The 55,833-nt window shown below is 63.7% G+C and carries 56 protein-coding genes (2 of these 56 cut by a window edge); 40 read left to right on the top strand and 16 right to left on the bottom strand.

The features are described 5' to 3' along the window. The 21 genes in view from BMI90_RS13790 to BMI90_RS13690 are tightly spaced (at most 49 nt apart) and all read left to right on the top strand, a layout consistent with a single transcriptional unit that may run on beyond the window. Positions 1–744: the 3' portion of an NADH-quinone oxidoreductase subunit D gene (locus BMI90_RS13790; RefSeq protein ID WP_078530068.1), read on the top strand. The gene continues 501 nt to the left of window position 1, outside the view; the window shows 744 of its 1,245 coding nt (coding positions 502–1,245); its start codon lies off the left edge, out of view; its stop codon occupies positions 742–744. After that, the gene (locus tag BMI90_RS13785) at positions 744–1,907 is read left to right on the top strand and encodes an NADH-quinone oxidoreductase subunit E (RefSeq protein WP_078530067.1); all 1,164 of its coding nucleotides are present in this window, start codon (positions 744–746) and stop codon (positions 1,905–1,907) included. The genes BMI90_RS13790 and BMI90_RS13785 overlap by 1 nt, the downstream gene beginning before the upstream one ends. 43 nt (positions 1,908–1,950) lie before the next feature. Beyond that, positions 1,951–2,772: a hypothetical protein gene (locus BMI90_RS18785; RefSeq protein ID WP_078530066.1), complete on the top strand. Its 822-nt coding sequence runs from the start codon at positions 1,951–1,953 to the stop codon at positions 2,770–2,772. 10 nt (positions 2,773–2,782) lie between these two features. Then, positions 2,783–2,998 (top strand): DUF5337 family protein, encoded by a 216-nt coding sequence (locus BMI90_RS13775; RefSeq protein ID WP_038078954.1) that lies wholly within the window; start codon positions 2,783–2,785, stop codon positions 2,996–2,998. A gap of 10 nt (positions 2,999–3,008) precedes the next feature. Further along, on the top strand, positions 3,009–4,304 hold the full coding sequence (gene nuoF / locus BMI90_RS13770) for an NADH-quinone oxidoreductase subunit NuoF (protein WP_078530065.1): 1,296 nt from the start codon (positions 3,009–3,011) through the stop codon (positions 4,302–4,304). Continuing rightward, positions 4,301–4,801 (top strand): DUF3291 domain-containing protein, encoded by a 501-nt coding sequence (locus BMI90_RS13765; protein ID WP_078530064.1) that lies wholly within the window; start codon positions 4,301–4,303, stop codon positions 4,799–4,801. The genes nuoF and BMI90_RS13765 overlap by 4 nt, the downstream gene beginning before the upstream one ends. Continuing rightward, positions 4,801–5,094, top strand: a complete 294-nt coding sequence (locus BMI90_RS13760) for a hypothetical protein (RefSeq protein WP_146671293.1) — start codon at positions 4,801–4,803, stop codon at positions 5,092–5,094. The genes BMI90_RS13765 and BMI90_RS13760 overlap by 1 nt, the downstream gene beginning before the upstream one ends. After that, positions 5,091–5,423 carry a hypothetical protein gene (locus BMI90_RS13755; RefSeq protein ID WP_078530062.1) on the top strand — a complete coding sequence of 111 codons (333 nt, stop codon included), beginning with the start codon at positions 5,091–5,093 and terminating at the stop codon, positions 5,421–5,423. The genes BMI90_RS13760 and BMI90_RS13755 overlap by 4 nt, the downstream gene beginning before the upstream one ends. Continuing rightward, the gene (nuoG, locus tag BMI90_RS13750) at positions 5,420–7,441 is read left to right on the top strand and encodes an NADH-quinone oxidoreductase subunit NuoG (RefSeq protein WP_078530061.1); all 2,022 of its coding nucleotides are present in this window, start codon (positions 5,420–5,422) and stop codon (positions 7,439–7,441) included. The genes BMI90_RS13755 and nuoG overlap by 4 nt, the downstream gene beginning before the upstream one ends. A 6-nt stretch (positions 7,442–7,447) precedes the next feature. After that, a complete protein-coding gene (locus tag BMI90_RS13745; RefSeq protein ID WP_093470161.1) occupies positions 7,448–7,864 on the top strand; it encodes a hypothetical protein in 417 nt (138 codons plus the stop codon). Positions 7,865–7,879: 15 nt separating this feature from the next. Further along, positions 7,880–8,917 carry an NADH-quinone oxidoreductase subunit NuoH gene (gene nuoH, locus BMI90_RS13740; RefSeq protein ID WP_078530060.1) on the top strand — a complete coding sequence of 346 codons (1,038 nt, stop codon included), beginning with the start codon at positions 7,880–7,882 and terminating at the stop codon, positions 8,915–8,917. 3 nt (positions 8,918–8,920) lie between these two features. Next, on the top strand, positions 8,921–9,412 hold the full coding sequence (gene nuoI, locus BMI90_RS13735) for an NADH-quinone oxidoreductase subunit NuoI (RefSeq protein WP_038078969.1): 492 nt from the start codon (positions 8,921–8,923) through the stop codon (positions 9,410–9,412). After that, positions 9,409–9,819, top strand: coding sequence for a carboxymuconolactone decarboxylase family protein (locus tag BMI90_RS13730; protein WP_078530059.1), 411 nt, complete (start codon positions 9,409–9,411; stop codon positions 9,817–9,819). Before nuoI ends, BMI90_RS13730 begins: the two co-directional genes overlap by 4 nt. After that, positions 9,816–10,424, top strand: coding sequence for an NADH-quinone oxidoreductase subunit J (locus BMI90_RS13725; RefSeq protein WP_078530058.1), 609 nt, complete (start codon positions 9,816–9,818; stop codon positions 10,422–10,424). Before BMI90_RS13730 ends, BMI90_RS13725 begins: the two co-directional genes overlap by 4 nt. Positions 10,425–10,473: 49 nt before the next feature. Further along, positions 10,474–10,779 (top strand): NADH-quinone oxidoreductase subunit NuoK, encoded by a 306-nt coding sequence (gene nuoK, locus BMI90_RS13720; RefSeq protein WP_038078975.1) that lies wholly within the window; start codon positions 10,474–10,476, stop codon positions 10,777–10,779. A gap of 6 nt (positions 10,780–10,785) precedes the next feature. Beyond that, positions 10,786–12,957 (top strand): NADH-quinone oxidoreductase subunit L, encoded by a 2,172-nt coding sequence (nuoL, locus tag BMI90_RS13715; RefSeq protein ID WP_078530057.1) that lies wholly within the window; start codon positions 10,786–10,788, stop codon positions 12,955–12,957. Then, positions 12,957–14,495, top strand: a complete 1,539-nt coding sequence (locus BMI90_RS13710) for an NADH-quinone oxidoreductase subunit M (protein WP_078530056.1) — start codon at positions 12,957–12,959, stop codon at positions 14,493–14,495. The genes nuoL and BMI90_RS13710 overlap by 1 nt, the downstream gene beginning before the upstream one ends. 12 nt (positions 14,496–14,507) lie before the next feature. Then, positions 14,508–15,947: an NADH-quinone oxidoreductase subunit NuoN gene (nuoN, locus tag BMI90_RS13705; protein ID WP_078530055.1), complete on the top strand. Its 1,440-nt coding sequence runs from the start codon at positions 14,508–14,510 to the stop codon at positions 15,945–15,947. Beyond that, positions 15,937–16,689 carry a biotin--[acetyl-CoA-carboxylase] ligase gene (locus BMI90_RS13700; RefSeq protein WP_281251073.1) on the top strand — a complete coding sequence of 251 codons (753 nt, stop codon included), beginning with the start codon at positions 15,937–15,939 and terminating at the stop codon, positions 16,687–16,689. The genes nuoN and BMI90_RS13700 overlap by 11 nt, the downstream gene beginning before the upstream one ends. Before the next feature lie 18 nt (positions 16,690–16,707). After that, entirely contained in the window at positions 16,708–17,484 is a 777-nt protein-coding gene (locus BMI90_RS13695) for a type III pantothenate kinase (protein WP_078530054.1), read from the top strand. A gap of 47 nt (positions 17,485–17,531) precedes the next feature. Continuing rightward, complete coding sequence (locus BMI90_RS13690; RefSeq protein WP_078530193.1) at positions 17,532–19,154, top strand: ribonuclease J; 1,623 nt, start codon at positions 17,532–17,534, stop codon at positions 19,152–19,154. Between the two features lie 88 nt (positions 19,155–19,242). Here the strand turns inward: BMI90_RS13690 and BMI90_RS13685 are convergent, their stop codons facing one another. Then, positions 19,243–20,793, bottom strand: a complete 1,551-nt coding sequence (locus BMI90_RS13685) for a DEAD/DEAH box helicase (RefSeq protein WP_078530053.1) — start codon at positions 20,791–20,793, stop codon at positions 19,243–19,245. Between the two features lie 255 nt (positions 20,794–21,048). On the opposite strand from BMI90_RS13685, the gene BMI90_RS13680 reads away from it, so the two are divergent. Next, complete coding sequence (locus BMI90_RS13680; RefSeq protein WP_078530052.1) at positions 21,049–22,929, top strand: sodium:proton antiporter; 1,881 nt, start codon at positions 21,049–21,051, stop codon at positions 22,927–22,929. A 364-nt stretch (positions 22,930–23,293) separates the two neighbouring features. On the opposite strand, the gene clpA is transcribed toward BMI90_RS13680, so the two are convergent. Together clpA and BMI90_RS13670 are read right to left on the bottom strand one after the other, a co-directional pair. After that, positions 23,294–25,612, bottom strand: a complete 2,319-nt coding sequence (clpA, locus tag BMI90_RS13675; RefSeq protein WP_078530051.1) for an ATP-dependent Clp protease ATP-binding subunit ClpA — start codon at positions 25,610–25,612, stop codon at positions 23,294–23,296. Between the two features lie 263 nt (positions 25,613–25,875). Continuing rightward, complete coding sequence (locus BMI90_RS13670; RefSeq protein WP_078530050.1) at positions 25,876–27,222, bottom strand: HPP family protein; 1,347 nt, start codon at positions 27,220–27,222, stop codon at positions 25,876–25,878. Positions 27,223–27,405: 183 nt separating this feature from the next. Between BMI90_RS13670 and BMI90_RS13665 the strand changes: the two genes are divergently transcribed. The 3 genes from BMI90_RS13665 (at position 27,406) to BMI90_RS13655 (ending at position 31,770) form a co-directional block, all read left to right on the top strand. Continuing rightward, positions 27,406–29,208: a tetratricopeptide repeat-containing sulfotransferase family protein gene (locus BMI90_RS13665; protein WP_168172789.1), complete on the top strand. Its 1,803-nt coding sequence runs from the start codon at positions 27,406–27,408 to the stop codon at positions 29,206–29,208. Positions 29,209–29,263: 55 nt separating this feature from the next. Next, the gene (locus BMI90_RS13660; RefSeq protein WP_078530048.1) at positions 29,264–31,075 is read left to right on the top strand and encodes a sulfotransferase; all 1,812 of its coding nucleotides are present in this window, start codon (positions 29,264–29,266) and stop codon (positions 31,073–31,075) included. Between the two features lie 62 nt (positions 31,076–31,137). Beyond that, on the top strand, positions 31,138–31,770 hold the full coding sequence (locus tag BMI90_RS13655) for a LysE family translocator (protein ID WP_078530047.1): 633 nt from the start codon (positions 31,138–31,140) through the stop codon (positions 31,768–31,770). 3 nt (positions 31,771–31,773) lie between these two features. On the opposite strand, the gene gloB is transcribed toward BMI90_RS13655, so the two are convergent. Beyond that, positions 31,774–32,544 carry a hydroxyacylglutathione hydrolase gene (gene gloB, locus BMI90_RS13650; RefSeq protein ID WP_078530046.1) on the bottom strand — a complete coding sequence of 257 codons (771 nt, stop codon included), beginning with the start codon at positions 32,542–32,544 and terminating at the stop codon, positions 31,774–31,776. Positions 32,545–32,606: 62 nt separating this feature from the next. Here gloB and BMI90_RS13645 point away from each other — a divergent pair, with 62 nt between their 5' ends. The 7 genes from BMI90_RS13645 to BMI90_RS13615 all read left to right on the top strand — a co-directional run bounded on the left by BMI90_RS13645 (position 32,607) and on the right by BMI90_RS13615 (position 39,092). Continuing rightward, positions 32,607–33,365, top strand: coding sequence for a methyltransferase domain-containing protein (locus tag BMI90_RS13645; protein ID WP_078530045.1), 759 nt, complete (start codon positions 32,607–32,609; stop codon positions 33,363–33,365). 427 nt (positions 33,366–33,792) lie between these two features. Next, complete coding sequence (locus BMI90_RS13640; protein ID WP_078530192.1) at positions 33,793–34,353, top strand: F0F1 ATP synthase subunit delta; 561 nt, start codon at positions 33,793–33,795, stop codon at positions 34,351–34,353. A 2-nt stretch (positions 34,354–34,355) separates the two neighbouring features. Beyond that, positions 34,356–35,885, top strand: coding sequence for a F0F1 ATP synthase subunit alpha (atpA, locus tag BMI90_RS13635; RefSeq protein WP_038079007.1), 1,530 nt, complete (start codon positions 34,356–34,358; stop codon positions 35,883–35,885). A 21-nt stretch (positions 35,886–35,906) separates the two neighbouring features. Further along, positions 35,907–36,788 carry a F0F1 ATP synthase subunit gamma gene (locus BMI90_RS13630; RefSeq protein WP_078530044.1) on the top strand — a complete coding sequence of 294 codons (882 nt, stop codon included), beginning with the start codon at positions 35,907–35,909 and terminating at the stop codon, positions 36,786–36,788. Positions 36,789–36,809: 21 nt separating this feature from the next. After that, on the top strand, positions 36,810–38,228 hold the full coding sequence (gene atpD, locus BMI90_RS13625; protein WP_078530043.1) for a F0F1 ATP synthase subunit beta: 1,419 nt from the start codon (positions 36,810–36,812) through the stop codon (positions 38,226–38,228). Between the two features lie 9 nt (positions 38,229–38,237). Beyond that, entirely contained in the window at positions 38,238–38,639 is a 402-nt protein-coding gene (locus BMI90_RS13620) for a F0F1 ATP synthase subunit epsilon (protein WP_078530042.1), read from the top strand. 102 nt (positions 38,640–38,741) lie between these two features. Next, positions 38,742–39,092: an H-type lectin domain-containing protein gene (locus BMI90_RS13615; protein WP_078530041.1), complete on the top strand. Its 351-nt coding sequence runs from the start codon at positions 38,742–38,744 to the stop codon at positions 39,090–39,092. 121 nt (positions 39,093–39,213) lie between these two features. Here the strand turns inward: BMI90_RS13615 and BMI90_RS13610 are convergent, their stop codons facing one another. After that, positions 39,214–40,713, bottom strand: a complete 1,500-nt coding sequence (locus tag BMI90_RS13610; protein WP_078530040.1) for a CoA-acylating methylmalonate-semialdehyde dehydrogenase — start codon at positions 40,711–40,713, stop codon at positions 39,214–39,216. Between the two features lie 120 nt (positions 40,714–40,833). Between BMI90_RS13610 and BMI90_RS13605 the strand changes: the two genes are divergently transcribed. The 3 genes from BMI90_RS13605 (at position 40,834) to coaD (ending at position 42,838) form a co-directional block, all read left to right on the top strand. After that, a complete protein-coding gene (locus BMI90_RS13605; RefSeq protein WP_078530039.1) occupies positions 40,834–41,748 on the top strand; it encodes a LysR family transcriptional regulator in 915 nt (304 codons plus the stop codon). 73 nt (positions 41,749–41,821) lie between these two features. Beyond that, entirely contained in the window at positions 41,822–42,256 is a 435-nt protein-coding gene (locus BMI90_RS13600; RefSeq protein ID WP_078530038.1) for a CBS domain-containing protein, read from the top strand. Between the two features lie 87 nt (positions 42,257–42,343). Further along, on the top strand, positions 42,344–42,838 hold the full coding sequence (gene coaD / locus BMI90_RS13595) for a pantetheine-phosphate adenylyltransferase (protein WP_078530037.1): 495 nt from the start codon (positions 42,344–42,346) through the stop codon (positions 42,836–42,838). 7 nt (positions 42,839–42,845) lie between these two features. Here coaD and BMI90_RS13590 read toward each other — a convergent pair whose 3' ends face one another. From BMI90_RS13590 to purB, 8 genes are all read right to left on the bottom strand, one after another. Next, the gene (locus tag BMI90_RS13590) at positions 42,846–43,472 is read right to left on the bottom strand and encodes a MarC family protein (RefSeq protein WP_078530036.1); all 627 of its coding nucleotides are present in this window, start codon (positions 43,470–43,472) and stop codon (positions 42,846–42,848) included. Between the two features lie 195 nt (positions 43,473–43,667). Next, entirely contained in the window at positions 43,668–44,414 is a 747-nt protein-coding gene (locus BMI90_RS13585) for a YfdX family protein (RefSeq protein WP_158521746.1), read from the bottom strand. A gap of 271 nt (positions 44,415–44,685) precedes the next feature. Beyond that, positions 44,686–45,687 (bottom strand): type I glyceraldehyde-3-phosphate dehydrogenase, encoded by a 1,002-nt coding sequence (gene gap, locus BMI90_RS13580; RefSeq protein ID WP_078530034.1) that lies wholly within the window; start codon positions 45,685–45,687, stop codon positions 44,686–44,688. Positions 45,688–45,794: 107 nt separating this feature from the next. Then, entirely contained in the window at positions 45,795–45,938 is a 144-nt protein-coding gene (locus BMI90_RS18780) for a hypothetical protein (protein WP_168172788.1), read from the bottom strand. 30 nt (positions 45,939–45,968) lie between these two features. Continuing rightward, positions 45,969–46,970, bottom strand: coding sequence for a type I glyceraldehyde-3-phosphate dehydrogenase (gene gap / locus BMI90_RS13575; protein WP_078530033.1), 1,002 nt, complete (start codon positions 46,968–46,970; stop codon positions 45,969–45,971). Positions 46,971–47,191: 221 nt separating this feature from the next. Further along, a complete protein-coding gene (locus BMI90_RS13570) occupies positions 47,192–48,268 on the bottom strand; it encodes a FliG C-terminal domain-containing protein (protein WP_246831553.1) in 1,077 nt (358 codons plus the stop codon). A gap of 83 nt (positions 48,269–48,351) precedes the next feature. After that, a complete protein-coding gene (locus BMI90_RS18775) occupies positions 48,352–48,504 on the bottom strand; it encodes a hypothetical protein (protein ID WP_158521747.1) in 153 nt (50 codons plus the stop codon). A gap of 87 nt (positions 48,505–48,591) precedes the next feature. After that, positions 48,592–49,896: an adenylosuccinate lyase gene (gene purB, locus BMI90_RS13565; protein ID WP_078530032.1), complete on the bottom strand. Its 1,305-nt coding sequence runs from the start codon at positions 49,894–49,896 to the stop codon at positions 48,592–48,594. 73 nt (positions 49,897–49,969) lie between these two features. On the opposite strand from purB, the gene BMI90_RS13560 reads away from it, so the two are divergent. Both BMI90_RS13560 and BMI90_RS13555 read left to right on the top strand, forming a co-directional pair. Further along, on the top strand, positions 49,970–50,380 hold the full coding sequence (locus BMI90_RS13560; RefSeq protein ID WP_078530031.1) for a DUF6314 family protein: 411 nt from the start codon (positions 49,970–49,972) through the stop codon (positions 50,378–50,380). A gap of 53 nt (positions 50,381–50,433) precedes the next feature. Further along, positions 50,434–51,249, top strand: coding sequence for a DUF3445 domain-containing protein (locus BMI90_RS13555; protein WP_078530030.1), 816 nt, complete (start codon positions 50,434–50,436; stop codon positions 51,247–51,249). Here the strand turns inward: BMI90_RS13555 and BMI90_RS13550 are convergent, their stop codons facing one another. Continuing rightward, the gene (locus BMI90_RS13550; protein ID WP_078530029.1) at positions 51,250–51,564 is read right to left on the bottom strand and encodes a TM2 domain-containing protein; all 315 of its coding nucleotides are present in this window, start codon (positions 51,562–51,564) and stop codon (positions 51,250–51,252) included. Between the two features lie 370 nt (positions 51,565–51,934). On the opposite strand from BMI90_RS13550, the gene BMI90_RS13545 reads away from it, so the two are divergent. Next, positions 51,935–52,621, top strand: a complete 687-nt coding sequence (locus BMI90_RS13545; RefSeq protein WP_078530028.1) for a sugar transferase — start codon at positions 51,935–51,937, stop codon at positions 52,619–52,621. A gap of 50 nt (positions 52,622–52,671) precedes the next feature. Here the strand turns inward: BMI90_RS13545 and BMI90_RS13540 are convergent, their stop codons facing one another. Continuing rightward, a complete protein-coding gene (locus BMI90_RS13540) occupies positions 52,672–53,442 on the bottom strand; it encodes a metallophosphoesterase family protein (protein ID WP_078530027.1) in 771 nt (256 codons plus the stop codon). A gap of 131 nt (positions 53,443–53,573) precedes the next feature. Between BMI90_RS13540 and BMI90_RS13535 the strand changes: the two genes are divergently transcribed. Together BMI90_RS13535 and BMI90_RS13530 are read left to right on the top strand one after the other, a co-directional pair. After that, positions 53,574–54,770, top strand: a complete 1,197-nt coding sequence (locus BMI90_RS13535) for a glycosyltransferase family 4 protein (protein WP_078530026.1) — start codon at positions 53,574–53,576, stop codon at positions 54,768–54,770. Between the two features lie 186 nt (positions 54,771–54,956). Continuing rightward, a complete protein-coding gene (locus BMI90_RS13530; RefSeq protein WP_078530025.1) occupies positions 54,957–55,250 on the top strand; it encodes a hypothetical protein in 294 nt (97 codons plus the stop codon). 36 nt (positions 55,251–55,286) lie between these two features. On the opposite strand, the gene xrtD is transcribed toward BMI90_RS13530, so the two are convergent. Continuing rightward, a protein-coding gene (xrtD, locus tag BMI90_RS13525; RefSeq protein ID WP_078530024.1) for a VPLPA-CTERM-specific exosortase XrtD crosses the window boundary here: on the bottom strand, positions 55,287–55,833 show its end. Its footprint extends 1,034 nt past the window's final position; 547 of the gene's 1,581 nt are visible here — the last part of the coding sequence; its start codon lies beyond the right edge, outside the window — the gene reads right to left on this strand; the stop codon is at positions 55,287–55,289.

Below are 55,833 nucleotides of genomic sequence, written 5' to 3'. Positions count from 1 at the left end.
GCGCGCCTGCACTCGGCCTATTTCCGTCCCGGCGGCGTGCATCAGGACCTGCCGCCGAAGCTCTTGGACGATATCGAGGAGTTCTGCGGCCGCTTCCCGAAACTGCTCGACGATATCGAAGGTCTGCTGACCGAGAACCGGATCTTCAAGCAGCGTAACGTCGATATCTGCATCATCTCGGAAGAAGAGATCCAGCAATGGGGCTATTCGGGTGTGATGGTGCGTGGCTCGGGCCTCGCTTGGGACCTGCGCCGCGCGCAGCCCTACGAGTGCTATGACGAGTTCGACTTCCAGATCCCGATCGGCAAGAACGGCGATTGCTACGATCGCTACCTCTGCCGCATGGCCGAGATGCGCGAGTCGACCAAGATCGTCCTGCAATGCATCGAAAAGCTGCGGATGCCGGAAAATCAGGGCGACGTGCTCGCGCGCGGCAAGCTGACCCCGCCGAAGCGCTCGGACATGAAGACCTCGATGGAGAGCCTGATCCACCACTTCAAGCTCTATACCGAGGGTTTCCACGTCCCGGCGGGCGAGGTCTATGCCGCCGTCGAGGCGCCCAAGGGCGAATTCGGTGTCTATCTGGTCGCCGACGGCACCAACAAGCCCTACCGCGCGAAGATCCGCGCCCCGGGCTATCTGCACCTGCAATCCATGGACCATGTCGCCAAGGGCCACATGCTCGCCGACGTGTCCGCAATCATCGGCACGATGGATATCGTGTTCGGGGAGGTTGACCGCTAATGCTTCGTCGTCTGCATCCGGAACAACCCGCGAGCTTCGAATTCACGCCCGCGAACCTGGAATGGGCCAAGGCCCAGATGACCAAGTTCCCGGTCGGCCGTCAGGCCTCGGCGATCATCCCGCTGCTGTTCCGCGCACAGGAGCAGGAAGGCTGGCTGAGCCGCCCGGCGATCGAATATGTCGCCGAAATGCTCGACATGCCCTATATGCGGGCGCTCGAAGTGGCGACCTTCTACTTCATGTTCCAGCTGAGCCCGGTGGGCTCGGTCGCGCATCTGCAGATCTGCGGCACGACCTCGTGCATGATCTGCGGCGCGGAAGACCTGATGAAGGTCTGCAAGGAAAAGATCGCACCCGAGCCGTTCCAGCTTTCGGCCGATGGCAAGTTCTCGTGGGAAGAGGTCGAATGCCTCGGCGCCTGCGCGAACGCGCCGATGATGCAGGTCGGAAAGGACTATTACGAGGACCTGACCGAGGAGAGCCTCGCGAAGATCATCGACGACATGGCCAAGGGCGACGTGCCGAAACCCGGCTCGCAAACCGGTCGCTTTTCGTCGGAGCCCGCCTCCGGCCTGACCTCCTGCGCAGAAACCGCGGGCGAGAAGGAAGACTATAACGGGTCTGTCGGCCTCGCGGTCGGCATCGGCGACACGATCAAGCGCATCGACGGCACCGAAGTGCCGCTGGCCGCCCCGTGGCAAAGCTCGGGCCAGCGCGGCCCGATTGGCACGATGGGGCAGGAGCGTCCGCGTTCGGCCGTCCAGCAGGACGAGGCCCGCAAGGCCGCGAAAGCCGCAGCCCCGGCAGCTCCCGCGAAGGCACCGGAACCGGCGCCCGCCGCCAAGACCGGCGCGAGCGAGCCTGTCGAGGCCGGCGAGAAGCCCGCGATGCTCGAGGCGCCGCGCGACGGTCAGGCTGACGACCTCAAGATGATCAAGGGTGTCGGGCCGAAGCTCGAACAGCTCCTGCATTCGATGGGCGTCTACCATTTCGACCAGATCGCCGCCTGGAGCGAGGCCGAGCTGGCCTGGGTCGATGCCAATCTCGAAGGGTTCAAGGGCCGTGCCAGCCGCGACGAATGGGTCGCGCAGGCGCAAAACCTCGCGACCGGGGCGGAGACCGAGTTCTCGGCCCGCGCCAAGAAAGACGGTATTTACGAGTAAGCGAAGGGTGCCCCCCATCGCATGGGGGTGAAGGGGAGCTAGGATGGACGATCAGTCGCAAGGTTGCCGCGGAAAAGCAGGTATCTGGGCCGGGATCACGGGGCTCGTGGTTGCGGTGTTCCTCATGGTGGTGGCGCATGAGACGATCTTCGTCGCCGTTTTCATGGGGCTGCTGACCGTCCTTCTGTTCGGCGGGTTCCTGATCTGGGCCTTCTGCTCGGGCCGTGGTGCGCCGGGCGCGGCCGATGGCACGGGCGACACGCCCTCGCTCGAAGACACGACCCCGGTCGAGGCGTTCAGCGCGCAATCGCCCGAAGGGGCTGCGGCGCATGCTCAGGCGGCTGCCGCTATCCCGACGCCTGCGCCCGCACCTGCTCCCGAAGTGACGGCGACCGAGGTCGAGCCTCCCAAGGCCGAAGAGCCGACGCCTGAAGCGCCCGAGCCCGAAGAGACCAAAAGCGCCGAAGAGACGAAAAGCGCGGAACCGGAGGCCACTCCGGAAGCCTCGCCGCTGGCCGCGATGTCGGCGCAGGTCGATGCCGAGACCCAAGCGGGTCAGCCCGCCGCAGCCGAAGGCGCGGGTAAGAAGCCGCGCGGGCTGAAAGCGCCGCGCAAGGCGGGCGCGGATGACCTGAAGAAGATCGAAGGCGTCGGGCCGAAACTGGAAGAGACGCTGAACGGCTGGGGTATCTGGCATTTCGACCAGATCGCGAAATGGGGTCCCGAAGAGGTGGCCTATGCCGACCAGAACGTGCCGCGTTTCAAGGGCCGCTGCACGCGCGACAAATGGGTCGCGCAGGCGAAAATCATCGTCGAAGAGGGCATGGACGCCTTCCTCGAACGGGCGAAGACGAACGACTACTGAGCGGGGGTGAATGAGCAAGGACCGGAACACGGACAGGCTGGACGGGCGCAAACCGGCGCTGATCATTGCCTTGACCACGGTCCTCTGGCTCGCCCTGCAATGGGTCGGAAAGCAACAGGGCTGGTCCGCGCAGGTGGCGCTGATCGGCGATCTCGCGGCACTGGCCGCCTATATCTACGCGCTGGCACTTGTCTGGCGCATCTGGCGCCGGGGCTCCGGCAAGTGAGGGAAGCGATATGCTGAAGGATCAGGACCGGATCTTCACCAATATCTACGGCATGCATGAACGTTCGCTGAAGGGCGCGCAGATGCGCGGCCATTGGGACGGCACGGGCGAGATCCTCGCGAAGGGCAAGGACTGGATCATCGACCAGGTGAAGGCCTCGGGCCTGCGCGGTCGTGGCGGTGCGGGCTTCCCGACCGGCCTGAAATGGTCCTTCATGCCCAAGGAAAGCGACGGGCGTCCGGCTTTCCTCGCGATCAACGCCGATGAATCCGAGCCCGCGACCTGCAAGGACCGCGAGATCATGCGCCACGATCCGCATACGCTGATCGAAGGCGCGCTGATCGCCGGCTTCGCGATGGGCGCGGCGGCGGCTTACATCTACATCCGCGGCGAATATGTGCGCGAGAAAGAGGCGCTCCAGCGCGCCATCGACGAGTGCTACGACGCGGGTCTGATCGGCAAGAACGCTTGCGGGTCGGGCTTCGACTATGACGTCTATCTCAGCCACGGCGCGGGCGCCTATATCTGCGGCGAGGAAACGGCGCTTCTGGAAAGCCTCGAAGGCAAGAAGGGCATGCCCCGGATGAAGCCCCCGTTCCCGGCGGGCGCGGGCCTCTATGGCTGTCCGACCACGGTGAACAACGTGGAATCCATCGCCGTCGTCCCGACCATCCTGCGTCGCGGCGCGGATTGGTATGCCTCCTTCGGGCGTCCGAACAATACCGGCGTGAAGCTTTTCGCGATGTCGGGCCATGTGAACACGCCCTGCGTCATCGAAGAGAGCATGTCGATCTCGATGAAGGAGCTGATCGAGAAACATGGCGGCGGCGTGCGCGGTGGCTGGAAGAACCTCAAGGCGGTGATCCCCGGCGGGGCAAGCTGCCCGGTCCTGCCCGCGCATCTGTGCGAAGACGCGATCATGGATTATGACGGCATGCGCGAGCTGAAGTCCTCCTTCGGCACCGCCTGCATGATCGTGATGGATCAGCAGACCGACATCATCAAGGCGATCTGGCGTCTGGCCAAGTTCTTCAAGCATGAAAGCTGCGGCCAGTGCACGCCGTGCCGCGAAGGCACCGGCTGGATGATGCGCGTGATGGACCGTCTCGTGCGCGGCGAGGCCGAGATCGAAGAGATCGACATGCTCTTCGACGTGACCAAACAGGTCGAAGGCCACACGATCTGCGCATTGGGTGACGCGGCTGCCTGGCCGATCCAGGGCCTGATCCGCCATTACCGCGAAGAGATCGAAGACCGCATCAAGGCCCGCAAGACGGGCCGCATGGGCGCGATGGCTGCCGAATGAAGCAACCCGCCGGATATCACCTGGCCGAGCTGAATATCGGCCGACTGGTTGCCGAACCGGGCGACCCGCGTGTGGAGGCTTTCATGAAAGCCCTCGATGCGGTGAACGCGATTGGCAAGCGGTCGGACGGGTTCGTCTGGATGATGGAAGGCTCGGGAGAGCCCGGCACCGGCAATACCGAGACCAAGATCGGCGGCGATCCGTGTTTCGTGTCGAACCTGACGGTCTGGGAAGACGTGGAAAGCCTCGAGGCTTTCGTCTGGAACACCGTGCATCGCGCCTTCTACGAGCGCCGCGCGGAATGGTTCGAGCTTCTGGGCCAGCAGCATTTCGTGATGTGGTGGGTGCCTGCGGAGCATCAGCCGACCCTCGACGAGGCGCTGGAGCGGCTTGACGACCTGCGCGCGAATGGCCCGTCGGACCGGGCCTTCGGCTGGAAGGACCTGCCGCAAGCAACGCTGTGGAAGACGCGCGCCTGCGCGGCGGAGGCGGCATGATGCGGGCGGTGATCATATCAGGCTGCGCGCTCTCGCTGGCGGGCTGCATGGGCGTTCCGGGCGGTAACGAAGCCTCGAAAGGCCCGAACCGTCTCACGGCGGTCGCGGGCTACACGGCAGGCTATGACGCGGCGGGCGCGCTCGTCGTGATGCGGCAGGCCACGCCGTTTGCGAATTACGACGGCGCCGAGGCGAAGCGCGCCGCGAATGCAATCTGCGGCGGGGCGGTGGCCTCGTCGATCGACGATACCTATCGGGATGGCGCTTGGGTCTTCGCGGAGGGATGCGCATGACGACGTATTTCTTCGCACTCTATCCGCCGACCCTTGCGGTCTTACTCCTCGTGGCTTTCCCGGTGTTGACGGTCTTGTTGATGCGGCGCGCCGGTATTCGCGGTCCGATGCTGTTTCTCTCGGCCATCCCGCCAGCGATGTTGGTCTTGGGTGGCTTCGTGTTCCAACTGATGATGGCATGGCAGCAACCGCCGCTTGATCTGTTGAAACTCGCCATGGCCAAGACCATCGCGATATCCTTCGGCGCGCTGTCGCCGCTTCTTATTCTGGCCATCGTCAAATGGCCTGTTCTCAACAACTCCCGCACTCAAGTGGAGGCGAACTCGTGAGCGACCTGAAGAAGATCATCATCGACGGCCAAGAGGTCGAGGCCGACCCGAACCTCACGCTGATCCAGGCGTGCGAGCAGGCCGGGATCGAGGTTCCGCGCTTCTGCTATCACGAGCGCCTGTCGATCGCGGGCAACTGCCGGATGTGTCTGGTGGAAGTCGTGGGCGGCCCGCCCAAGCCCGCCGCCTCCTGCGCGATGCAGGTGCGCGACCTGCGCCCGGGCCCCGAAGGACAGCCGCCGGTGGTGAAGACCAACTCGCCGATGGTCAAGAAGGCCCGCGAGGGGGTGATGGAATTCCTGCTCATCAACCACCCGCTCGACTGCCCAATCTGCGACCAGGGCGGCGAATGCGATTTGCAAGACCAGGCAATGGCTTACGGGGTGGACTTCAGCCGTTACCGCGAGCCCAAGCGCGCCGCCACCGAGCTGAACCTCGGCCCGCTGGTCGAAACCCATATGACGCGCTGCATCTCCTGCACCCGCTGCGTGCGCTTCACGACGGAAGTCGCGGGCATCACCCAGATGGGCCAGCTTGGCCGGGGTGAGGATAGCGAGATCTCGAGCTACCTGAACATGACGCTCGACTCCAACATGCAGGGCAACATCATCGACCTGTGCCCGGTGGGGGCGCTGGTCTCGAAGCCCTACGCGTTCACCGCCCGCCCGTGGGAACTGACCAAGACCGAAACGATCGACGTGATGGACGCGCTCGGCTCGAACATCCGTGTCGATACCAAGGGCCGCGAAGTGATGCGCATCCTGCCGCGCAACCATGACGACGTGAACGAGGAGTGGATCTCGGACAAGACCCGCTTCGTCTGGGACGGGCTGCGCCGCCAGCGTCTCGACAAGCCCTATATCCGCGTCGACGGCAAGCTGAAGCCCGCAAGCTGGGGCGAGGCACTGAGTGCCGCCGCCGAAGCGATGAAGGGCAAGAAGGTCGCCGCGCTCGTGGGCGATCTGGTCTCGACCGAAGCCGCATTCAGCCTCAAGCAGCTGATCGAAGGTCTGGGTGGCAAGGTCGAATGCCGCACCGATGGCGCGCGCCTGCCGATTGGCAACCGCTACGGCTATGTCGGCAATGCGAAGATCTCGGATATCGAGACTGCGAAAGAGGTCGTGCTGATCGGCACCAACCCGGCCATCGAGGCTCCAGTGCTCAACGCCCGCCTCCGCAAGGTCTGGGCCAAGGGCGGCAACGTCTCGCTGATCGGCGCGGCCTGCGATCTGACCTATGATTACGCGCATCTGGGCACGGACCGTGCGGCGCTGGCGAAAGCCGTGGCCGAGGCCGGTGCGACCGAGGGCGCGCTGGTGATCGTGGGGCAGGGTGCCTTGAACGAGGCCGATGGCGAGGCCGTTCTCGCCCATGCGATGAAACTGGCCGAGGCGATGGGCGGCAAGCTCATGGTTTTGCACACCGCCGCGGCCCGCGTGGGCGCGATGGATGTGGGCGCGGTGACCGAGGGCGGTCTGCTGGCCGCGATCGACGGCGCCGAGGTGATCTACAACATGGGCGCCGACGAGGTGGAAATCGCACCGCGTTCGGAAGGCGGTCCGTTCGTGATCTATCAGGGCAGCCATGGCGATCGTGGCGCGATGCGCGCCGACGTGATCCTGCCGGGTGCGGCCTACACGGAAGAACACGGGCTCTTCGTGAATACCGAAGGGCGTCCGCAGCTGGCCTTCCGTGCGGGCTTCCCGCCGGGCGAGGCGAAGGAGAACTGGGCGATCCTGCGTGCGCTTTCGGCCGAACTTGGCGCCAAGCAACCCTGGGACACGCTCGCCGGTCTGCGCCGCGCGATGGTGGCCGCGGTGCCGCATCTCGCGCAGGTCGACACCGTGCCGGAAAACGAGGTTCAGCCGATCGCCCCGCGCGACATGGGTGCTGCGACCTTCCGGCTGCCGATCCGCGAGTTCTACCTGACCAACCCGATCGCACGGGCCTCGGTGGTGCTGGCGGAATGCTCGGCGCTGGCCAAGGCGCGGGCCGAGACCCCGGTCGCGGCGGAGTAAAGACTGATGAACCTGAGCCTCACCCGGATCGCACCGCTTGCCCCCGGCCTTCTGGCCGGGCTGGCGGCCTGCGCGCCGAGCGAGGGGAAGGACAGCCGGGCCGAGCCCGGCAAGATCGACTATCGGGGCGTCGAGACGCGCCTTCTCGATGGCGATCTGGTGGAGTTTCGCGTCGCGCTTTCGGGCGAGGGCGCGGGGGAAGACGCGGTGAGCGATTACGCACAATGCGCGGCAGCGCAATATGCGCTGATCCGCGGTTACGGCTTCGCGCGCCACGTGCGCACGAACGTCAAGGAAGAGGGTGGCATCTGGCGGGCGGATGCGGTCTACACCATTTCGCCCGCCCTGCCGCAAGGGCTGAAGACGATCGACGCTGAAGTGACGGTCGGCGACTGCGCGGATCGGGGAATTCCGACGGTTTGAGGACAGTGGGGAAACATGGCTGAGTTTTTGGCGACACCTTGGGGCACTTTCCTGCTCATTCTGCTGCAGGGCCTGGCGGTCATCGCATTCGTGATGATCTCGATGATCTGGCTGGTCTATGGCGACCGCAAGATCTGGGCTGCGGTGCAGATGCGGCGCGGGCCGAACGTGGTGGGTCCGTGGGGTCTGATGCAGACCTTCGCGGATGCGCTCAAATATGTGGTGAAGGAAATCGTCGTGCCCGCGGGCGCCGACAAGTTCGTCTATTTCCTCGCCCCGATCCTGAGCTTCGTGCTGGCGCTTCTGACCTTCGCGGTGATCCCCTTCGCCGACGGTTGGGTGCTGGCCGATATCAACGTGGCGATCCTCTTCGTCTTCGCGGCCTCCTCTCTCGAAGTCTACGGCGTGATCATGGGGGGCTGGGCGTCGAACTCGAAATACCCGTTCCTCGGCTCGCTGCGCTCGGCCGCGCAGATGATCTCTTACGAGGTCTCGATCGGCCTGATCATCATCGGCGTGATCATCTCGACCGGCTCGATGAACCTCTCGGCCATCGTGCACGCGCAGGACACCGGCTATGGCCTGCTGGGCTGGTACTGGCTGCCGCATCTGCCGATGGTGGCGCTGTTCTTCATCTCGGCGCTGGCCGAGACCAACCGGCCGCCCTTCGACCTTCCCGAAGCGGAATCCGAACTCGTCGCGGGCTTCATGGTGGAATACAGCTCGACGCCGTACCTGCTGTTCATGGCCGGCGAATATATCGCGATCTGGCTGATGTGCGCGCTGATCTCGATCCTTTTCTTCGGCGGCTGGCTCTCGCCCATTCCGGGTATCCCTGACGGGGCGCTCTGGATGTTCGCCAAGATGGTTTTCTGGTTCTTCATGTTCGCGATGGTGAAGGCGATCGTGCCGCGTTACCGCTACGACCAGCTGATGCGCATCGGGTGGAAGGTATTCCTGCCGCTGTCGCTCGCCTGGGTGGTGATCATCGCCTTCCTCGCGAAATTCGAAATCTTCGGGCAGTTCTGGGCCCGCTGGGCGATGGGGAGCTGATAAATGGCTTTCGACTATAACCGCGCCGCCAAGTATTTCCTGCTGGTGGACTTCATCAAGGGCTTCGGTCTGGGCATGCGTTACTTCTTCGCACCCAAGCCCACGCTGAATTACCCGCATGAAAAGGGGCCGCTGAGCCCGCGCTTCCGGGGCGAGCACGCGCTGCGCCGCTACCCCAATGGCGAAGAGCGCTGCATCGCGTGCAAACTGTGCGAGGCGATCTGCCCCGCGCAGGCGATCACCATCGACGCGGAACCCCGCGCCGACGGTTCGCGCCGCACAACGCGCTACGACATCGACATGACCAAGTGCATCTACTGCGGCTTCTGTCAGGAAGCCTGCCCGGTGGATGCCATCGTCGAAGGTCCGAATTTCGAATTCTCGACCGAGACCCGCGAAGAGCTGTTCTACGACAAGCAGAAGCTTCTCGATAACGGCGCCCGCTGGGAGGCCGAGATCGCCCGCAACCTCGAACTGGATGCGCCCTACAGATGACCGACGATTTTTCGAAACTGTTCAGCTCGATGATGGAGCAGGGGGCCGAGATGGCCCGCCTGTTCAACCCGGCGCTGGAAAGTTTCAACCCCGCCGCGATGGAGAAGCTCTTCCCCACCATGTCGAAGGACATGATGGAGATGTGGTTCGGAAAGACCTTCAACCGTGAAGGGCTCGACAGCCGCACCCGGCTTCTGGTGACGATCGCGGCGCTGACGGTTCTGGGCGCGCAGGCCGATGCGCAGCTGCGCCTGACGATCCGTCACGCGCTCGAGGCTGGGGCCACGCAACGCGAGATCGCCGAGACGATCTTTCAGATGAGCATGTTCGGCGGCGTGCCCGCCATGACCAGAGCGCTTGAGATCGCGCAATCGGTCTTCGACGAGAAATCGGGAGAGAACGCATGACGGTGTTTGCTTTCGCCTTCTACCTCTTCGCCATCACGGCGGTGGTTGCGGGCTTCATGGTGGTGATTTCCAAGAACCCCGTCCATTCGGTGCTCTGGCTGATCCTGACTTTCCTCTCGGCGGCGGGGCTGTTCGTGCTGCTGGGCGCGGAATTCGTCGCGATGCTGCTGATCATCGTCTATGTGGGCGCGGTCGCGGTGCTCTTCCTCTTCGTGGTGATGATGCTCGACATCGACTTTGCCGCGCTCAAGGGCGAGCTGGCGCGCTATATGCCGCTGGGGCTGCTGATCGGGGTCGTGATGCTGATCCAGCTCGGGATCGCCTTTGGCGCCTGGCGCACCTCCGACATGGCCGAGAGCCTGCGGATGGCGCCGATGCCCGAGGACCAGACCAACGCGCATGCGATCGGCATGCTGATCTATGACAAGTATCTCTACCTGTTCCAGACCGCGGGGCTGATCCTGCTGGTGGCGATGATCGGGGCGATCCTGCTCACGCTGCGCCACCGGGTGAACGTCAAGCGCCAGAACGTGATCGCGCAGATGCATCGCGACCCGGCCAAGACGATGGAAATGGTGGACGTCAAACCGGGGCAGGGGCTGTGAGCGGACAAAGAGAAGCGCAAGACGCGCACCGGAAAACGAGGATGAGAACATGATCGGACTGGAACATTACCTTGGCGTCGCCGCCGCATTGTTCGTGATCGGCATTTTCGGGATCTTCGTGAACCGCAAGAACGTGATCGTCATCCTGATGTCGATCGAGCTCATGCTGCTCGCGGTCAATATCAACCTGGTGGCCTTCTCGGCCTATCTGGGAGACCTCGTGGGGCAGATCTTCACCATGTTCGTTCTGACCGTCGCCGCCGCCGAGGCCGCGATCGGGCTTGCGATCCTGGTGGTCTTCTTCCGCAACCGCGGCTCGATCGACGTCGAAGACGTCAACGTGATGAAGGGATAAGGGACGATGGAAACGATCATTCTCTTTGCGCCGCTCGTCGGTGCGATCCTCGGCGGCTTCGGCTGGCGTGTGATCGGCGAGAAGGGTGCCATGGTTCTGACCACGGGCCTTCTGTTCCTCGCCTGCGCACTCAGCTGGATCGTCTTCCTCACGATCGGTGAGACGACCCAGCATATCCACGTGCTCAACTGGATCACCTCGGGCGATCTGGACGTGAGTTGGTCGATCCGCATGGACCGCCTGACCGCGATCATGCTGATCGTGGTGACGACGGTCTCGGCGCTCGTGCACCTCTATTCCTGGGGCTACATGGCCCATGACGAGAACTGGACCGAGAAAGAGAACTACAAGGCGCGCTTCTTCGCCTACCTGTCGTTCTTCACCTTCACCATGCTGATGCTGGTGACCTCGGACAACCTGTTGCAGATGTTCTTCGGCTGGGAAGGCGTGGGCGTTGCGTCCTACCTTCTGATCGGCTTCTACTACAAGAAACCTTCAGCCAATGCCGCGGCGATGAAAGCCTTCATCGTCAACCGCGTGGGCGATTTCGGCTTCCTGCTCGGCATGTTCGGCCTGTTCTACATGACCGGCTCGCTGAAGATGGACGATGTCTTCGCCGCCGCCCCCGCGCTGGCCGAGACCGAGCTGCACTTTCTCTGGACCCAGTGGAACGCGGTCGAGTTGATCGGCTTCCTGCTCTTCGTGGGCGCGATGGGGAAATCGGCGCAGCTCTTCCTGCACACCTGGCTTCCCGACGCGATGGAAGGTCCGACCCCGGTGTCGGCACTCATCCACGCCGCGACCATGGTGACCGCGGGCGTCTTCCTCGTCTGCCGCATGTCGCCGGTCTACGAATACGCACCGCACGCGAAGGACTTCATCCTGATCATCGGCGCGACGACGGCCTTCTTCGCCGCGACCGTGGGTCTGGTGCAAAACGACATCAAGCGCGTGATCGCCTATTCAACCTGCTCGCAGCTGGGCTACATGTTCGCCGCCGCGGGCGTGGGCGTCTACTCGGCCTCGATGTTCCACCTGCTGACCCACGCCTTCTTCAAGGCGCTGCTGTTCCTTTCGGCGGGTTCGGTCATCACCGCGATGCATCACGAACAGGACATGCGTAACTACGGTGGCCTGCGCAAAAAGGTGCCGGTGACCTTCTGGGCGATGATCCTGGGCACGCTCGCCATCACCGGCGTCGGCATCCCCTTCACCCATATCGGTTTCGCGGGCTTCCTGTCGAAGGACGCGATCATCGAGAGCGTCTGGGGTGGCAACGGTGCGGGCTATGCCTTCTGGCTGCTCGTGATCGCGGCGGTCTTCACCTCGTTCTACTCGTGGCGTCTGATCTTCATGACCTTCTTCGGCAAGGAGCGGGGCGATCATCATGCGCATGAGCATGCCCATGAGAGCCCGCTCGTGATGACGGTGCCGCTGATGGTGCTTTCGGTCGGCGCGGTCTTTGCGGGGATGGTGTGGTACAACGCCTTCTTCGGGGATCACACGAAGCTGCTGAAATTCTTCGGCATGCCCGCTCATGAAGAGCACATGGTCGCCGAAGGCGCGGGTCACGGTGCGGGTGAAGAGGCGGCTGGCGAACAGGCAGCGGCGGGTCACGGCGCGGCCATGACCGAGACCGAGGCTGAACATGCCGTGGTCGAGGACGCCAAGGACTCGCCCGACATGGGCGCCGCGGCGGCCGTGCTCGCCAATCCGGGCGTGGCTCCGCAAGGCGCGATCTACCTGCATAGCGAGAACGACGTGCTCGACCGCGCGCACCACGCGCCGGCCTGGGTGAAGCTGTCGCCCTTCGTCGCGATGCTCTCGGGGCTGATCGTGGCGTGGCTCTTCTACATCAAGGACACGAGCCTGCCCAAGCGCGCCGCCGAGGCGCAGCCTGCGCTGTATCGGTTCCTGCTCAACAAGTGGTACTTCGACGAGCTCTACGAGCGCATTTTCGTGCGCCCGGCGCTCTGGCTGGGGTACCAGTTCTGGAAGAAAGGGGACGAGGGCTCGATCGACCGTGTCATCGACGGCATGGCCGTGGGTATCGTTCCGACATTCACAAGGTTCCTTAACAGGATGCAATCGGGCTATCTGTTCCACTACGCTTTCGCGATGGTGATCGGTCTCGTGGTGCTCATGTTCTGGGTCGTCCTGAACGGGGGGGCCAACTGATGCAACACCTGCTTTCCATCGTCATCTTCACGCCCGCTTTCGCGGCGCTCATCCTTGCGCTGGTTCTGCGCGGGGGTACGGAGGCCGCTGATCGCAATGCGAAATGGGTGGCGCTGACCGCGACTTCGGTCACCTTCCTGATCTCACTGTTCCTGCTCGCCGGGTTCGACCCGTCGAACACGGGCTTCCAGTTCATGGAAAAATACGACTGGATCATGGGCTTCCAGTATCGCGTGGGTGTCGACGGTCTCTCGATCCTCTTCGTGATGCTGACGACCTTCATGATGCCGCTCGTGATCATCGGCAGCTGGAACGTGACGGACCGCGTGAAGGACTACATGATCGCCTTCCTCGTCCTCGAAACGCTGATGGTGGGCACCTTCGTCACGCTCGATCTGGTACTGTTCTACCTGTTCTTCGAAGCGGGTCTCATTCCGATGTTCCTGATCATCGGGATCTGGGGGGGCAAACAGCGCGTCTACGCCGCGTTCAAGTTCTTCCTCTACACCTTCTTCGGCTCGGTCTTCATGCTGGTGTCGATCATCTACATCTACTTCCACACCGGCACGACGGACATGCCCGGGTTGCTCATCTACGAGTTCCCATACACACCGGTGCACATACTCGGGATAACGGTCCCCGGCGGGGTGCAAACGCTGCTCTGGCTCGGTTTCTTCATCTCCTTCGCGATCAAGATGCCGCTCTGGCCGGTGCACACCTGGCTGCCTGCCGCGCACGTTCAGGCACCGACCGCAGGTTCGGTCGTCCTGGCCGCGATCCTGCTGAAACTGGCGGACTATGGCTTCCTGCGCTTCTCGCTGCCGATGTTCCCGGTGGGCAACATGGTGGTGGGGCCCTGGGCGATGTGGCTTGCGGTGATCGCGATCGTCTGGACCTCGCTGGTGGCGCTGGTGCAGACCGATATCAAGCGCGTCATCGCCTATAGCTCGGTCGCGCACATGGCCGTCGTGCTGCTCGGGATCTTCTCGGGCACCCAGCAGGGTATCGAAGGCGGTATCTTCATGGTGATCGCGCATGGCTTCACCTCGGGTGCGTTGTTCCTCGTGGTGGGTGTGGTCTATGACCGGATGCATACCCGCGAGATCGCGGCCTATGGCGGGTTGGTAAAACGTATGCCGGCCTACGCCACGATCTTCATGTTCTTCACCATGGCCAATGTGGGCCTTCCCGGCACCGCGAATTTCGTCGGCGAATTCCTGATCCTCACCGGCGTCTTCCAAGTGAATACCTGGGTCGCGGTCTTTGCCACCACGGGTGTGATCCTCTCGGCGGCCTATGCGCTCTGGCTTTACCGCCGGGTCGTGTTCGGCGACCTCATCAAAGAGAGCCTGCGCTCGATCACCGACCTGACCACGCGCGAGAAATGGATCTTCGCACCGCTCGTCGCGATGACGCTGATCCTTGGGGTCTACCCGGATCTGGTGACGAATATCATCGGGCCCTCGGTGACCCAACTCGTCCAGAACTACCACGATGCCTTGCCGGACAAACTGTTGTCCGACCTGGTCGAACACTGAGGAGCTAGAGGGATGACTTCTGCGGATTTCTCGATCGTCCTTCCGGAGTTTCTGCTCGCCATCTACGCGATGGCGGCGCTTCTGGCGGGTGTCTGGTTCGGCAAGGACGCGCTGGCGCGCACGATCCTGTGGGCCACCGTGGCCGCGATGCTGGTCATCGCCGCCTGGATCGGCCTCGCCGAAGCGGGCGCGCATGAAGCCTTCGGCGGGCTCTTCATCGACGACGCCTTCTCGCGCTTCGCCAAGGTCATGGTGCTGATCTCGGCCGCGCTGGTGATGGCGATGAGCGCCGATTACATGGAGCGCCGCGGTCTGCTGCGCTTCGAGTTCCCGATTCTCATCACGCTTGCCGTCATCGGCATGATGATGATGGTTTCGGCGGGCAACCTGATGTCGCTCTACATGGGCCTCGAGCTGCAATCGCTCGCGCTCTACATCGTGGCCGCCCTGCGCCGCGACAGCGAGCGGTCCTCCGAAGCGGGCCTGAAATACTTCGTCCTCGGCGCGCTCTCCTCGGGCATCCTGCTTTACGGCGCCTCGCTGACCTATGGTTTCGCGGGCACCACGCAATTCTCGGGCATCGTGCAGGTCGTTCAGGCCGGGCATCTGCCGATCGGGCTACTCTTCGGCATGGTCTTCCTGCTCGCGGGGCTGGCCTTCAAGGTGTCGGCCGTGCCCTTCCACATGTGGACGCCGGACGTCTATGAGGGCTCGCCCACCCCGGTCACCGCTTTCTTCGCGACCGCCCCGAAAGTGGCCGCGATGGCTCTGATCGCACGGCTTGTCTTCGACGCTTTCGGTCAGGTGCCCGATGAGTGGAGCCAGATCCTCGCGCTGCTGGCCGGGTTCTCGATGGTCTGGGGCTCGCTCGCCGCGATCGGCCAGAAGAACATCAAGCGCCTGATGGCCTATTCCTCGATCACCCATATGGGCTTCGTGCTGCTCGGCATGTCTGCGGGCACCGCCGAGGGCGTGCAGGCGATGCTGACCTATATGGCGATCTACGTGACGATGAACGTGGGCGTCTTCGCCTTCATCCTCTCGATGGAGCGTGACGGCCAGCCGGTGACCGACATCAAGTCGCTCAACCTCTATGCGCGTCAGGATCCCACGAAGGCGATGGCGATGCTGGTGCTGCTGTTCTCGCTCGCGGGCGTGCCGCCGATGCTGGGCTTCTTCGCCAAGTTCTCGGTGCTGCAAGCGGCGCTGCATGCCGGCTATATCTGGCTGGTGCTGCTGGGCGTGATCGCTTCGGTCGTGGCGGCCTTCTACTACCTGCGCATCGTCTACTACATGTATTTCGGCAAGGAGGTCGATCCGCTCGACAACCGTATGCCGGCGATCCAGTGGGTGTTCCTGATGGTGTCGGCTCTGGCGATGGTTCTGGGGATCTTCAACCTCTTCGGCATCGAAGGCGCGGCGCAGGCCGCGGCCGCCGCCCTTGTCAACTGATCGGGAGAACTGGCCCGAGGGCGTGGCGCGACACGTCCTGCCCTCGGTCGACAGCACGATGAACGAAGCGGCCCGGCTAGCGCCGGGCCTTTCGGGTTCTGCCTGGATCTTTGCGCATCGGCAGACGGCCGCGCGGGGGCGTCGTGGCCGCGACTGGCGCGCGCCGGAGGGCAATTTCTCGGCGACGCTGGTGATGCGGCCCGACGGGGGCCTGGCGCAGGCCGCGCTCTATTCCTTTGTCGCGGCGCTCGCGCTCGAAGCGGCGCTGGCCCATGTGGCGGGGCCGCATGCGCGGCTCTCGATCAAATGGCCCAATGATGTGCTGCTCAACGGCGGCAAGATCGCCGGTATCCTGCTCGAAAGCCTCAATGGCGGCGCGCAGATCGCGATCGGGATCGGGGTGAACCTCGCCCAAGCCCCGCCGCGCAACGAACTGGAGCCCGAGGCGATGCCCCCGGTGAGCCTTGCGGGCGAGACCGGCCTGAACGTCACCCCCGAAGAGTTCCTGCCCATGCTCGCGCAGGCCTTCGCCCATTACGATCGCCAATTCCGCGATTACGGCTTCGACGCGATCCGCAACGCCTGGCTTGCACGCGCGGCCCGTCTGGGCGAAGAGATCACCGCGCGCACCGGCACACAGACCTATCGCGGGACGTTCGAGACCATCGACGAGACCGGCGCCCTTATCCTCACCGGCCCCGAGGGCCGCCGCGCCATCTCGGCTGCGGATATCTTCTTCTGACGTGAAAGGGGGAGCCCTATGCTTCTCTGCATCGACTGCGGCAACACCAATACCGTCTTCTCGATCTGGGACGGCGAGGACTTCATCTCGACCTGGCGGATGGAGACCAATCACAAGCGTACCGCCGATGAATATTACGTCTGGTTGACCGGTCTGATGCGTCTGCAGGGGATCGAGGCCGGGATCAACTCGGTGATCGTCTCCTCGACCGTGCCGCGCGTGGTGTTCAACCTGCGTGTGCTGGCGAACCGCTATTTCAACTGTCGTCCGCTCGTGGTGGGCAAGCCCGAATGCCGCCTGCCGGTCGATCCGCGCGTCGATCCCGGCACCGGGGTCGGGCCGGACCGGCTGGTCAACACGGTGGCGGGTTTCGACCGTCACGGTGGCGACATCATCGTCGTCGATTTCGGCACCGCGACCACCTTTGATGTGGTGGCCCGCGACGGCGCCTATATCGGGGGCGTGATCGCTCCGGGGGTGAACCTCTCGCTCGAGGCGCTCCATGCCTCGGCCGCGGCGCTGCCCCATGTCGACGTGACGATGCCCGAGAAGTCGATCGGCACGAACACCGTCGCCTGTATTCAGTCGGGGGTTTTCTGGGGCTATATCGGTCTCGTCGAAGGCGTGGTGCGCCAGATCCGGCTCGAGCGCGACCGGCCGATGAAGGTCATCGCGACGGGCGGGTTGGCCGAGCTGTTCAGTCAGGGCTTTGACCTCTTTGACAGCATCGAATACGACCTTACCATGCATGGCCTGCGCCTCCTCCACGACTACAACAAGGACTTCCCCGCGTGAGTGACAGACTGATTTACCTCCCCCTGGGCGGTGCCGGCGAGATCGGCATGAACGCCTATGTCTATGGCTATGGTCCCGAGGGGAAGGAGCGGCTGATCGTGGTGGATCTGGGGGTGACCTTCCCGGATATGGACGGCACGCCCGGCGTCGACCTGATCTTCGCCGATCTCGAATGGCTCGAGGACAATGCCGACCGGATCGAGGCGATCTTTATCACCCACGCCCATGAAGACCATATCGGCGCGCTCCCCCACGTCTGGGGCAAACTGCGCAAGCCGGTCTATGCGCGTGCCTTCACCGGACGGATCGGGCAGCTGAAACTCGAAGAGGCCGGGATCCCGCCCGAGACGATCTCGATTGTCGAGCCGCGCCCGCAAACCATTTCCTGTGGCCCCTTCACGGTGCAATTCGTGCCGGTCTCGCACTCGATCCCGGAAAGCTCCGCGCTGGTGATCGACACGCCCGCGGGCCGCGTCGTGCATACGGGCGATTTCAAGCTCGACGGCAACCCGATCGTGGGCGAGCCCTTCGACCCCGAGCTCTGGCACGAGATCGCCAAGGAAGGCGAGGGCGTGAAAGTTCTGGTGAGCGATTCCACCAACGTGTTCTCGCCCCAGCCCGGCCGGTCGGAGGCCACGCTGGCCGAGCCGCTGGCCGAGTTGATCGCCTCGCAACAGGGCATGGTGGTTGCCACGACCTTCGCCTCGAACGTGGCACGGCTGAAGACGCTTGCCGAGGCGGGCAAGGCTGCGGGTCGCTCGGTCTGCCTGCTGGGCCGCGCGATGAAACGCATGGTTTCGACCGCCGAGGAAACCGGCGTTCTGATGGGCATGCCCGGTACAATCCCGGCCGAGGAAGCCGTCGAGGTGCCGCGTCAGAACCTGATGCTGATCGTGACCGGCTCGCAGGGCGAGCGTCGTGCCGCCTCGGCCCAGCTAGCGCGCGGAAAGTATCTCGGGTTGCAGATGAAGGAGGGCGATACGTTCCTGTTCTCCTCCAAGACCATTCCGGGCAATGAGCGCGGCGTGATCCGCATCATGAATTCGTTTTCCGAGATGGGCGTCGACGTGGTCGATGACCGGGGCGGGCTTTATCACGTCTCGGGCCATGCGAACCGGCCTGATCTCGAGGCCGTGCATGACCTGCTGCGCCCGAAGATGCTGATCCCGATGCATGGTGAGCACCGCCACCTGCGCGAGCACGCAAAAATCGGCGCCGACAAGGGGATCGCGTCGGTCGTCGCGACCAACGGGACCATGATCGACCTGACCGGCGATTTCCCGAAGGTCGCGGAACATATCGAGGCGGGCCGGACTTATCTCGATGGCTCGGTGCAGATCGGGGCTCTGGATGGTGTGGTGCGTGACCGCATCCGCATGGCGCTCAACGGTCTGGTGCTGGTCACGGTCATCCTCGACGAGGAAGACCAGGCCCTTGGTGAGCCCTGGGTCGAGCTGATGGGCCTGCCGAAAACGGGGCGCTCGGGCGCGCCGCTGGCCGAGCAGATCGAGGATGAGATGACCGAGTTCCTCGACCGCGCGCCGGTCAAGATCCTGTCCAACGACGACAAGATCGACGAGGCTCTGCGCCGCATCGCGCGGCAGGTCTCGATGGAAGAGATCGGCAAGAAACCCGAGGTGATCGTTGTCACCAGCCGCCTGATGGAGTGAGCGCGCTCCCGCGCCCATATTCCGACGACATAAAAAATCCCCGCCCGAGGATGCCTCCGGCGGGGATATTTTTACAAACTCGAAAGGATCAGCCTTCGGCGCTGTCCTCGGCCGTTTCTTCCGATTTCGAGGGACGGAAGGAGACGGTGAGGAAGTCGGGGACGTGATCGCCCATGCCGACGACATCATTGTCGCGCTCGCGCCGGTTTCGGCCACCGCGCGAACGGCGGGACTTGTTATCGTCCTCGAATTTCGGCTCGGTCCGGGTCTCGATGCGCTGCTCCGGCTCGGCGGGTTTCGCCTCGGCCTGTTGCGGGGCGTCGGTCTGAGCCTCTTTGATCGCTTCGGGTTGGCTGGCTTCGCGCTTGCGGTCACGGCTACCGCGTTCGCCACGCTCGCCGCGTTCCCGGCCACGACCGCCGCGCGAGCGGCCGCCCTTGTCGTCTTCGCGCTTGCGCGCGGGTTGCTTCGCGCCTTCGGAAAGCTCGAACCCTTCCGGCGTCTCGGCGCGGGGGATTTCCATCTTCACGAGGCTTTCGATCTGGCTGAGGAATTTCTCGTCCTGCGGCACCGCGATCGAGATCGCCGTGCCCTTGCGGCCCGCGCGACCGGTGCGGCCGATACGGTGGACATAGTCTTCGGCATGCATCGGCAGGTCGTAGTTGAACACATGGCTCACTGCCGGAATATCGAGGCCGCGCGCGGCCACATCCGAGGCCACGAGCACCTTGAGCGAGCCGTCGCGGAACGAATCCAGCGTGCGCATGCGCTGGCTCTGGTCGAGATCGCCATGGATCGGGGCCGCGTCGAAGCCGTATTTCTGCAAGGACTTCGCAACGATATCGACATCGACCTTACGGTTGCAGAAGACGATCGCGTTGGTGCAGGTCTCGCCCTCGGCGCTGATCAGCGCGCGCAGCAGTTCGCGCTTGGCCTTCGCCGTCTGGTCGCGCCGCGCCGGGGTGATCTCCACCAGTTTCTGGGTGATCGTCTCGGAGGTCGTCGCCTGACGCGCAACCTCGACGCGCACGGGCGCGTGCAGGAAGGTGTTGGTGATCCGCTCGATCTCGGGCGCCATGGTCGCCGAGAAGAACAGCGTCTGGCGGGTGAAGGGCGTGAGCTGGAAGATACGCTCGATATCGGGGATGAAGCCCATGTCGAGCATCCGGTCGGCCTCGTCCACGACCATCACCTTCACGTCGGTGAGGATCAGCTTGCCGCGCTCGAAATGGTCGAGCAGGCGGCCCGGCGTGGCGATCAGCACGTCGACGCCCTTGTCGATGAGCTTGTCCTGCTCGCCGAAGGAGACGCCGCCGATCAGCAGCGCGCGGGTCAGTTTCGTGTTCTTCGCGTAGAGATCGAAGTTCTCCGCCACCTGCGCGGCCAGTTCGCGCGTCGGGCAAAGCACCAGCGAGCGCGGCATCCGCGCCCGGGCGCGGCCACGGCGCAGCAGGGTCAGCATCGGCAGCGTGAAGCTTGCGGTCTTGCCGGTGCCGGTCTGCGCGATGCCCAGCACGTCCTTGCCTTCGAGCGCGGGCGGGATCGCGCCCGCCTGGATCGGCGTGGGCGTCTCGTAGCCCGCATCGGCAACGGCGGAAAGGACCTTCGGGTCCAGCTTCAGATCGGAAAATTTGGTCATTGGGGTCCTTGGAATTCCTGTATCGCGTCCTGTCGCGGCCCACGTCGGAGGGGAACCGCACTTGGGCGCTTGAGGAAACCGGGCGCCCTGACTGCGCCTCGCCGGATTGCGAGGCTTCGCGCACGCCCTAGCCGATTGCGACGTAAAGGTCAATCTTTACGCCGGAATTGACGCAGGGGGCGAGGGCTTGCATAGGGACACGGAACCTGACCTTCTGGAGCGGGTTTGGCCCGAGTAGGTTTCTGAGGGACGATCATGGCAGTTGCGGAAAGCGCGGGGCTCGGCCCCGTCCTGGCCTTCGGGCTGGTGGGGGTATTCGGCGTGGGGGCGCAATGGCTCGCCTGGCGGCTGCGCCTGCCCGCGATCGTCATCATGCTTGCCGCGGGTCTGATCGCGGGTCCCGCAACCGGACTTTTGAACCCGAGCCGTGATTTCGGAGAACTTCTCAGTCCATTGATCGCGCTCGCCGTGGCGGTCATTCTCTTCGAGGGAGGGTTCTCACTCGATCTCCACCGGCTGGGTGATGCGAAATCGGGTGTGAAGCGGCTTGTGTTCATCGGCGCGCCGCTGGGCTGGCTGTTGTCCACGCTGGCCCTTGTCTGGGGCGCGCAGCTCAGCTGGGAGAGCGCGGCCGTGTTCGGCGGCATCATGGTGGTCACCGGTCCAACGGTCATCGCCCCCTTGCTGCGCACGGCGAAACTGGCACGCAGGCCGGCGCGGCTTCTGCAATGGGAAGCGATCGTCAACGACCCGATCGGCGCGCTGGCAGCCGTTCTGGCCTTCGAGGTGGTGATCACGCTGCGCTCGAACCTGCCCATGGGAGAGGCGATCGGCCATCTCGCGCTTGGCATCGCCTTCGCGGCGGTGATCGGCGGGGCGGTGGGCTGGGGGATCGCGCGGGCTTTCGGCCGTGGTCTCGTGCCCGAATTCATGAAGGTGCCGGTGCTGTTCGCGACGTTGTTGATCACTTTCGCCGTCACCGACAGCGTCCTGCACGAGAGCGGCCTTCTGGCGGTGACGGTGATGGGTCTGGTGATCGGAAACGCGGATCTGCCCTCTTACGAGGAACTCCGCCGTTTCAAGGAACATGCGACCGTGCTGCTCGTCTCGGGCGTCTTCATTCTGCTCGCGGCCAATATCGAGATCGACCAGCTTGCGGCGCTGGACTGGCATGCGCTTTTGTTCGTGGTGCTCGTGGTTCTCGTCGCACGGCCGCTGACGGTGCTGATCTCGCTGATCGGCTCGGGGTTGCCGCGCAACGAGCGGCTGTTCATTGCCTTTACCGGCCCGCGCGGGGTGGTGCTCGTGGCGGTGGCGGGGCTTTTCGGGCAGCGCCTTGCCGAGGTGGGGGTGCTTGACGGGGTCCGGATCGGGCCGCTGGCTTTCGTGCTCGTTCTGCTGACCGTGATCGTGCACGGCTTCACGCTGGCGCCGATGGCGCGGAGGTTGGGGCTGGCCAATACCGACAAGCCGGGGTTGCTGATCGTGGGGGGCTCGCGCTTTACGACGGCGCTGGCCGAAACGCTGATGAAAGCGGAGGTGCCGGTGTTGATCACCGATCCGAACCACGCTCACCTGATCCGGCCGCGCGCCAACGGGATCAAGACCTTCTACGGTGATATTCTCGGTGAAGCGGCCGAGGATACCGTCGAACTGATGTCCTATTCGACGCTGCTCGCGGCGACCGATAACGATGCCTACAACACGCTTGTCGCAACCGATCTCGCGCCGGAGCTGGGTCGGGACAAGGTCTGGCAGATGCCGCGGCTCAAGGACGACCGCGAGCGCCATGCACTGCCCACCCAGCTTGGTGGACGGCGTTTCGGGGCTGGGCGGACGCTTGAAGGGTGGGAGAAGCTTCTTGCCGAGGGTTGGATCTTCCGCGTGACGAAGATCACCGAGGAATACGGTCTGCCGCAATGGCGCGAGAAGCGCCCCAATGCGCAGCCGGTGATGGTGATCGCGCGCAACGGAGACCTGCGCTTCGTCACCGATCCGGAGGCGATGAAGGTCGAGGCTGGCGCGCGGATCATTTCTCTTCTGCCGCCTGAGGCACAGGAGGAAGAGGTCGCGCAGAAATCCAGGGCGGGAGAGAAACCCTCGGGTCAGCCGGGGCCTGCGGCGCCTATTCCGTGACGGGACTTCATCCTTAGCAGGGAAGGGGGCCCCGGCGATGTTTGGCGGGGGCACGCCTGGCTCGCTACGCCAAAGCGCCGGTTTCGTTGAGAGGCATGGGTGAGCGCGCATTGACGGCGGACGGGGCGTTGTCTCACCTTGTCAGACCGGAGGCGCGCGGGAGGTGGCCCGCTCCGCCCGGGCGTGCGCTGCGCCACAAACGGCAAACGTGATCGGAGGGGCGCGCGAGTTTCAGCACCGAGTGCAGGTCATTGGGGCCAAAGAGTTCGCTATTGGCCAAACCCAAAGCTCTTGAAAAAGAAATCCCCAGCACTGTCTCGCAGTGCCGGGGGTTAGTTTTTGCGTCAGCCTTTGACCGCGCCGCTTATTCCGCGGTGAGCAGCGGCGGCTTGGAGCCCGAGATCCGCTTGCGGCCCGGTTCCTCGACCTTGATGACGATCTTGTCGTCCTTGACCGAGACCTTGGCCACGCCGCCCTTCGTGAGCTTGCCGAAGAGCAATTCCTCGGCCAGCGGCTTCTTGATGTGCTCCTGAATGACGCGGCCCAGCGGACGCGCGCCCATCTTGTCGTCGTAGCCCTTCTCGGCGAGCCAGTTCGCGGCGGCCGGGGTGAGCTCGATATGCACGTTGCGGTCGATGAGCTGCGCTTCGAGTTGCAGCACGAACTTGTCGACCACCTGCAAGATGACCTCGCGCGGCAGCGGTGCAAAGCTGACCACGGCATCCAGACGGTTGCGGAATTCGGGCGTGAAGGTCCGCTCGATAGCGGCGGTATCCTCGCCCTCGCGCCGGTCGCGCCCGAAGCCGATCGCGGATTTCGCCTGTTCGGCAGCGCCCGCGTTCGAGGTCATGATCAGGATCACGTTGCGGAAATCGACGGTCCGCCCGTTATGGTCGGTGAGTTTCCCGTGATCCATCACCTGCAGCAGGATGTTGTATACATCCGGGTGCGCCTTCTCGATCTCGTCGAGCAGCAGCACGCAATGCGGGTGCTGGTCGATCGCATCGGTGAGCATGCCGCCCTGATCGAAGCCGACATAGCCCGGAGGTGCACCGATCAGGCGCGAGACCGCGTGTTTCTCCATGTATTCGGACATGTCGAACCGGACCAGCTCGACCCCGAGCGTATCGGCGAGCTGCTTGGCAACTTCGGTCTTGCCGACGCCGGTCGGGCCCGCGAAGAGGTAGTTGCCGATCGGCTTCTCGGGCTCGCGCAGGCCTGCGCGGGCCAGCTTGATCGCCGAGGACAGCGCTTCGATCGCATTGTCCTGACCGAAAACGACACGCTTGAGCGACTTTTCGAGATCCTTCAGCACCTCGGCATCGTCCTTCGAGACATTCTTCGGAGGGATGCGGGCGATCTTGGCGACGACCGCTTCGATCTCCTTGGCGCCGATCGTCTTGCGCTTCTTGCTCTCGGGCAAGAGGTGCTGGGCCGCGCCCGCCTCGTCGATCACGTCGATCGCCTTGTCGGGCAGCTTGCGGTCATGCACATAGCGCGCCGACAGCTCCACTGCCGCCTTGATCGCGTCATTGGTGTAGCGGATGTCGTGGTGCTTTTCGAAATAGGGCTTGAGACCCATGAGGATCTTGATCGAATCCGGCACCGAAGGCTCGTTCACGTCGATCTTCTGGAACCGGCGCGACAGCGCGCGGTCCTTCTCGAAATGCTGGCGGAACTCCTTGTAGGTGGTGGAGCCCATCGTGCGCAGCTTGCCGCCCTGAAGCGCGGGCTTGAGCAGGTTCGAGGCATCCATTGCGCCACCCGAAGTCGCGCCGGCGCCGATCACGGTGTGGATCTCGTCGATGAAGAGGATCGCGTCGGGATGCTCTTCAAGCTCCTTCACGACCGCCTTCAGGCGCTCTTCGAAATCGCCGCGATAGCGGGTGCCTGCGAGCAGCGCGCCCATGTCGAGCGAGTAGATCGTGGTTTTCGACAGGATCTCAGGCGTTTCGCCCCGCACGATCTTGAGTGCGAGACCTTCCGCGATCGCGGTCTTGCCCACGCCGGGATCGCCCACCAGGAGCGGGTTGTTCTTGCGGCGGCGGCACAGCACCTGAATGCAACGCTCCACCTCGTGCTCGCGCCCGATCAGCGGGTCGATATCGCCCTTCTCGGATTTGACGTTGAGGTTGACGCAGTACTTTTCGAGCGCGCTGTCCTTCGCGTCGGCCTGAGCGGGCCCTTCGGCCTTCTGCTCTTCCTCGGCGCCGGACACGGGACGCGTTTCACCGAACTCGGGATCTTTCGCGACACCATGGGCGATGAAGTTCACCGCGTCATAGCGCGTCATGTCCTGCTCTTGCAGGAAATAGGCGGCGTTGCTCTCGCGCTCGGCGAAGATCGCGACGAGCACGTTCGCCCCGGTCACTTCCGAGCGGCCCGAGCTTTGGACATGAATCGCGGCGCGCTGGATCACCCGCTGGAAAGCGGCGGTCGGCACGGCTTCGGACCCTTCGATCTCGGTCACGAGGGTGGAGAGTTCGTCATCGATGAATTCGACCAGCGTTGCACGCAATTCATCGAGATCGACGGCGCAGGCTTTCATCACGCGCGCGGCATCGGGCTCGTCGATCAGTGCGAGGAGCAGATGCTCGAGCGTCGCCAATTCGTGTTTTCGGGCGTTGGCGAGCGCCAGTGCACCGTGAATGGCCTGTTCGAGCGTATTGGAAAACGACGGCATGAGCTGCTCCTTTCCTGCGAGAGGTGGCGCGAGGGGATACCCGAGCCATCCTGACCTCATACTTTTAAAGTTCGGTGGAATTTGCTGCGCTTCAAGTCTTTTCACGCTCAAAAAGCGACACGGGTCCGATTCGTGCGGAAAAAACGGTCACTTCGTCGCACCGGCGGTGCATGAGCGCACCAAGGGCGCGCAATATGTTGGGGGTTTTGCGGATGATGCTCCCCATATGGGGAGGGTTTCCGCCCGTTCAAGGGCTGTGCCTGTTACTTGGGCGACTCGGAGCGCGATCGGGCAGCGTCCTCCTGCGTGTCTTCAGGAACGGGCGGTCGCCGGGTCGTCGTTTTCTGCAACGCAGCCGCGATATCGGCCTCCTCGGCATCTTCGGGCGCGGTGTCATCTACGCCCGTCGCAGGCGCTTCCGGCGCGTCCATTTCGTCCGCGTCCTCTTCGTCGAGATCCGCTTCGCGATGGGCGGCCGGGGAATGTTCGAGAAGCAGCGCGATGATATCGGTTCGGGTCAGGATGCCCACCAGCCGCCTGCTTTCCGTCACCGGAATCACGCGGGCCTCGCGGTGGGCGAGCCGTTCGAGAAGGGTGCCGATCGGGGTATCGCCCTCGACCGTTTCGATATCGGTGTGAAAAATTGCGCGCGCTTCGGCCTCGGGTGGGGCCGCGCGGAACCGCAGCGGGCGGCGCAGCACGTCGAATTCCTTGAACAGCTCCTCGAGCGCGTCATGCTGGTCGACCACCCCGAGGTAGTATCCCGCGCTGTCCACCACCGGCAGGGTGTGCACGTTCAGCGCGGTCATCTTGCGCACGATCTCCGATAGCGGCGCCTCGGGCGATACGGTGACGGGGTTTTGCGTCATCAGATCGCGCACGCGGGTATCGGCCAGAAGCGCTTCGGCCGCGCGGTGCTCGGCTGCGGCCATCAGACGGGCCAGATCGGCGGGGGCCACGTTGGCGGACTGGTTGAATTCGACAAGCAGCTCTTGCAGGTCGCGCTGGCTCAGAGAGCGCGCAGGCCCGCGGGCGCGGCCCACATGGGCGGGATGATGGGCGAGCGGGCGGGTCGGATAGGCGATGCCGAAGAGACGGTTCCAGAGCATCGCGGAAAGGATCAGAATCGCCGTCATCATCCCGATCGGGAAGATCGCGAAGCCGAAGCCGACATGGCGGCCCGCCTCGTGTTCGAGCACCGCGAGCAAGGCGATCCCGGCGGCCGGCGGATGCAGCGCACGCGCGGCCATCATCGCGACGATCGCGCCCGCGACCGCAATCCCGTCGGCATAGGGCGGAGGGATCAGCATCAGCACCGCGACCGGCACCACCGCCGAAATCATCATTCCCATCATCGCCGCCCAGGGCTGGGAGAGAGGTGAATTGGGCAGGACGAAGAGCAACACGGCGGTCGAGGCGAAGCTGGACACGAGATAGATCCCCGCCTCGCGTGAATGGGGTAGGGTGGTCACGATGAAGGTGACGAAGAGGATTGCCACGCCAGCCCCGATCGCTCCGCGCAGGATATCGACCGCCGGGCGGCGGCCCATCGAGGGACCGAAGCGACGGAATTGGCGGCGGATGTCTTTCGGAAGCTGGCTGAGCGGCATCGGATCGTGATTTGAAAAGGCGCGTCAGGTATCGCCTTTGCGCGGTCGGGATGCAAGCGGACGCGACGGTGCGGAACATGGAGGGCGCGATCGCGGGCGCGCTTGGCGATGCGGAGCAAACGCGCGCTTGTCATCCTCTCACCCCCCGCTATGTTCGGGCGCGGTTCCACATCGGGAGAGAGTATGAGCGGTTCGGTGGACAAGACCCTGCGCATCGCCAAGGCACAGGCGAAAAGCGGTGCCTTTGCCGAGGCCGAGGCGCTCTATCGCGAGGTGCTTGCCCGCTTTCCCTCGAACAAGCGCGCACAGGCGGGGCTGGCCGAGTTGCAAGCGGTGCGCGGACAGGGGCCGCTGGGTCAGCCACCGCGGGCGATGATCGAGGAGCTTGTCGGGCTGGCGCGGGCGCGCCGTTTTCGTGATCTCGTGGCCGCGACCGTCCCGGCGCTCGCGCGGTTCCCGCGCGCCGAGCCGATCCTTGAACTGCGTGCGGTCGGCTTGCTGAATATCGGCGATCATCGTGGCGCGGCGGATCTTTACAAGCAGCTTGCCGATATGCGCCCGATGGATGTCGAATTGCTGGGCAAGCTTGGCAATGCGCGGCTGATGGGGGGCGATGCCGAAGGGGCCGTCGAAACCTTCTCACGCCTGCTGGAGCTGCGTCCGGGCGATGCGGTGGCCCACAACAACCTCGGCAATGCGCTGGCCAATCAGCGCGAGCCCGAGCGCGCGATGGAGCATTACGCCGCAGCCGTCGCCGCCCGGCCCGACCTGCTGCCCGCGCGGGTGAACCTCGGCAAGCTTCTCTACCTGCGCGGCGAGGTGCCCGAGGCGCGCCGCCACATCGAGGCGGCGGTAAAGCTTGCGCCGGACAACCCGAACCTGCTCGATCTGCTGGGCAATCTGCTCAAGGCGCAGGGAGATACCGAAGGTGCGAAGGCGCAGTTCGACGCGGCGCTGACGCTCGCGCCGAAATCGGCAGCGATCCATCTCAACCGGGCGCTGGTGCAGAAATTCCAGCCCGGAGACCCGCAGATCGCGACGCTCGAGGCGCTTCACCGCAACCCCTCGACGCCTGTCTCGGATCGCTCGCAGTTTGGGTTCGCTTTGGCCAAGGCCTATGAGGATCTGGGCGAGATCGAGCGTTCCTACGCCCGGCTCAAGCAGGCCAATGCCGAGCGCAAGGCCGAGATCGGATACGATACCGCGCAGTCGCGCAAGCTCTTTGACCAGATCCGCAAGGCCTTTCCCGCACCTCATGCGCCGATTGCACCGCTGGAGGCGCCGACGGGTCCCGAACCGATTTTCATCCTCGGTCTGCCGCGCTCTGGCACGACTCTGATCGAGCAGATCATTTCCAGCCATCCCGATGTGGTGGCGGGCGGCGAGCGCGAGGAACTCAACTCCGCGCTCAAGGCGCTAGACTGGTCGTCGGTCGCCGGTTTCGAGCGCGAGGGTGCGAAGATCGAGGCAAGCTATCGCGAGATGCTGCGTCGCTTCGGGGGCGAGGCGGGCTTCGTGACCGACAAGATGCCGTCGAACTTCCTTTGGATCGGTGCGATCCGGGCGCTCTTTCCGAAGGCGCGCATCGTGCATGTCCAGCGCGATCCGCGCGCGGTGCTCTGGTCGATCTACAAGATGCGCTTCACCGGGACGGGTTATGGCTTTGGCTATGACCTTGGCGACCTCGTGGCCTATCATGGCTTGTACCGCGAGTTGATGGCGCATTGGCGCGCGCTTTTTGGCGATGCGGTGATCGATGTGGATTACGAGGCGCTGACGGCAGACCCGGAACCCGCGATCCGTGCGCTGATCTCGGCGCTGGGGCTGCCCTGGAACGATGCCTGCCTGCGCCCGCAGGACAATACCCGAGCCGTCAATACCGCCTCGAACCTGCAGGTGCGCCGCGCCATCTACACGGGCAGTTCGCAGGATTGGCAACGCTACGCGCATCTGATCGGCGAGGCTTTCGCCGGGCTTCCGGAATAGGTAAAGCTCATTGGCGAGCCTTCCGGGGCAGTGAAGGAATACTGAGGGGAAAGACATGGCTGGTTCGGTTGACAAGCTTCTGCGTACGGCTCAGACGCAGGCCAAGAGCGGAGCATTTCGCGAGGCGGAGGCGACCTATCGCGAGCTTCTGGCGCGTTTCCCCGCGAACAAGCGCGCTCAGGCTGGGCTGGCGGAACTTGCCGCGACTGTCGCGAATGCGGTCGGCCGCGAGCCGCCGCGCCAACTGATCGGCCAGCTCTTCGCGCTCAAACGCGCCGGGCGAGATCGCGACATGGTGGCACTCGTCAGGAAGGCTCGCATGCAGTTCCCCCGCTCGCTCGCGCTGCTCGAAATCCACGCCAACGGGTTGTCGGCGCTCAATGACCGCGAGGGGGCTGCCGCGCTCTATCGCGAGCTGACCAAGCTCAACCCCTTGAACCCGGACTATTTTGGCAATCTCGGCAACGAGCTGATGCTGCTGGGCAAGTATGACGAGGCAGAGGACGCATATGAGCGTATTCTGGAACTGCAACCGACCAATCCGGTTGCTCTGAACAATCTCGGCAACGTCAAGAACCGGCTCGAGTTCAACAAGGAGGCGCTCGATCATTACGAGGCGGCGGTGAAAGCGGCCCCGAATTACGTCGAGGCGCGGCTGAACCTCGCGGAGACGCTTCTGTCCTATGGTGACGTCGCGAAGGCCGGTCAGCAGGTCGAGGAAGTCCTCAAGATCGACCCGGGCAACCTCTACGCCCGGACCAAGGGCGCGATCGTCACGGCGCGCATGGGCGACAAGGAGGCTTCGCGCGAACAGATCGAAGCGGTGCTGGCGATCGAGCCGCATTTTGGCCCTGCGCTCAAGGTCAAGGCGGGCAACCATACCTTCGTGAAGGACGACCCCTTCTTCGGCGTGATGGATGTCGCCCTTCAGGATCCGACGATCGTGGGCAAGGACCGGGCCAATCTCGAGTTCACGCTTGGTCGGGCCCGCAACGATCTCGACGAGCCGGAGGCCGCTTTCGCCCATTTCGCGCGCGGCAATGCCATCCGCAAGGAACTGGTCGGGTATCACATCTCGAAGGATGAAAAGCTCTTCGCCGAGATCAAGGCCGGGTTCGCCGAGCCGCGTCCCGCGTTGCCTGCGGAAACCGGGCAGGGCCCCGATCCGATCTTCATCCTCGGCATGCCGCGTTCGGGCACGACGCTGGTCGAGCAGATCGTCACCGCGCACCCGATGGTCGCGCCGGGCGGCGAGCTTACCGATCTGGGTACGGGGCTGCGCCGTTTCGACTGGGCCGATCCGAATGGCCTGCAGGAGATCGGTCCCGAGCTGCGTGCCTCCTATCGCGAGACCCTGAAATCGCTCGCAGGCGACAAACCCTATGTCACCGACAAGATGCCGCTGAACTTCCGCTTCATCGGCGTGATCAAGGTCCTCTTCCCGGATGCGAAGATCATCAACCTGCACCGCGACCCGCGTGCGGTGCTCTGGTCGATCTATCACCACAACTTCGCTTCGGACGGGAACGCCTATGCGCACGATCTCGATGATCTCGTGGATTACTGGCATCTCTACAAGGATATGATGGCGCATTGGAACGCGCTCTATCCGGGCCAGATCTTCGACCTGAAATACGAGGCGCTGACCGAGGATCCCGACACGGTGATCCGCTCGCTGATCGATTATCTCGGCCTGCCCTGGGACGAGGCCTGCCTGCGTCCGCAAGACAACAAGCGCGTCGCCAAGACGGCCTCGCGCGAGCAGGTCAAGAAGCCGATCTACAAGGGCAGCTCGAACGCCTGGCAGAAATATCGGCCCTTCGTGGAGAAAGCCTTCTCGCGGCTTGATGTCTGGACAGACGCCTGAGGATTTGCGCGGTATCGCGCGGCGGACTGTAGCCTGACGACGGACCAGCACGGAGCGCGGCCATGCCCGAGATCTCTCATCTGATCGCCTTCGCGGCAGTGGCGCTTGCGATGGTGCTCAGCCCGGGGCCGAACATGATCTATCTAGTCTCGCGCACGATCTGTCAGGGGCGCGGGGCCGGGATGATCTCGTTGGGCGGGGTGGCGCTGGGCTTCGTCTTCTACATGTTTTGCGCGGCCTTCGGGATCACGGCCTTCGTCCTTGCGGTGCCCTTCGCCTATGATGCGCTGCGGTTTGCGGGGGCGGCCTATCTGCTCTGGCTCGCCTGGCAGGCGGTGCGGCCCGGCGGGCGGTCCGCCTTCGAGACGCGCGAGCTGCCGCGCGACGGGCCACGCAAGCTTTTTGCTATGGGCTTCGTGACGAACCTTCTCAATCCGAAGATCGCGGTCATGTATCTGTCGCTGCTGCCGCAATTCATCGACCCCGAGGCGGGTTCGGTTCTGGCGCAATCGCTGGCGCTGGGAGGGGTGCAGATCGTGATCAGCGTGGCGGTGAATGCGGGGATCGTGCTTGCAGCGGGAACCATCGCGGGGTTCCTTGCCGCGCGTCCTTTGTGGAGGTGGGTGCAGCGCTGGGCGATGGGAACGGTACTTGCTGCGCTTGCGCTGAGCGTGCTGCGCGAGGCGCGGCGCTAGGTCTCAGAACCGATCCTTGCGGGCGCGCGCTTCGGTGAACACGGCGAGCGGCGTGGCGTCTGCGGGCAGGCCAAGCGCCGCGCGCAGCCTTGAGTCGGCGCCGCGCAGGAAGGGATTCGTGGCTTTCTCCAGACCAAGCTCGACTGGCAGGGTTGGGCGCATCTGGGCGCGCGTGGCGCGCACTTCCTCCATCCGGGCGAGCAGGTTCGGGTTGTCGGGCTCGAGCGAGAGCGCGAACCGGCCATTGGCCTCGGTATATTCGTGCCCCGAACAGACGAGCGTCTCGTCGGGCAGTTCGCTGAAGCGGGTCAAAGTGTCGAACATCTGCGCCGCCGAACCCTCGAAGAGACGTCCGCAGCCCCAGCTCATCAAGCTGTCGCCGGAAAACAACAGGCCCGCCTCGGGGAAGTAATAAGCGACATGGCCCACGGTGTGCCCGTCGGCGGGCATCACCTCGACATGCTCCATCCCGATCGCGAGCTTCTCGCCCGGCGCAACCTCCTGATCGAGCGGCGGAAGGCGATGCGCATCGGCCGCCGCCCCGATCACCTTCGCCCCGGTCGCCGCGGAAAGTGCCTTCACCCCGTCGATATGGTCGGCATGGTGATGGGTGATCAGGATGAGATTCGCTTTCCAGCCTCGCTCGGTCAGTGCCTTGAGCACTGGCGGAGCCTCGGGCACGTCGATCACGGTGGTGGTATCGGTCGCTGCCTCATGCACGACATAGGCGTAATTGTCCGCCAGACAGGGAACGATCAGCAATTCGACGGCCATGGTCTTTTCTACCGCATTGATTATCTTGTCACATAGCTAAGCCCAACGAAGCGGAAGGCGCAATGCATCTCGACGTTCTCGACCTGCGGAATTTCTATTACCGCACGCAGCTTGGCCGGGCGGCGCAACGGGCGATCCGTGATCGTGTCGAGGCGCTGTGGCCAGCGACCGGGCCGAGTATGGCGGGGCAGACCGTTGCGGGCTATGGGTTCGCGGTGCCGCTCCTGCGTCCTTATCTGGAACCCGCGCGCCGGGTGATCGGCTTGATGCCGGCGGGGCAGGGGGTAATGCCTTGGCCGGCGGGGATGCCCAATGTTTCCGTGCTGTGCGACGAGGCGCGCTGGCCGCTGGAGACAGGGCGGGTGGATCGGCTGATCGTGATGCATGGGCTCGAGACATCGGATAATTCCGACGCGCTCATGGAGGAATGCTGGCGCGTGCTGGGGCCGGGCGGGCGCGCGCTGTTCATCGTGCCCAACCGCGCCGGTCTCTGGGCGCCGCGTGAAACGACGCCCTTCGGTTTCGGCAAACCCTACACGCTGGGTCAGCTCGACCAGCTCGCGCGGCGCTCGGGTTTTGTCCCCGAGCGACACACCGGCGCGCTCTATATCCCGCCGAGTCACCGGCGCTTCTGGCTGCGTTCGGCCGCGATGTGGGAGCGGATCGGGGTGAAGGTCTCTGGGGTGCTCGCCGCCGGGGTGATCATGCTCGAGGTCTCCAAGCAGGTTCACGCACGGCACAATTCGGGACTCGGCGCGCGGGTGCGCAAGCCGCTCTCGATTCTCGAAGGGGCGGTGAAACCGGCGACAGACCCGGTCTGACCCGGTCTTTCAGCAGGCTGATCCAGGGCGCGCGCTGGACGTCACGCGAAATTTTACTCCGCCCCGCGCCCGTCGCGGCGAAATCACCTGTCGCGAATTGCCGTGGTGGGGGAAAGTTTCGAACCTGCCGCCGGTTTTTCCAAGCCTGTCGTGGTGAATCACCGGGATCCGCGAAATCGCCGCGTGGGCCGGAAAATTCGTGTTAGCGCCCTCATTTTCGGCCCGCGTGTGTCACCTTCTCGCGACGAAGTGCAAAATGCGGGCTTCTGCTCACATTCTCGTGCTCAAGACGGTTGCGAGGGGGGGATTGCTCTGCTAGTAGCCTCCCCGATAAGCGGTGCGGAGAGGCTGGATCTCCCGCGCCGGGGGAGCGCCCTCTCGGCACCGAAACGGTCGAGTGAGGGCAACAAGCATCGGAAGGGTGGACGTGTCCGAACCAGCTTCGATTTCCGCAAGCATCGCCGGCCGCTACGCGCTGGCAATTTTTGAACTTTCACGCGAAGAAAATTCCCTCGCGGCGCTCGAAGCCGATGTGACGGCGCTTTCGGACGCGCTGGCCGGTTCGGCCGAGATGCGCGAGATGATTTCCTCGCCGATCTACAGCCGCGACCAGCAGGCCGCCGCCGTCGGCGCGCTGGCTGGCAAGATGGGTTTGTCGGCTCCGATGTCAAACGGGCTGCAGCTGATGGGCGCCAAGCGTCGCCTCTTCGCGCTGCCGCAACTCCTCAACTCGCTCGCCGCTCTGATCGCCGACGAGAAGGGCGAAGTGACCGCCGAGGTCACCTCCGCCAGTGAACTTTCCGCAGCTCAGGCCAAGAAACTGGCCGAGGTGCTGAACAAGCAGACGGGCAAGACCGTCAAACTGAACACCGCTGTCGATGAAAGCCTCATCGGCGGCATGATCGTCAAGCTGGGCTCGCGCATGGTCGATACCTCGATCCGCTCGAAGCTCGCTTCCCTCAAGAACGCCATGAAAGAGGTCGGATAAACATGGGCATCCAAGCAGCTGAGATTTCTGCGATCCTCAAGGAGCAGATCAAGAATTTCGGGCAGGACGCCCAAGTCGCCGAAGTCGGCCGCGTGCTGTCGGTTGGCGACGGTATCGCGCGCGTCTACGGTCTCGACAACGTCCAGGCCGGTGAAATGGTCGAATTCCCCGGTGGTATCCGCGGGATGGCGCTGAACCTCGAAACCGACAACGTCGGTGTCGTTATCTTCGGTTCGGACCAGGACATCAAAGAAGGCGACACCGTCAAGCGCACGAACTCGATCGTGGACGTGCCGGTCGGTGAAGCGCTGCTCGGCCGCGTGGTCGACGGTCTCGGCAACGCGCTCGACGGCAAAGGCGCCATCGAAGCGAAAGAGCGTCGCGTCGCCGACGTGAAAGCCCCGGGCATCATCCCGCGTAAATCGGTGCACGAGCCGATGGCGACCGGCCTCAAGTCGGTGGACGCAATGATCCCGATCGGCCGTGGCCAGCGCGAACTGATCATCGGCGACCGTCAGACCGGCAAGACCGCAATCGCGCTCGACACCATTCTGAACCAGAAGTCGTATAACGACGCCGATCCGTCGAACAAGCTGCACTGCTTCTACGTCGCCGTCGGCCAGAAGCGTTCGACCGTTGCCCAGCTCGTGAAGAAGCTCGAGGAAACCGGCGCGATCGAATACACCACCGTGATCGCCGCGACCGCTTCGGACCCCGCGCCGATGCAGTACCTCGCGCCCTACACCGCGACCGCGATGGCGGAATACTTCCGCGACAACGGCATGCACGCGCTGATCATCTATGATGACCTCTCGAAGCAGGCTGTGGCCTATCGCCAGATGTCGCTGCTGCTGCGTCGTCCGCCGGGACGTGAAGCTTACCCGGGCGACGTGTTCTACCTCCATTCGCGCCTGCTGGAGCGTTCGGCGAAGCTCAACGAGGACTTCGGTTCGGGCTCGCTCACCGCGCTTCCGGTCATCGAAACCCAGGCGGGTGACGTGTCGGCCTACATCCCGACCAACGTGATCTCGATCACCGACGGTCAGATCTTCCTCGAGACGGAACTCTTCTACCAGGGTATCCGCCCGGCCGTGAACACCGGTCTGTCGGTGTCGCGCGTTGGCTCGTCGGCTCAGACGAACTCGATGAAGACCGTGGCTGGCCCGGTTAAGCTGGAACTCGCCCAGTATCGCGAAATGGCGGCCTTCGCCCAGTTCGGCTCGGATCTCGACGCCGCGACCCAGAAGCTGCTGAACCGCGGTGCGCGTCTGACCGAGCTGATGAAGCAGCCGCAATACTCGCCGCTCACCAACGCGGAAATCGTCGCCGTCATCTTCGCCGGCACCAACGGCTTCCTCGACGGTATCCCGGTTTCGCAAGTCGGTAAGTTCGAGCAGGGCCTGCTGGATTACCTGCGCAACTCGCGGAAGGACATCCTCGAGTGGCTGACCAAGGAAGATCCCAAGATCAAGGGTGAAGCCGCCGACAAGCTCAAAGCCGCTATCGCCGACTTCGCCAAGACCTTCGCGTGATTGGCCTGAAAGGACAGGGACATGCCCAGCCTTAAGGACCTCAAAAACCGGATCGGAAGCGTCAAGAACACGCGGAAGATCACCAAGGCGATGCAAATGGTCGCCGCGGCGAAGCTGCGCCGCGCCCAGGAAAGCGCCGAGGCCGCGCGCCCCTATGCCGAACGGATGCATTCCGTGATGGCGGGGCTGGCGGGCTCGGTGAAGGGCTCGGACACTGCGCCGCGCCTGCTCAAGGGCACCGGCTCGGACAAGACTCACCTTCTCGTGGTGATGACGGCCGAGCGTGGTCTGTGCGGTGGCTTCAACGCCAACATCGCCAAGCTGGCTCGCCAGCATGCAGAAAAGCTTCTTGCCGAAGGGAAAGAGGTGAAAATCCTCACCGTCGGCAAGAAGGGCCGCGATGCGCTGCGCCGGGAATACGGCCAGTATTTCGTGGGTCACGTGGACCTGAGCGAAGTCAAGAAGCTGAGCTATGACGACGCCCAGGGGATCGCGCGCGATCTCATCGGCCGCTTCGACAAGGGCGAGTTCGATGTCGCGACGATCTTCTTCTCGATCTTCGAGAGCGTGATCTCGCAAACGCCGACCGCCAAGCAGATCATCCCCGCTTCCTATGAACCGGAAGAGGGCGAAGAGCACGTGCCGACGGTCAATTACGATTACGAACCCAGCGAGACGCAGATCCTCACCGACCTGCTGCCGCGCGGGATCGCGACGCAGATCTTCACGGCTCTGCTGGAAAACGGTGCCTCGGAACAAGGTGCGCGTATGTCCGCCATGGACAGCGCGACGCGCAACGCGGGCGAGATGATCGACAAGCTGACGATCGAATACAACCGCTCGCGCCAGGCCGCGATCACCAAGGAACTCATCGAAATCATTTCGGGCGCCGAGGCGCTCTGACGGAACCGGAGAAATTGAGACATGGCAAGCAAAGGTAAAGTGACCCAGGTCATCGGCGCCGTCGTCGACGTGCAGTTCGACGGCGAACTGCCGGCGATCCTGAACGCGCTGGAAACCACCAACAACGGCAAGCGCCTCGTTCTCGAGGTTGCTCAGCACCTCGGCGAGAACTCGGTGCGTACCATCGCAATGGACGCGACCGAAGGTCTCGTGCGCGGCGCTGAAGTGACCGACATGGGCGCCCCGATCTCGGTGCCGGTCGGCAACGCGACGCTCGGCCGCATCCTGAACGTGATCGGCGAGCCCGTGGACGAGAAGGGCCCGGTGGAAGCCACCGAGACCCGCGCGATCCACCAGCCCGCGCCAGACTTCGAAAGCCAGGCAACCGCCTCGGAAATCCTCGTGACGGGCATCAAGGTCATCGACCTTCTCGCGCCCTACTCGAAGGGTGGTAAGATCGGCCTGTTCGGCGGCGCCGGCGTGGGCAAGACCGTTCTCATCATGGAACTGATCAACAACATCGCGAAGGTGCACTCGGGCTACTCCGTGTTCGCCGGTGTTGGCGAGCGGACCCGTGAAGGCAACGACCTCTATCACGAGATGATCGAATCCAACGTCATCAAGCCCGACGATCTGTCGAGCTCGCAGGTGGCTCTGGTCTACGGTCAGATGAACGAGCCTCCGGGTGCACGCGCGCGTGTCGCTCTGACCGGCCTGACGCTGGCCGAGCAGTTCCGCGACCAGTCGGGCACCGACGTTCTGTTCTTCGTCGACAACATCTTCCGCTTCACGCAGGCGGGTTCGGAAGTGTCGGCGCTTCTGGGTCGTATCCCTTCGGCCGTGGGCTACCAGCCGACGCTGGCCACCGACATGGGCGCGATGCAGGAACGCATCACTTCGACGAAAGCCGGCTCGATCACCTCGATCCAGGCCGTTTACGTTCCGGCCGACGACCTTACCGACCCGGCTCCGGCCACCACCTTCGCCCACCTCGACGCCACGACCGTTCTGTCGCGTGCGATCTCGGAACTCGGCATCTACCCGGCTGTGGACCCGCTCGACTCCTCGTCGCGCATCCTCGACCCGGCGATCGTCGGCGAAGAGCACTACAAGGTCGCCCGTGACGTGCAGGAGATCCTGCAGCGCTACAAGGCCCTCCAGGACATCATCGCCATCCTCGGGATGGACGAACTGTCGGAAGAGGACAAGCTGACCGTGGCCCGCGCCCGTAAGATCCAGCGTTTCCTCTCGCAGCCCTTCGACGTTGCGAAAGTGTTCACCGGTTCGGACGGCGTTCAGGTTCCGCTCGAGGACACGATCTCCTCGTTCAAGGCGGTTGTCGCTGGCGAATACGATCACCTGCCCGAAGCAGCCTTCTACATGGTCGGCGGCATCGAGGAAGTGAAAGCGAAAGCCGAGAAACTCGCCGCTGCGGCGTAAGGAGGCGTTATGGCCGACACGATGCAATTTGACCTGGTCGCCCCCGAGCGCAAGCTCGCCTCCGTCGAGGAAGCGGTCGAGGTCATGGTGCCCGGTTCGGATGGTGACCTCACGGTCATGCCCGGCCACGCGCCTATGCTGACGACGCTGCGGCCCGGCAAGCTGACGCTGGTGACGCGTTCGGAAACCCAGAGCTACGCGGTAACGGGTGGCTTCGCCGAGATCACCCCCGAGGGGATCACGGTTCTGGCCGAACGTTCGATGCCCGCGGAAGAGTTCACCAAGGAAGTCCACGATCGCCTGATCGAGGAAGCCCGCCGCGTCCATGACGAAGCGCATCCTTCGGTGGCCGATATGACCGCGAAGCTTCTGGCCGATATGGAAGCTCTTGGCGCGCATATGCTGGGCTGAGCCGTCGTTTCAAGGAATGGAAAAAGCCCCGGGTTTCCGGGGCTTTTTTATTGCGCGGCCCATGCGTAAACTGAGGCGTGCAACGGCCGGAAAGAAAGCTCGATGATCACAGTTGAGAGCCATCGATTGGGATTGCAGCAGGGCTCGCTGGTGCTGTTCTCCGATTTTCAGGATGGCGGCACGATGTGGACCGGCGACGGCCCGCGCGAGCTGCGCAAGGCGGTGCGATTCCCCGAACCTTTCCGTGGAAAGCCTATGGTGCATGTCTCGCTTTCGATGTGGGACGTGGATGGTGAGCACAACTCTCGGATGGATATCTCGAGCGATGGGGTGACGTCCGAGGGGTTCGTCATCGTCTTTCGCACCTGGGGCGACACCCGCGTCGCCCGGGTGCGCGCCGACTGGATGGCCATGGGCGGCGTCGGACATGAGGACGATTGGGATATCCCATAAGGACCGTGCCCCGGCACGCGTCGCCGCCTTTTGACGGTGGGCAAAGAAAAACGCCCCGCGCATGTGCGGGGCGTTCTCATTTGTCGCCTGGGCAGGGCGGTCGAAACCGCCCGTCACCCTCTTAGTCAAGCGCCTTGAAGTTCAGCGCGGCGCCGTCCTTGATACCCGAGAACCAGCGCGCCGTGACGGTCTTGGTCTTGGTGTAGAAGCGGAAGGCGTCGGGGCCGTATTGGTTGAGGTCGCCGAAGGCCGACTTCTTCCAGCCGCCGAAGGTGTAGTAGCTCAGCGGAACCGGGATCGGGAAGTTGATGCCGACCATGCCGACATTGACCTTCGAGGCGAAGTCGCGCGCGGTGTCGCCATCGGCGGTGTAGATCGCGGTGCCGTTGCCATAGGGGTTGTCGATCACCAGATCGAGCGCCTCTTCGTAGTTCTTCGTGCGCACCATCGACAGCACCGGACCGAAGATCTCTTCTTTGTAGATGTCCATCTCCGGGGTCACCTTGTCGAAGAGCGACGGGCCGACGAAGAAGCCCTCCTCATAGCCCTGCAGCGAGAAGTCGCGACCGTCGACCACGAGATCCGCGCCCTGTTCGACGCCCGAGTTGATCAGGCCCTTGATGCGCTCTTGCGCCTGCTTGGTGATGACGGGGCCATAATCCACGTCGTCGCCGCCGGTGTAGGGGCCGACCTTGAGTTTCTCGATCTTCGGCACGAGGCGCTCGATCAGGGCTTCGGCAGTGCCTTCACCCACGGGGACCGCGACCGAGATCGCCATGCAGCGCTCGCCAGCGGCGCCGTAGCCCGCGCCGATCAGCGCGTCGGCGGCCATGTCCATATCCGCATCGGGCATGATCAGCATGTGGTTCTTCGCGCCGCCGAAGCACTGCGCGCGCTTGCCGTTATTCGCCGCGCGGCCATAGATGTATTGCGCGATCGGGGTCGAGCCGACGAAGCCCACGCCCTGGATCGTCTCGTGGTCGAGGATCGTGTCCACGGCTTCCTTGTCGCCGTTGACGACCTGCAGGACGCCATCGGGAAGACCGGCTTCCTGCGCCAGTTCCGCGAGCATGATCGCGGTGGTCGGCACGCGCTCGGACGGCTTGAGGATCATCGCGTTCCCGGCCGACAGCGCCGGGCCCATTTTCCACAGCGGGATCATGGCGGGGAAGTTGAAGGGCGTGATGCCCGCGACGACACCAAGCGGCTGGCGCATCGAGTAGAGGTCGATGCCAGGGCCCGCGTCGCCGGTGTATTCGCCCTTGAGCAGCATCGGCGCGCCCATGCAGACTTCGATCACTTCAAGGCCGCGCTGCACGTCGCCTTTGGCGTCCGGAATGGTCTTGCCATGTTCCTTCGACAGCGCCTCGGCGAGCTTGTCCATGTCGCGCTCGATCAGTTGACCGAACTTCATCATCACGCGGGCGCGGCGCTGCGGGTTGACCTTCTGCCATTCGAGCTGCGCTTTCGCGGCATCCGCGATCGCGGCGTCAAGCTCGGCTGGGGTGGCCAGCGCGACTTTGGCGATGATTTCGCCCGTGGCGGGGTTGTAGACATCGCCGAAGCGGCCCGAAGTGCCTGCAACGCGCTTGCCGTTGATCCAGTGACCGATCTCTTCCATGAGAACCTCCTCCTGCAAAGACTCATTCGATTGGGTTGCGCGAACTCTAGCCTTGCGAAAATGCCGATAAAAGAGGAAGTAACTCAAAAGCGTTTTGCAATTTCGCAAAGGTGAGGCCGAATGGACTGGGATGATCTGCGTATTTTCCTTGCCGTAGCGCGGGCGGAGAGCCTGTCCGGCGCGGGCCGCAGTCTGAAGCTCGACGCCGCGACGGTCGGGCGACGGGTCTCGCGGCTCGAGGAAGCCTTCGGCTCCAAGCTTTTCGTGAAATCGCCGCAGGGCTATGCGCTCTCGGAGGCGGGCGATCGGCTCTTGCCCCATGCCGAAGCCGCCGAACAGGCTTTCGCCGGCGCCGAGGAGGAGCTGTCAGGGATCGCGGGGCAACTGACGGGCCAGCTGCGCATCGGGGCCCCCGATGGCTGCGCGAATTACCTCCTGCCACAGGTCTGTGCGAAGATCGCCGCGGAGAATCCCGGCCTCGAGATCCAGATCATCGCCCTTCCGCGCGTGTTCAACCTCTCGAAACGCGAGGCCGACATGGCGATCGCGGTGTCGCGCCCGACGGCGGGGCGCCTGACGGTGCAGAAGCTGACCGATTATCATCTCAGCCTCGCCGCCCATCGCGATTATCTCGCCAACGCCCCCCTGGTGCGGGACAAGTCCGATCTCTCGGTGCATCGGATGATCGGGTATATCCCCGACATGATCTTCGACAAGGAGCTCGACTATTTCGCCGAGACCGGGGCGGAGATGGTAGGGCTCGCCTCGAACTCGGCCTCGGTGCAGATGCGGATGATCGAGGCGGGGGCGGGCTTAGGCATCGTGCATGACTTCGCGATCCCCTTCGCGCCGGGGGTCGTGCGCGTGCTCGGCGACGAGATCCGGCTAGATCGGGCCTTCTGGCTGATCCGCCATGCCGACGACCGCCGCTCGGAACGGCTGACGCGTTTCGCGGAGGCTTTGGGGCAGGGTTTGCGCGACGAGGTGGCCCGGCTTGAACGCGCCGCGTTTGAAACAACTCTGGCGGGCCTGTGAACGCGACAGAGTTGACAGATCGCGCCAACCGGTGAGACGCTTGAAACAAGAGGATGTTTTCAGGGAGGTCGCGATGCAGGTTATGCAGATTCTCAAGGAGAAAGGGCAGGGCGGCGTGTACACCGTCTCGCCCGATATGAAGCTCAGCGATGTGATCGCGGCGCTCTCGTCGAAGCGGATCGGCGCGGTGATCGTCTCGACCGATGGCGAGACCGTGGAGGGAATCGTCTCGGAACGCGACGTGGTGCGCGAGATCGCCCGGCGCGGTGCCGCCTGCCTGACGCTGCGCGCCTCGGAGGTGATGACGCGGGAAGTCTCGTGCTGTGCGCCGATGGACAGCACCGAGGCGGTGATGGAGCAGATGACCGAGGGGCGTTTCCGCCACATGCCCGTGAAGGACAAGGGCAAGATGGTTGGCGTGATCTCGATCGGGGACGTGGTCAAGGCGCGCCTCGGTGAACTTCACATGGAAAAAGAGTCGCTTCAGGGCATGATCATGGGCAACTGATGCCGCACTGCGGCACCTTCGGGCTTGCATTTGGGTGCGCAATATAGTTGCGTGCCCAGAGCTTTGCGGGCGATTTTGGAGGATGCCATGCGGATCGGTCTTTACCCCGGAACCTTTGATCCGGTCACGCTGGGCCATCTCGACATCATCGAACGCGCGATGGCGCTGGTCGATCGTCTGGTGATCGGCGTGGCGATCAATCGCGACAAGGGGCCGCTCTTCGCGCTGGAGGAACGTGTCGCGATGGTGCAGGCGGAATGCGCCAAGATCACCGAACGTCGCGGCGGCGAGATCGTCGTGCACCCGTTCGAGAACCTGCTGATCGACTGCGCCAAGGATGTCGGCGCAAGCGTGATCGTGCGTGGCCTGCGCGCGGTGGCCGATTTCGAATATGAGTTTCAGATGGTCGGCATGAACCGCGCCCTCGACGCCTCGGTCGAGACGGTCTTCTTGATGGCCGATGCGCGTCGTCAGGCAATCGCCTCGAAGCTGGTCAAGGAGATCGCGCGGCTTGGCGGGGATGTGTCGAAATTCGTGACCCCCGATGTCCGCACCAAGCTGGTAGGCAAATTTTCAGCCTGAGCGAGGCTCAGAACTGGGGCAGCGCCCCGATCGTTACCAAAGCCTTGAGGACCGCGTCCACCGCGACAGCGGCCAGGATCATGCCCATCACCCGGCTGATCACCATGGCGCCGGTGGTGCCGATCAGGCGGTGCAGCGGGTTGGCCAGAAGCAAGATCACCAGCGTCACCAGCAAGACTGCGCCCATCAAGGCCGCGGTGATCGACTGATGAATGACCGAGAACCGGTCGTTATCCGTCAGGATAACCACGGCGAGCATCGCACCGGGCGAGGCGATCGACGGGATCGCCACTGGAAAGACGGAGGTTTCGCGGACCCGATCTGCCTCGTCGATCTCGCTCTGGGGTTTGCCCGAACCAAAGATCATCGTCAGCGAGAAGAGAAACAGTACGATCCCACCGGCGATCTGGAAGGCGGGCAAAGGCAGGCCAAGCGCTTCGAGTACGATTTGTCCCAGAACTATGAAAAGTCCCAGCACGATGAAGGAAACGAGCACGGCGCGGCGCGCCACGGCATGCCGTTCAGCCTCGCTCATGTTGCGGGTCACCGCAAGAAAGACCGGCAAGGTGCCGATCGGGTCGATCACGACCCAGAGGGTGATGAACTCCTGCAAAACCTGTGAAGGGCTGAGCACTGATCTTCCTTCCCGAAGAAAATGTGTGAGAACAAGAGATGTTAGCACGGCGCCAATGCCAGTGCCATGCAGCCACTTGCCCGGATGCCCCTCTTCGCGGGCTGTCCATACGGGCAGGAGGGAATACGGGCAGGAGGGAATGATCCCGAGACCATCCCCTCCTGCCCTGCCGAAAACCGGCGGGCTTGCTCCCTGTCAGCCGTTCGACTTGGTCGCAGCGGTTTGCGGTGCGGCGGTGGTCGCCGAGGATTTCGTCGCCTGGCCCGCCTGCCGCGGCAGTTGGGCCAGCCCCCACTGGTCGATCACCACGCCGTCCTCGACGCCTTTCAGCGCCAGGTTGGCTTCGTAGTATTTGCCCGATTTGATCAGCTTCGCCGCAACCTGGAGATGGGTGAGCGAGAGTTTGGCCGGCACCATCGCCGCCGCGACCGACACGTCGATGTTGCTCGCCTTCAGCGTCTCGGCCGCTCCTTTCGCATCGCCCTTGGCCATCTGATCATTGGCCGCGCTCACCGCCTTGGAATTGTCCGGCGTGACAGTGAAACCCTCGCCCAGCATGATCGAGCTGTCGAAGGGCACATAGGTTACGCCCTGCTGGCCCGATTTCGACGGGACCCCCCATTTCGCCTCCGAGGTTTCGGCCGATTGCATCTTGGCGATCGCGTCATTCGTCATCTGCGTCGCCATGTCGGTATTGCCGTCGAACAGCGCCAGCCGCGCCGCGCGCACCTCGCGCATCGCGGTATAGGCATCGTCGACCGTGGTCAGCAGCTCCGTGTCATTCGAACTCGACGTGGTCTTCGCGACCGCATCCGCGCTTTTCTGGTTCGTGGCGGCGGGGCTCGTCTGATCGGCAAGGGCGGGCAGGACGCCATAGGCGAGCGGTCCCGCGACAAGCGTTCCCGAGAGCATCAGCGCAAGAAGCTTCGAATTGCGTTTCATGAGTCTATTCCTTTCGAAAGTCTCGATACGGTTCTCTTGGGCTGCGCAAAACTTGCCGCCCATGGACCCAAAACGCGCGATCGTGCTCGGGGCTCCATCACCTGTCCTCAATGATCCGGTCGCGATCGCGAGCGGTGGCCGCCGCTCCGTGAGGCATGTGTGAGCCGTGAGACGAAAAGGGCGACCCGCATCGGGCCGCCCTTCTTCTTGATCCAAATATCTCGGGGGAGCCCGCCGATCCGGCGGGCGGGGGCAGCGCCCCCGTTCTTCCTCAGATCAGCTTGCCCATCGCCACGGCCGTATCGGCCATGCGGTTCGAGAAGCCCCATTCGTTGTCGTACCAGGTCAGAATGCGGACCATCCGGCCCTCCATCACCTTGGTCTGATCCATCGCGAAGGTGGAGCTGTGCGGGTCATGATTGAAATCGACCGAGACATTCGGGCGCTCGGTGTAACCGAGAATGCCTTTCATCGGCCCGTCGGCTGCGGCTTTGATCGCGGCGTTGACCTCTTCGACGGTGGTGTCGCGCGCGGCCTCGAAGACCAGATCGACGACCGAGACATTCGGTGTGGGAACGCGGATCGCGACGCCGTCGAGCTTGCCCGCCAGCTCGGGCAGCACCAGCCCGACCGCCTTTGCGGCACCCGTCGAGGTCGGGATCATGCTCATCGCCGCCGCGCGGGCGCGGTAGAGATCCTTGTGCATCGTGTCGAGCGTCGGCTGGTCACCGGTATAGGAGTGGATCGTGGTCATGAAACCCTTGGAGATCCCGATCGCGTCATTGAGGACCTTCGCCACCGGCGAGAGGCAGTTCGTGGTGCACGATGCGTTGGAGACCACGAGATCGTCCTTGGTCAGCACGTCCTCGTTTACGCCATAGACAATCGTCTTGTCGGCGCCGGCTGCGGGGGCGGAGACCAGCACGCGCTTCGAGCCGTTCTCGAGGTGGAAGGCGGCCTTTTCGCGCGCGGTGAAGATGCCCGTGCATTCCATCGCGATATCGACCTCGCCCCAGGGCAGTTCCTTCGGATCGCGGATCGCGGTGACCTTGATCTTGCCGCGGCCTGCGTCGATCCAGTCCTCGCCGGTCTTCACCTCTTGCGGGAAACGGCCATGGACGGAGTCGAATTGCAGCAGATGCGCGTTGGTCTCGACCGGGCCGAGATCGTTGATCGCGACCACCTCGATATCGGTGCGTCCCGATTCCACGATGGCGCGCAGCACGTTACGCCCGATCCGTCCAAATCCGTTGATGGCAACCTTGACCGTCATTTCCGTCTCCTCTGGCTGGCTGCCCGACGGGGAGTCGTGTCGGGCAGAATTCCCGTTAACGCTAACAAGCGCGTTTGCGCCCGCAGGTCAACCACCACGATAAACGCTTAGCGCCAGAAGGCGATATATTGAACGAGGTCCAGGAGCTCTTTTGCCAGAAAAAGAAGGATGCGCCCTTCATTGAAGAGCGCATCCGAAAAAATGAGCACGACGGTGATGCCCGCCAGCCAGAGCGCGATGCGATTGGTCATCTGTCCCTCTCGCGCGCCCCTGCCGGCGCGTCAGTGCAGAAGCCGCCCCATCGCACCAGCCACGTCAGCCATGCGGCAGGAGAAGCCCCATTCGTTGTCATACCAAGCCAGCACGCGGACCAGCTTGCCCACGACCTTGGTCTGGTCCGGGGCGAAGATAGAGGATTGCGGGGTGTGATTGAAGTCGATCGAGACCTTCGGCTCGGGATCGTAGCCCAGAACCATGCCCATGTAGCCGGCAGCGGCCTCGCGCACGATCTCGTTCACCTCGTCGCGGGTCACGGTTTTCTTGGCCTCGAAGGTCAGATCGACGGCAGAGACATTCGGGGTCGGTACGCGCAGGGCGGTCCCGTCGAGCTTGCCTTTCAGTTCGGGCAGCACTTCGCCGATGGCCTTCGCCGCACCCGTCGAGGTCGGGATCATCGCCATCGCAGCCGCGCGCGCGCGGTAGAGATCCTTGTGGCGGCGGTCGAGCGTGGGCTGATCGCCGGTATAGGAGTGGATCGTCGTCATCACGCCCGATTCGATACCGATCGCATCGTTGAGCACCTTGGCCAGCGGCGCGAGGCAGTTGGTGGTGCACGACCCGTTCGAGACGACGTGATGCGCCTCGGTCAGCTCGCGGTGGTTCACGCCGTAGACGATCGTCTTGTCGGCATTGGTCGCAGGGGCCGAGACTAGCACGCGCTTGGCGCCGCGGCCGAGGTGGACGGCGGCCTTGTCACGGGCGTTGAACTTGCCGGTGCATTCGAGCACGACATCGACGCCGTCCCAGTCCAGTTCGTCGGGATTGTAGGTCGACATCACGTCGATCGGGCCGCGGCCCAGATCGAGCGTCTTGCCCTCGACCTTCACCGGACCGCCGAAGCGGCCATGGACGCTGTCGTATTTCAGCAGGTGGGCATTGGTCTCGATCGGGCCGGTGGCGTTGATCTTGACGACCTGCACGTCATTGCGCGCGGCTTCTGCGATATGGGCCAGAGTGCAGCGCCCGATACGGCCGAAACCGTTGATGCCGATAGTGACGGTCATGGTGAACTCCCCCGCAAGGACCGGAATTTGGCGAGGGGATACCATTGTATGCAAATCGGGAAAAGATTTCAGATCAGCTTGTTAGCGAAAACATCATGTGTTTGCGATAACGATTGGCGATTGGCGGCGCTTTGGGCCCCTCGAGTGCCGGCCAAGCGCATTGAGACAGGGGCGATGTCGTCTTGCGATCGTCGTCGCGAATCGTGGTGCCGGAATGGGACCTAGTCTCCATCCTCGGCGACCAGGAAGATTTCTCCGGCGGTTTCCATCTCTCGGATCGCGCCGACGATCTCGCCCATCGCCTCCTCGGCATCCTTGTCCTTGACCTTTCCGAGATTGGCCATCTCGTCGCGCAGGTTCTGCGCCATGCGTTGCGACATGTTCGTGAGCATGAACTCGGCCGAAGCCTCCAGCGGGCCTTTCGCCCCGGCCAGCGCAACGACAAGGCGCGCCTGATCGACAGTGCGCAGGATCTTGGGGATATCCCGCGGGTCGATGCGGGCGGGAATATTGGCGAAGGTGAAGATCGCTTTCTTCACCTCTTCGGCAAAGGCGAAATCTTCCTCTTCCAGCCCTTTCAATACCGCCTCGCGCGTCGCCGAGGCCGAATAGTTCAGGATGGCGCCGACGCGTTCGACCGGACCGGTGTCAAAGGCCTTTGCGGGCCGTGCATCGAGTTGAGATGCGAGCGCCTGCCCGATCCGCAGCACCGTCTCGGGGGCGACATTGCCGGTCAGCGAGACGGCGTAAGCCACACGGCGCGCCTTGTCGCCGGGCAGCTTTCCAAGAAGCTCTGCCGCCTTCGCCACCGAGAGCTTCGAGAGCATCACCGCGCCCACCTCGGTGCTTTCCTCTTCGAGCACAGGCAGAAGCAACTCTGCCGAGAGGCCGGTGATCCGCTCCCACGGATCGGCGCGCGAACTGCCCGAGGCAAGGCGGCGCAGCCGGGTCGAGGCGGCGGGCGAAAGCTGGCCGTCGAGCAGGGACAGCGCCCCGTCGAGCCCGCCGGGAAACGCCAGACCCACTGCCTCCAGCGCGTCGCAAAATTCCTCTACCACCGAGACGAGCGTGTCGCGGTCGACCAGGCGCAGTTCTGCCACCTGTTCGGCCAATGCGGTCTGGTGATCTTCGCTGAGTTCACTGAGCGGCAGTTTCAATCCTTCGGAGGAGAGAAGCCGCACGATGATCGCGGCCTTCTGACGCCGCGACAAGCTGCCCGCCCCCGGTGAGGGGGCGCTGTCATCGTGGATTTCCGGCCCGGTCAGCTTGCCGAGCGCCATCGGCGCAATCGCGTTCACCGTCCCCTCCGTTGCAGCCTGAAACCAGCGGTTCGAGGCAGCCTCGCACGGTGGCGGTTAAGACGGTCTTACCGTCTGCGTGATCAGCTTGATTGCAGCACGCAGGACTTGGCGTCCTTGTCCCAGATCTGACCGGTCGGGCAGGACATCGAGGCCTGATGCTCGCGCGGGCATTCGGCGCTGGCGGCGAGCGGGGCAAGGATCAGCACGGTGGCTGCGATAATCGTACGGGTCATCGGCAATCTCCCTTTGCAGATGACTTAGCGTAATCCGAATCGCGCGCTGCGCCTATAGTCAGGTGACATAGGCGCAGCGCGGCTTTGTCATTCGCCGAAAACGCGGGCGAAAATCGTGTCGACATGCTTGGTATGGTAGCCCATGTCGAATTTTTCGTTGATCCCGTCCACGCCGAGCGCGGCCACGACGTCCTTGTCTGCCAGCAGTTGCTCGCGGAAATCGACGCGGTCTTCCCAGACCTTGAGCGCGTTGCGCTGGACCATCGCATAGGCGTCTTCGCGCGACACACCGGCTTGGGTCAGTGCCAGTAGCACGCGCTGCGACATCACGAGGCCGGGGAACTTGTTCATGTTCGCCAGCATGTTCTCGGGGTAGATGATCATCTTGTCGACGACGCCCGCGAGACGGTTGAGCGCGAAATCGAGCGTCACCGTCGCGTCCGGGCCGATGCCACGCTCGACCGAGCTGTGCGAGATATCGCGCTCATGCCAGAGCGCCACGTTCTCCATCGCGGGCACGACGGTCATGCGCACGAGACGCGCGAGGCCAGTGAGGTTCTCGGTCAGGACCGGGTTTTTCTTGTGCGGCATCGCCGACGAGCCCTTCTGGCCCATCGAAAAGAACTCCGCGCCTTCGAGCACTTCGGTGCGCTGCATGTGGCGGATCTCGATCGCGACATTCTCGATCGACGAAGCGATGACGCCGAGCGTCGCGAAGAACATCGCGTGACGGTCGCGGGGGATGACCTGCGTCGAGATCGGCTCGGGGCGCAGGCCCATCATCTTGCAGACATGCTCTTCCACGCGCGGGTCGATATTGGCGAAGGTGCCGACCGCGCCCGAGATCGCGCCGGTGGCGACTTCTTCCTTGGCGGCCTGCAGGCGGGCCTTGTTGCGGTCCATCTCGGCGTAGAAGCGCGCGAAGGTCAGGCCCATCGTGGTGGGCTCGGCATGGATACCATGCGAACGGCCGACGCGGATCGTGTCCTTATGCTCGTAAGCGCGCTTCTTCAGCGCGGCCAGAACCTTGTCGAGATCGGCGAGCAGGATGTCGGCGGCGCGCACGAGCTGCACGTTGAGGCAGGTGTCGAGCACATCCGACGAGGTCATGCCCTGATGCACGAACCGGGCCTCTTCCGAGCCGACATGCTCGGCGAGGTGCGTCAGGAAGGCGATCACGTCATGCTTGGTGACGGCTTCGATCTCGTCGATGCGGTCCACGTCAAACTCGACATCCTTGGCCTTCCAGACGGCCTCCGCGTTTTCCTTCGGGATCACGCCGAGCTCGGCTTGCGCGTCGCAGGCATGGGCCTCGATCTCGTACCAGATCTTGAACTTGGTGGCGGGTTCCCAGATGTCGACCATCTCTTTGCGGGCATAACGCGGGATCATCGGCGGCCTCTTCGATTGCAGGTGGTTGAGGCGGCTTCTAGACTGCACCTGCCTTTGGGGCAAGGGAGGCCTGATGCCGCAACTGTCGGATTTCGAGGGGGACTGGGTGCTGACGCGCCAGATCGCCCATTCAGACGGCAATCGCGCGCGGTTCGAGGGCGTGGCGTCGTTCGAGCCCGAAGGGGTGGGTCTGCATTACCGCGAGGCGGGCGATCTGATCCTGCCGACCGGGCAGAGCTTTCGCGCCGAGCGCAGCTATTTCTGGCGCGCCGAGGGCGGCAAGATTGCGGTCGCCTTCGAGGATGGCCGACCGTTCCACAGTTTCGACCCGCTCTCGCCCGAGGCCGCCCATTGGTGCGAGCCTGATGATTACCGCGTGCGCTACGAGTTCGGCGATTGGCCGAACTGGCGCGCGGTCTGGCGGGTGCAGGGGCCGCGCAAGGATTACGAGATGATCTCGGACTATGCGCCGGGCGGCGACTAGGGTTGCGCTGATCCCTCTTGCCGAGGCGTGCGGGAAGGGGCAGCATCGCGGCCATGAAAGACCTCGACCTGTCTCCGATCTTGCAAAAACGTCTGAGCTTCGCGCCCTGGGTGGACCCGCGCACGCGGCGGCTGCCCGGCGTGATCCCGGTCAGCGTCGAGGACTGGTTCGAAGTCGATGACGCCTATGCGGCGCAGATGGCGCTGCGCGACCGGTTGCTCTCGCAAGAGCCTGAACTGGTCTATGCGCTGTCGGACCACGCGCGCCCGGCGGCCGAGGAGCTGTTCGACACGGTTCTGCCGCTCCTGCCGCCGCTCGGGTTTTCGCTGAACGAAGATCAAGCGATCCGACCAGACGGCGTAACCGTTCCGCTCGACCGCTCCGATCCGCTCCGCACGCTGGGCCGGCTTGTGCAATGCGACCTGTGTCTGATGGAATCCGATCCCGAGGCCTTCGACCATGCCGAGCATGTGCTGACCGGGGGTGTCTTGTGTTTCCCCTCTGGCTGGACGCTGCGCGAGAAATTCATGCGCCCCATGATGCGCATCCACGAGCCGATCGAGATCTATACGGATGATCTCGGAAAGCGGGTGCAGCGGTTGATGGACGGAGTGCAGCCGGGCAGGGGGCTGATGCGCGGGACGGCCTCGCAGTCAGACGCGCACCTGCACGACCCGCGCTCGGAATATGAATATCGTCATGGCTCTGACGGCTCTCCTTATATACGGGTCGAGCGGCAATGCCTGTTCCGCCTGCCGCAGACCCGCGCGGTGATCTTCACGATCCACACGCAGGTCGTGCGGCGCGAGGATCTGACGGCCGAACAGGCGCTGGCGATGGAAGAACATTCGGTCCGGCACGCGGACTGATCAGACCTCCTGCATCAGCCGCCAGCGCGTCTCGGCCATGTCTTGCGTGATCATGCCGGGGATCAAGAGCGCGTCTATCAACCACCACAGCCCGACGAGCGCGAGCGGGATATACCCGATCAGGATCGGGGCGAAGAGCGTGCCGATCCCGGTCAGCATGAGCATGATGAGCCCCGAGCCGACCCGGCCCAGATACATCCGGTGCACGCCCAGCATCGGCAGCAGGAACCACAGCAGGTAGCCCACCAGCGCCGACTTCTTCTCATTGGCGACGCGCTGCTCGATATAGAGGGCGCGGCTGTCATCTCGGGTCATGTTAATCTCCATAACATCTTTGCTTCGATATGGGGAAGGTTTCAAGGCGATCAAGGGGAAGCGAAGCAAACACCGGGGGCGAGCCCATGTCGTCCGTTCCCGAATTTTTGGGAATCGGGCTGCACAAATTGTCGCACCTTTCTCAATTGTTACAAAAATATGAAACACTCTAAGGTTTAATTTGTTTAAAATCATATGGTTATGAGGCGACCCTCAAGGGATTGTGTTCGCGCCCGTGATTTCTGGCCCAGAAACAGGCCTAACAATTGTCCGGTTTCGTCACATTCTCGGACGAATTCCCCCAGAAAACACCCTCGACGAAACGCGGTCAGAATCGAACCGCGTAGAAGGTAGAGTTTTGGGGAAAGCCATGTCGGACCTTTCGACAAATTGCGTGCTCGAACAAACGCGTGAAACCCGTCGGGCCCTCTCGTTTTCGAGAATTGGCTACGAAGGGCTCGGCAAACGCCTGTTCGACGTTGCTGTCGTCGTCGCGATTCTCCCGATTCTGCTTCCTCTGGTGGCAATGCTCGCGCTCTTGGTGCGCCTCGACGGCGGCCCTGCTTTCTTCGCGCAGACCCGGATCGGCAAGGGCGGGCGCAATTTCCGCTGCTACAAGCTTCGCACGATGCGTATCGACGCCGAAGCCGAGCTGGCCCGTCTTTGTGCCGCCGACCCCGAGATCGCCCGCGAGTGGGACATCCACCAGAAGCTCGAGAACGATCCGCGCATCACCCGCGTCGGTGCTTTCCTGCGCCGCACCAGCCTCGACGAGCTGCCGCAATTCTTCAACGTGCTTTTCGGCTCGATGAGCCTTGTGGGTCCGCGCCCCTTCATGGAAGAGCAGGAAGACAGCTATCGTGGGGCGATGGGCCGTGCCTATTTCGAGATGCGTCCGGGCATCACCGGGCTGTGGCAGGTGGCGGGCCGTTCGGCGACGGCCTTCGTCGATCGCGTCCGCTATGACGAGCGCTATTACAAGCGTCTTTCGTTGAGCAACGATATCTGGCTTTGCCTGATGACCTTCGCGGTGGTGCTGCGTCAGACTGGCCGGTAAGCCCCGAGAGACCTTTGTTCAAAGCGCCCCGTAACGGGGCGCTTTTCGTTTCAGCCCTGAACCTGAAGGAAACGCAGCCCCTTGCGGTCGATCCAGGCGGCACTTAGCACGCCGGTCTCGCACGCGCCCGTATCAAGCGCGATCCGGCCGGATTCGGCGAAGGGCTGCTCTACCACCCAATGCCCATAGGCGATCCATACCCCGTCACGGCGCGGGGCGCTGACGAAACGCGGATGCCCCCAGAGCAGCGCATCCGGGCTTTGGCGTTCGAGCGGGTGATAGGGATCGGCCCCCGCATGGGTCGCTGCAATCTGCCCCTCGCGCCACATCGCGGGCCGCGCGTCGAGCCAGGCAAGCAGATCGGGCCCGATTGCATGGGCGAGATCCATCCGCAACGCATCGAGCTCCTCCGGGTCGGGCCGGTCGGGGTCGGGTGGCGTCAGCCCGAAGCTGCGCAGCGTCGCATCTCCCCCGACCTTCAGCCAGCGCACGGTGTTGCGGTCGGGCGAGATCAGGAAATTGAGCAGCATCCGTTCGTGATTGCCCATAAGGCAAATCATCCGCGCGGGATTGGACATCTGCGCGGCCTGCAACATCGCAAGCACATGCGCCGAATCCGGTCCGCGGTCGATCATGTCGCCCAATGTCACGACACGGGCGCGCCCTGACTCGGGTTCCGCGCCGATCCGCTCGAACATCGCGCCCAGCAGATCCGCGCGCCCGTGAATGTCGCCGATAAGGCAGATCGGCGCCTCGGGGCGCGGAAATCCGTCGGCGGCCGCGTCGGATTTCGAAAGGCGGGAGAGTAGGGATCGCAACATGTCTGGAATTCCGGGTCACGGCGGGCTGGAAACCCGCGTCCGGCTGCGACATAACTCTCAAAGAGCCTGAGAAAAAGAGGCTCACGACAAAATGGGCGGCAAACCGCCCCCGGGGCAATACGGCAGGGTAGATGACAAGACGAATTCTGATCGTGGTGGAGAACCTCCCCGTTCCGCTTGACCGGCGCGTCTGGGTCGAGGCCACCACGCTGAAAGCGGCAGGCTACGAGGTTTCGGTGATCTGCCCGATGGGGCGCGGCTGGGATGCGCCCTACGAAGAGATCGAGGGCATCCACATCTACCGCCACCCCGCGCCGCCCGAGGCCCATTCCGGCGCCGTCGCCTATGCGCGCGAATATTGGCACGCGATCAAGGCGTGGTTCCGGCTGGCGAAAGTCGTCCGGCGCGAGCGTGGCTTCGACGTGATCCAAGGCTGCAACCCGCCCGATCTGATCTGGCTTCTGGCGCTGCGCTATCGGTTTTCCGGCGTTCGCTACATGTTCGACCATCACGATGTCTGTCCGGAGCTGTTCGAGGCCAAGTTCGACAAGAAGGGGCTCTTGTGGTGGGTGATGCGGATATGGGAGCGGATCACCTTCGCCACCGCCTCGGTTTCGATGGCCACGAATGAGAGCTTCCGCCGGATCGCGATCGAGCGGGGTGGCATGGCCCCCGAGGATGTCTTCGTCGTTCGCTCCGCACCACGGGTCGAGACATTCCTGCCCGGTCCGGGCGATGCCTCCTATCGCAAAGGCGCGAAAACAGTGCTCGGCTATATCGGCGTGATCGGCCAGCAGGAGGGGATGGATCTGCTGATCGCCGCGGTGGAGCATCTGATCCGCAATCTCGGCCATTCCGACCTGCATGTGGTGATCGTAGGCTTCGGCCCCGAGCTGCCCGATGTCGAAGCGGATGTCGCGGCGCGCGGGTTGAGCGACTATTTCACCTTCACCGGGCCGCTCTATGGCGAGGAGATGCTCGCTGCGATGAACGCGATCGATATCGGCGTCGCGCCCGATCCGAAGAACGCGATGAACGACATCTCGACCATGAACAAGGTCATGGAATACATGACACTCGAAAAGCCGCTCGTGCAGTTCGATCTGACCGAGGGACGCGCCTCGGCCGGAGAGGCTGCACTTTACGCGCGCGCCAACGATCCGCGCGATTTCGCAGCGCGGATCGCGGCCCTGATCGACGCTCCCGAGATGGCCCGCGAGATGGGACGCAAGGGGCGCGCGAGAGTGCTGGAGGCGCTCTCCTGGGACTTTTCGGCCAAACAGCTTCTGGTTGCATACCATCGGATTTTTTCCAAGATTGAGAAATAATCCCATTTGCGTTGCGGTGTTTGTTTCGAAATCGGAGCCAAAGTCTTGAAATTTTAGCAAATTTCTGCTTGATTGATGCCCCATTTGCGCCGCAAATCAGAGGGGAGGGTGCGTTTGATTTGATGCCCGTCGGGGCCGATCGGGCGCGAACCGATCCGGTAGAGGCTTTTCCGCGTGGGGGCTGACATGGCGATTTCGAAGAGACAGGGTTTCGGGGCTGTTGCCCTTCTCTGGGGCGCCATGACGGTGGGGGCGGCGATGGCGGGAGATCTTCGTGAGATCGCGCCTGCCGCCCCCGGCCTTACCTCCCGCTCGTATTACGACCCGGTCATCCATGCGCTCAATCTCGGTCTCACCCCGGCGATGGCCGACGCGCGCGTCGATGCCGCGATCAAGGCCGCCGAAAGCTGTCCGTTGGTCTTCGATACACGCAAGCCGATCCCGCATTGCTGGGAAGGCAGGCAGCAACTGGGTTCCTGATCCCGGTCTCTTCCAGGACGCACGCCTTGGACTTGCTCAGTTCGGAATATAGTCGCCCATAACCGGCAGCGATGTCGCGATGAAACGGGTGAGACGTGCATCGCCCGCGCCCGGATCCTCGCCTGCTGCCAGCGGCGTCACATAGCGTACCAATGCGCCATCCGTGCGCCCGCGCGTCACCCCGTCTGCGATCACCGAAAGCTTTGCGCGCCAGTCGCTCGTCATCGCTACGCCGCGCTCGTCGAACCAGTAATAGACAAGTTGCCGGTTGAGCCCCTTGGCGATGATCGCGCGGTTGACCTCGAAGGGCGCGCGGCCGGGCAGGGCGATACGGTGCGGGGTGAAGGCGCTGACCTCCCAGCCGCCCGCAGGCAGGCAGACCTCGGGCGAATGGATGCCAGTGCCGCCGGTCTGATCGGCATACCAGGCGACAAAGAGGTTCACTCGCGCGTCGCTCGCGGCATCGGCGTAGATCGCGTTGAGGTAATCGCTTGCGCCAAGCACATCCTCGGTTTCAGGCGCGAGCGGATGGCGCATTCCCTCCCAATCCCCGATCCGGCCCGGGAAGGTCGCGAAGGCGAAA

The sequence above is a fragment of the Thioclava sp. L04-15 genome (assembly GCF_002020275.1).
Taxonomy (GTDB): domain Bacteria; phylum Pseudomonadota; class Alphaproteobacteria; order Rhodobacterales; family Rhodobacteraceae; genus Thioclava; species Thioclava marina.
The sequence above is the reverse complement of the archived record's forward strand: the minus strand, read 5'-3'. Positions and strand labels throughout refer to the sequence as shown.

Bases quoted from the DNA above. Each gene is read 5' to 3' on its own strand.
- BMI90_RS13535 (WP_078530026.1), top strand. From the start codon at position 53,574: ATGACAAGACGAATTCTGATCGTGGTGGAGAACCTCCCCGTTCCGCTT.
- BMI90_RS18780 (WP_168172788.1), bottom strand. From the start codon at position 45,938: ATGACCAATCGCATCGCGCTCTGGCTGGCGGGCATCACCGTCGTGCTC.
- BMI90_RS13615 (WP_078530041.1), top strand. From the start codon at position 38,742: ATGATCACAGTTGAGAGCCATCGATTGGGATTGCAGCAGGGCTCGCTG.
- BMI90_RS13610 (WP_078530040.1), bottom strand. From the start codon at position 40,713: ATGGAAGAGATCGGTCACTGGATCAACGGCAAGCGCGTTGCAGGCACT.
- BMI90_RS13760 (WP_146671293.1), top strand. From the start codon at position 4,801: ATGCGGGCGGTGATCATATCAGGCTGCGCGCTCTCGCTGGCGGGCTGC.
- gap (WP_078530034.1), bottom strand. From the start codon at position 45,687: ATGACGGTCAAGGTTGCCATCAACGGATTTGGACGGATCGGGCGTAAC.
- BMI90_RS13660 (WP_078530048.1), top strand. From the start codon at position 29,264: ATGGCTGGTTCGGTTGACAAGCTTCTGCGTACGGCTCAGACGCAGGCC.
- BMI90_RS13670 (WP_078530050.1), bottom strand. From the start codon at position 27,222: ATGCCGCTCAGCCAGCTTCCGAAAGACATCCGCCGCCAATTCCGTCGC.
- nuoL (WP_078530057.1), top strand. From the start codon at position 10,786: ATGGAAACGATCATTCTCTTTGCGCCGCTCGTCGGTGCGATCCTCGGC.
- purB (WP_078530032.1), bottom strand. From the start codon at position 49,896: ATGATCCCGCGTTATGCCCGCAAAGAGATGGTCGACATCTGGGAACCC.
- BMI90_RS13645 (WP_078530045.1), top strand. From the start codon at position 32,607: ATGCATCTCGACGTTCTCGACCTGCGGAATTTCTATTACCGCACGCAG.
- BMI90_RS13555 (WP_078530030.1), top strand. From the start codon at position 50,434: ATGAAAGACCTCGACCTGTCTCCGATCTTGCAAAAACGTCTGAGCTTC.
- BMI90_RS13765 (WP_078530064.1), top strand. From the start codon at position 4,301: ATGAAGCAACCCGCCGGATATCACCTGGCCGAGCTGAATATCGGCCGA.
- BMI90_RS13665 (WP_168172789.1), top strand. From the start codon at position 27,406: ATGAGCGGTTCGGTGGACAAGACCCTGCGCATCGCCAAGGCACAGGCG.
- BMI90_RS13680 (WP_078530052.1), top strand. From the start codon at position 21,049: ATGGCAGTTGCGGAAAGCGCGGGGCTCGGCCCCGTCCTGGCCTTCGGG.
- nuoK (WP_038078975.1), top strand. From the start codon at position 10,474: ATGATCGGACTGGAACATTACCTTGGCGTCGCCGCCGCATTGTTCGTG.
- BMI90_RS13585 (WP_158521746.1), bottom strand. From the start codon at position 44,414: ATGAAACGCAATTCGAAGCTTCTTGCGCTGATGCTCTCGGGAACGCTT.
- nuoH (WP_078530060.1), top strand. From the start codon at position 7,880: ATGGCTGAGTTTTTGGCGACACCTTGGGGCACTTTCCTGCTCATTCTG.
- BMI90_RS13605 (WP_078530039.1), top strand. From the start codon at position 40,834: ATGGACTGGGATGATCTGCGTATTTTCCTTGCCGTAGCGCGGGCGGAG.
- nuoI (WP_038078969.1), top strand. From the start codon at position 8,921: ATGGCTTTCGACTATAACCGCGCCGCCAAGTATTTCCTGCTGGTGGAC.
- BMI90_RS13600 (WP_078530038.1), top strand. From the start codon at position 41,822: ATGCAGGTTATGCAGATTCTCAAGGAGAAAGGGCAGGGCGGCGTGTAC.
- BMI90_RS13655 (WP_078530047.1), top strand. From the start codon at position 31,138: ATGCCCGAGATCTCTCATCTGATCGCCTTCGCGGCAGTGGCGCTTGCG.
- BMI90_RS13540 (WP_078530027.1), bottom strand. From the start codon at position 53,442: ATGTTGCGATCCCTACTCTCCCGCCTTTCGAAATCCGACGCGGCCGCC.
- gap (WP_078530033.1), bottom strand. From the start codon at position 46,970: ATGACCGTCACTATCGGCATCAACGGTTTCGGCCGTATCGGGCGCTGC.
- BMI90_RS13620 (WP_078530042.1), top strand. From the start codon at position 38,238: ATGGCCGACACGATGCAATTTGACCTGGTCGCCCCCGAGCGCAAGCTC.
- BMI90_RS13785 (WP_078530067.1), top strand. From the start codon at position 744: ATGCTTCGTCGTCTGCATCCGGAACAACCCGCGAGCTTCGAATTCACG.
- BMI90_RS18775 (WP_158521747.1), bottom strand. From the start codon at position 48,504: ATGACCCGTACGATTATCGCAGCCACCGTGCTGATCCTTGCCCCGCTC.
- BMI90_RS13725 (WP_078530058.1), top strand. From the start codon at position 9,816: ATGACGGTGTTTGCTTTCGCCTTCTACCTCTTCGCCATCACGGCGGTG.
- BMI90_RS13695 (WP_078530054.1), top strand. From the start codon at position 16,708: ATGCTTCTCTGCATCGACTGCGGCAACACCAATACCGTCTTCTCGATC.
- BMI90_RS13730 (WP_078530059.1), top strand. From the start codon at position 9,409: ATGACCGACGATTTTTCGAAACTGTTCAGCTCGATGATGGAGCAGGGG.
- atpD (WP_078530043.1), top strand. From the start codon at position 36,810: ATGGCAAGCAAAGGTAAAGTGACCCAGGTCATCGGCGCCGTCGTCGAC.
- BMI90_RS13755 (WP_078530062.1), top strand. From the start codon at position 5,091: ATGACGACGTATTTCTTCGCACTCTATCCGCCGACCCTTGCGGTCTTA.
- BMI90_RS13550 (WP_078530029.1), bottom strand. From the start codon at position 51,564: ATGACCCGAGATGACAGCCGCGCCCTCTATATCGAGCAGCGCGTCGCC.
- nuoF (WP_078530065.1), top strand. From the start codon at position 3,009: ATGCTGAAGGATCAGGACCGGATCTTCACCAATATCTACGGCATGCAT.
- BMI90_RS13745 (WP_093470161.1), top strand. From the start codon at position 7,448: ATGAACCTGAGCCTCACCCGGATCGCACCGCTTGCCCCCGGCCTTCTG.
- BMI90_RS13685 (WP_078530053.1), bottom strand. From the start codon at position 20,793: ATGACCAAATTTTCCGATCTGAAGCTGGACCCGAAGGTCCTTTCCGCC.
- coaD (WP_078530037.1), top strand. From the start codon at position 42,344: ATGCGGATCGGTCTTTACCCCGGAACCTTTGATCCGGTCACGCTGGGC.
- BMI90_RS13545 (WP_078530028.1), top strand. From the start codon at position 51,935: ATGTCGGACCTTTCGACAAATTGCGTGCTCGAACAAACGCGTGAAACC.
- clpA (WP_078530051.1), bottom strand. From the start codon at position 25,612: ATGCCGTCGTTTTCCAATACGCTCGAACAGGCCATTCACGGTGCACTG.
- BMI90_RS13690 (WP_078530193.1), top strand. From the start codon at position 17,532: ATGAACGCCTATGTCTATGGCTATGGTCCCGAGGGGAAGGAGCGGCTG.
- BMI90_RS13530 (WP_078530025.1), top strand. From the start codon at position 54,957: ATGGCGATTTCGAAGAGACAGGGTTTCGGGGCTGTTGCCCTTCTCTGG.
- BMI90_RS13775 (WP_038078954.1), top strand. From the start codon at position 2,783: ATGAGCAAGGACCGGAACACGGACAGGCTGGACGGGCGCAAACCGGCG.
- BMI90_RS13630 (WP_078530044.1), top strand. From the start codon at position 35,907: ATGCCCAGCCTTAAGGACCTCAAAAACCGGATCGGAAGCGTCAAGAAC.
- atpA (WP_038079007.1), top strand. From the start codon at position 34,356: ATGGGCATCCAAGCAGCTGAGATTTCTGCGATCCTCAAGGAGCAGATC.
- nuoN (WP_078530055.1), top strand. From the start codon at position 14,508: ATGACTTCTGCGGATTTCTCGATCGTCCTTCCGGAGTTTCTGCTCGCC.
- BMI90_RS13710 (WP_078530056.1), top strand. From the start codon at position 12,957: ATGCAACACCTGCTTTCCATCGTCATCTTCACGCCCGCTTTCGCGGCG.
- BMI90_RS13560 (WP_078530031.1), top strand. From the start codon at position 49,970: ATGCCGCAACTGTCGGATTTCGAGGGGGACTGGGTGCTGACGCGCCAG.
- BMI90_RS18785 (WP_078530066.1), top strand. From the start codon at position 1,951: ATGGACGATCAGTCGCAAGGTTGCCGCGGAAAAGCAGGTATCTGGGCC.
- gloB (WP_078530046.1), bottom strand. From the start codon at position 32,544: ATGGCCGTCGAATTGCTGATCGTTCCCTGTCTGGCGGACAATTACGCC.